51 protein-coding genes and 1 pseudogene (1 of these 52 running past the window's edge) are annotated in these 57,671 nt (G+C 38.9%); 31 read left to right on the forward strand and 21 right to left on the reverse strand.

Annotation, left to right across the window (positions count from 1 at the left end):
- Nucleotides 1–336, reverse strand: a 336-nt coding sequence (locus J671_RS07985) for a helix-turn-helix domain-containing protein (RefSeq protein WP_031981918.1), incomplete at its 3' end; no start/stop codon positions are given.
- Nucleotides 337–767: 431 nt separating this feature from the next.
- On the opposite strand from J671_RS07985, the gene J671_RS07990 reads away from it, so the two are divergent.
- Entirely contained in the window at nucleotides 768–1,322 is a 555-nt protein-coding gene (locus J671_RS07990) for a TetR/AcrR family transcriptional regulator (protein ID WP_004707392.1), read from the forward strand.
- 157 nt (nucleotides 1,323–1,479) lie between these two features.
- Here the strand turns inward: J671_RS07990 and J671_RS07995 are convergent, their stop codons facing one another.
- Complete coding sequence (locus J671_RS07995; RefSeq protein WP_002048563.1) at nucleotides 1,480–2,082, reverse strand: TetR/AcrR family transcriptional regulator; 603 nt, start codon at nucleotides 2,080–2,082, stop codon at nucleotides 1,480–1,482.
- A 111-nt stretch (nucleotides 2,083–2,193) separates the two neighbouring features.
- Here J671_RS07995 and J671_RS08000 point away from each other — a divergent pair, with 111 nt between their 5' ends.
- The 4 genes from J671_RS08000 (at nucleotide 2,194) to J671_RS08015 (ending at nucleotide 6,589) form a co-directional block, all read left to right on the forward strand.
- Nucleotides 2,194–3,291 carry an alkene reductase gene (locus J671_RS08000; RefSeq protein WP_031981919.1) on the forward strand — a complete coding sequence of 366 codons (1,098 nt, stop codon included), beginning with the start codon at nucleotides 2,194–2,196 and terminating at the stop codon, nucleotides 3,289–3,291.
- A 28-nt stretch (nucleotides 3,292–3,319) separates the two neighbouring features.
- On the forward strand, nucleotides 3,320–4,369 hold the full coding sequence (locus J671_RS08005) for an alpha/beta fold hydrolase (protein ID WP_031981920.1): 1,050 nt from the start codon (nucleotides 3,320–3,322) through the stop codon (nucleotides 4,367–4,369).
- A gap of 71 nt (nucleotides 4,370–4,440) precedes the next feature.
- Nucleotides 4,441–5,490 (forward strand): alpha/beta fold hydrolase, encoded by a 1,050-nt coding sequence (locus J671_RS08010; RefSeq protein ID WP_031981922.1) that lies wholly within the window; start codon nucleotides 4,441–4,443, stop codon nucleotides 5,488–5,490.
- A 91-nt stretch (nucleotides 5,491–5,581) separates the two neighbouring features.
- Entirely contained in the window at nucleotides 5,582–6,589 is a 1,008-nt protein-coding gene (locus tag J671_RS08015) for an alpha/beta fold hydrolase (protein ID WP_031981924.1), read from the forward strand.
- A gap of 54 nt (nucleotides 6,590–6,643) precedes the next feature.
- Here J671_RS08015 and J671_RS08020 read toward each other — a convergent pair whose 3' ends face one another.
- Complete coding sequence (locus tag J671_RS08020; RefSeq protein ID WP_002048558.1) at nucleotides 6,644–7,261, reverse strand: TetR/AcrR family transcriptional regulator; 618 nt, start codon at nucleotides 7,259–7,261, stop codon at nucleotides 6,644–6,646.
- Nucleotides 7,262–7,339: 78 nt separating this feature from the next.
- On the opposite strand from J671_RS08020, the gene adeD reads away from it, so the two are divergent.
- Nucleotides 7,340–8,464, forward strand: a complete 1,125-nt coding sequence (gene adeD / locus J671_RS08025) for a multidrug efflux RND transporter periplasmic adaptor subunit AdeD (RefSeq protein WP_031981926.1) — start codon at nucleotides 7,340–7,342, stop codon at nucleotides 8,462–8,464.
- A 9-nt stretch (nucleotides 8,465–8,473) separates the two neighbouring features.
- On the forward strand, nucleotides 8,474–11,587 hold the full coding sequence (gene adeE / locus J671_RS08030; RefSeq protein ID WP_031981927.1) for a multidrug efflux RND transporter permease subunit AdeE: 3,114 nt from the start codon (nucleotides 8,474–8,476) through the stop codon (nucleotides 11,585–11,587).
- A gap of 69 nt (nucleotides 11,588–11,656) precedes the next feature.
- Here the strand turns inward: adeE and J671_RS08035 are convergent, their stop codons facing one another.
- Together J671_RS08035 and J671_RS08040 are read right to left on the reverse strand one after the other, a co-directional pair.
- Nucleotides 11,657–12,262, reverse strand: coding sequence for a nitroreductase family protein (locus tag J671_RS08035; protein ID WP_002048541.1), 606 nt, complete (start codon nucleotides 12,260–12,262; stop codon nucleotides 11,657–11,659).
- 37 nt (nucleotides 12,263–12,299) lie between these two features.
- Complete coding sequence (locus J671_RS08040; protein ID WP_031981928.1) at nucleotides 12,300–13,082, reverse strand: SDR family NAD(P)-dependent oxidoreductase; 783 nt, start codon at nucleotides 13,080–13,082, stop codon at nucleotides 12,300–12,302.
- Nucleotides 13,083–13,204: 122 nt separating this feature from the next.
- On the opposite strand from J671_RS08040, the gene J671_RS08045 reads away from it, so the two are divergent.
- A complete protein-coding gene (locus J671_RS08045) occupies nucleotides 13,205–13,771 on the forward strand; it encodes a TetR/AcrR family transcriptional regulator (RefSeq protein WP_022575236.1) in 567 nt (188 codons plus the stop codon).
- Between the two features lie 13 nt (nucleotides 13,772–13,784).
- Here the strand turns inward: J671_RS08045 and J671_RS08050 are convergent, their stop codons facing one another.
- Nucleotides 13,785–14,924, reverse strand: a complete 1,140-nt coding sequence (locus J671_RS08050; protein ID WP_031981930.1) for a glycerate kinase — start codon at nucleotides 14,922–14,924, stop codon at nucleotides 13,785–13,787.
- A 395-nt stretch (nucleotides 14,925–15,319) separates the two neighbouring features.
- On the opposite strand from J671_RS08050, the gene J671_RS08055 reads away from it, so the two are divergent.
- The 5 genes from J671_RS08055 (at nucleotide 15,320) to epmA (ending at nucleotide 21,252) form a co-directional block, all read left to right on the forward strand.
- Nucleotides 15,320–17,728 carry an FdhF/YdeP family oxidoreductase gene (locus tag J671_RS08055; protein WP_031981931.1) on the forward strand — a complete coding sequence of 803 codons (2,409 nt, stop codon included), beginning with the start codon at nucleotides 15,320–15,322 and terminating at the stop codon, nucleotides 17,726–17,728.
- Between the two features lie 78 nt (nucleotides 17,729–17,806).
- Nucleotides 17,807–18,598: a formate dehydrogenase accessory sulfurtransferase FdhD gene (fdhD, locus tag J671_RS08060; protein WP_031981934.1), complete on the forward strand. Its 792-nt coding sequence runs from the start codon at nucleotides 17,807–17,809 to the stop codon at nucleotides 18,596–18,598.
- A 119-nt stretch (nucleotides 18,599–18,717) separates the two neighbouring features.
- Nucleotides 18,718–19,110 (forward strand): YkvA family protein, encoded by a 393-nt coding sequence (locus tag J671_RS08065; RefSeq protein WP_031981937.1) that lies wholly within the window; start codon nucleotides 18,718–18,720, stop codon nucleotides 19,108–19,110.
- 103 nt (nucleotides 19,111–19,213) lie between these two features.
- Complete coding sequence (locus J671_RS08070) at nucleotides 19,214–20,281, forward strand: 4-phosphoerythronate dehydrogenase (RefSeq protein ID WP_031981940.1); 1,068 nt, start codon at nucleotides 19,214–19,216, stop codon at nucleotides 20,279–20,281.
- Nucleotides 20,278–21,252, forward strand: a complete 975-nt coding sequence (epmA, locus tag J671_RS08075; RefSeq protein ID WP_031981941.1) for an EF-P lysine aminoacylase EpmA — start codon at nucleotides 20,278–20,280, stop codon at nucleotides 21,250–21,252. Before J671_RS08070 ends, epmA begins: the two co-directional genes overlap by 4 nt.
- 57 nt (nucleotides 21,253–21,309) lie before the next feature.
- On the opposite strand, the gene J671_RS08080 is transcribed toward epmA, so the two are convergent.
- Nucleotides 21,310–22,296: a Tim44 domain-containing protein gene (locus J671_RS08080; RefSeq protein ID WP_002048497.1), complete on the reverse strand. Its 987-nt coding sequence runs from the start codon at nucleotides 22,294–22,296 to the stop codon at nucleotides 21,310–21,312.
- Nucleotides 22,297–22,378: 82 nt separating this feature from the next.
- A complete protein-coding gene (radA, locus tag J671_RS08085) occupies nucleotides 22,379–23,767 on the reverse strand; it encodes a DNA repair protein RadA (RefSeq protein ID WP_004707421.1) in 1,389 nt (462 codons plus the stop codon).
- 175 nt (nucleotides 23,768–23,942) lie between these two features.
- Here radA and J671_RS08090 point away from each other — a divergent pair, with 175 nt between their 5' ends.
- From J671_RS08090 to dapF, 5 genes are all read left to right on the forward strand, one after another.
- Complete coding sequence (locus tag J671_RS08090; RefSeq protein ID WP_031981942.1) at nucleotides 23,943–25,361, forward strand: amino acid permease; 1,419 nt, start codon at nucleotides 23,943–23,945, stop codon at nucleotides 25,359–25,361.
- A gap of 300 nt (nucleotides 25,362–25,661) precedes the next feature.
- A complete protein-coding gene (locus J671_RS08095; protein ID WP_004885673.1) occupies nucleotides 25,662–27,068 on the forward strand; it encodes an amino acid permease in 1,407 nt (468 codons plus the stop codon).
- 140 nt (nucleotides 27,069–27,208) lie between these two features.
- Nucleotides 27,209–27,433, forward strand: a complete 225-nt coding sequence (gene lptM, locus J671_RS08100) for an LPS translocon maturation chaperone LptM (RefSeq protein ID WP_002048546.1) — start codon at nucleotides 27,209–27,211, stop codon at nucleotides 27,431–27,433.
- A 22-nt stretch (nucleotides 27,434–27,455) separates the two neighbouring features.
- Nucleotides 27,456–28,706: a diaminopimelate decarboxylase gene (gene lysA / locus J671_RS08105; RefSeq protein WP_004885675.1), complete on the forward strand. Its 1,251-nt coding sequence runs from the start codon at nucleotides 27,456–27,458 to the stop codon at nucleotides 28,704–28,706.
- Between the two features lie 5 nt (nucleotides 28,707–28,711).
- Entirely contained in the window at nucleotides 28,712–29,557 is an 846-nt protein-coding gene (dapF, locus tag J671_RS08110) for a diaminopimelate epimerase (RefSeq protein WP_031981943.1), read from the forward strand.
- 87 nt (nucleotides 29,558–29,644) lie between these two features.
- Here dapF and J671_RS08115 read toward each other — a convergent pair whose 3' ends face one another.
- A complete protein-coding gene (locus tag J671_RS08115; RefSeq protein WP_031981944.1) occupies nucleotides 29,645–30,268 on the reverse strand; it encodes a LysE family translocator in 624 nt (207 codons plus the stop codon).
- Between the two features lie 162 nt (nucleotides 30,269–30,430).
- Here J671_RS08115 and xerA point away from each other — a divergent pair, with 162 nt between their 5' ends.
- The 6 genes from xerA (at nucleotide 30,431) to gyrA (ending at nucleotide 38,563) form a co-directional block, all read left to right on the forward strand.
- Entirely contained in the window at nucleotides 30,431–31,318 is an 888-nt protein-coding gene (gene xerA / locus J671_RS08120) for a site-specific tyrosine recombinase/integron integrase (protein WP_081404849.1), read from the forward strand.
- A 465-nt stretch (nucleotides 31,319–31,783) separates the two neighbouring features.
- Entirely contained in the window at nucleotides 31,784–32,533 is a 750-nt protein-coding gene (locus J671_RS08125; RefSeq protein WP_000646180.1) for an electron transfer flavoprotein subunit beta/FixA family protein, read from the forward strand.
- 17 nt (nucleotides 32,534–32,550) lie between these two features.
- A complete protein-coding gene (locus J671_RS08130; protein WP_004699815.1) occupies nucleotides 32,551–33,483 on the forward strand; it encodes an electron transfer flavoprotein subunit alpha/FixB family protein in 933 nt (310 codons plus the stop codon).
- A gap of 77 nt (nucleotides 33,484–33,560) precedes the next feature.
- Entirely contained in the window at nucleotides 33,561–34,403 is an 843-nt protein-coding gene (locus J671_RS08135; RefSeq protein WP_081404845.1) for a helix-turn-helix domain-containing protein, read from the forward strand.
- A 90-nt stretch (nucleotides 34,404–34,493) separates the two neighbouring features.
- Nucleotides 34,494–35,453, forward strand: coding sequence for an MBL fold metallo-hydrolase (locus tag J671_RS08140; protein ID WP_031981947.1), 960 nt, complete (start codon nucleotides 34,494–34,496; stop codon nucleotides 35,451–35,453).
- A gap of 395 nt (nucleotides 35,454–35,848) precedes the next feature.
- Nucleotides 35,849–38,563 carry a DNA gyrase subunit A gene (gene gyrA, locus J671_RS08145; RefSeq protein ID WP_031981949.1) on the forward strand — a complete coding sequence of 905 codons (2,715 nt, stop codon included), beginning with the start codon at nucleotides 35,849–35,851 and terminating at the stop codon, nucleotides 38,561–38,563.
- 54 nt (nucleotides 38,564–38,617) lie between these two features.
- On the opposite strand, the gene J671_RS08150 is transcribed toward gyrA, so the two are convergent.
- The 8 genes from J671_RS08150 to J671_RS08180 all read right to left on the reverse strand — a co-directional run bounded on the left by J671_RS08150 (nucleotide 38,618) and on the right by J671_RS08180 (nucleotide 47,524).
- The gene (locus tag J671_RS08150) at nucleotides 38,618–40,264 is read right to left on the reverse strand and encodes an ArnT family glycosyltransferase (RefSeq protein WP_031981950.1); all 1,647 of its coding nucleotides are present in this window, start codon (nucleotides 40,262–40,264) and stop codon (nucleotides 38,618–38,620) included.
- A gap of 9 nt (nucleotides 40,265–40,273) precedes the next feature.
- Nucleotides 40,274–40,654 (reverse strand): GtrA family protein, encoded by a 381-nt coding sequence (locus tag J671_RS0104255; protein ID WP_004707438.1) that lies wholly within the window; start codon nucleotides 40,652–40,654, stop codon nucleotides 40,274–40,276.
- 1 nt (nucleotide 40,655) lies between these two features.
- On the reverse strand, nucleotides 40,656–41,636 hold the full coding sequence (locus tag J671_RS08155; RefSeq protein WP_002048490.1) for a glycosyltransferase family 2 protein: 981 nt from the start codon (nucleotides 41,634–41,636) through the stop codon (nucleotides 40,656–40,658).
- Nucleotides 41,633–42,427 carry a ChbG/HpnK family deacetylase gene (locus J671_RS08160; RefSeq protein WP_031981951.1) on the reverse strand — a complete coding sequence of 265 codons (795 nt, stop codon included), beginning with the start codon at nucleotides 42,425–42,427 and terminating at the stop codon, nucleotides 41,633–41,635. The genes J671_RS08155 and J671_RS08160 overlap by 4 nt, the downstream gene beginning before the upstream one ends.
- Nucleotides 42,428–42,683: 256 nt before the next feature.
- Nucleotides 42,684–43,775 carry an ABC transporter permease gene (locus J671_RS08165; RefSeq protein ID WP_031981953.1) on the reverse strand — a complete coding sequence of 364 codons (1,092 nt, stop codon included), beginning with the start codon at nucleotides 43,773–43,775 and terminating at the stop codon, nucleotides 42,684–42,686.
- Nucleotides 43,772–44,902: an ABC transporter permease gene (locus J671_RS08170; RefSeq protein ID WP_212752944.1), complete on the reverse strand. Its 1,131-nt coding sequence runs from the start codon at nucleotides 44,900–44,902 to the stop codon at nucleotides 43,772–43,774. Before J671_RS08170 ends, J671_RS08165 begins: the two co-directional genes overlap by 4 nt.
- 3 nt (nucleotides 44,903–44,905) lie before the next feature.
- Nucleotides 44,906–46,024 carry an HlyD family secretion protein gene (locus tag J671_RS08175; RefSeq protein WP_031981955.1) on the reverse strand — a complete coding sequence of 373 codons (1,119 nt, stop codon included), beginning with the start codon at nucleotides 46,022–46,024 and terminating at the stop codon, nucleotides 44,906–44,908.
- 12 nt (nucleotides 46,025–46,036) lie between these two features.
- Nucleotides 46,037–47,524, reverse strand: a complete 1,488-nt coding sequence (locus tag J671_RS08180; protein WP_001142040.1) for a TolC family protein — start codon at nucleotides 47,522–47,524, stop codon at nucleotides 46,037–46,039.
- Between the two features lie 376 nt (nucleotides 47,525–47,900).
- Here J671_RS08180 and serC point away from each other — a divergent pair, with 376 nt between their 5' ends.
- Nucleotides 47,901–48,980 carry a 3-phosphoserine/phosphohydroxythreonine transaminase gene (serC, locus tag J671_RS08185; RefSeq protein WP_022575256.1) on the forward strand — a complete coding sequence of 360 codons (1,080 nt, stop codon included), beginning with the start codon at nucleotides 47,901–47,903 and terminating at the stop codon, nucleotides 48,978–48,980.
- Between the two features lie 58 nt (nucleotides 48,981–49,038).
- Here the strand turns inward: serC and J671_RS25935 are convergent, their stop codons facing one another.
- Complete coding sequence (locus tag J671_RS25935) at nucleotides 49,039–49,185, reverse strand: hypothetical protein (RefSeq protein WP_165395675.1); 147 nt, start codon at nucleotides 49,183–49,185, stop codon at nucleotides 49,039–49,041.
- Between the two features lie 33 nt (nucleotides 49,186–49,218).
- On the reverse strand, nucleotides 49,219–50,160 hold the full coding sequence (locus J671_RS08190) for a hypothetical protein (protein ID WP_031981958.1): 942 nt from the start codon (nucleotides 50,158–50,160) through the stop codon (nucleotides 49,219–49,221).
- Between the two features lie 256 nt (nucleotides 50,161–50,416).
- On the opposite strand from J671_RS08190, the gene J671_RS08195 reads away from it, so the two are divergent.
- Nucleotides 50,417–50,902: a YaiI/YqxD family protein gene (locus J671_RS08195; RefSeq protein ID WP_079377047.1), complete on the forward strand. Its 486-nt coding sequence runs from the start codon at nucleotides 50,417–50,419 to the stop codon at nucleotides 50,900–50,902.
- 10 nt (nucleotides 50,903–50,912) lie between these two features.
- Nucleotides 50,913–51,821 (forward strand): DMT family transporter, encoded by a 909-nt coding sequence (locus tag J671_RS08200; RefSeq protein WP_004707455.1) that lies wholly within the window; start codon nucleotides 50,913–50,915, stop codon nucleotides 51,819–51,821.
- Between the two features lie 29 nt (nucleotides 51,822–51,850).
- On the opposite strand, the pseudogene J671_RS26305 reads toward J671_RS08200, so the two are convergent.
- Nucleotides 51,851–51,931 (reverse strand): annotated as a pseudogene (locus J671_RS26305) (PilZ domain-containing protein); the annotation flags it as partial.
- A 137-nt stretch (nucleotides 51,932–52,068) separates the two neighbouring features.
- On the opposite strand from J671_RS26305, the gene J671_RS08205 reads away from it, so the two are divergent.
- The 3 genes from J671_RS08205 to J671_RS08215 all read left to right on the forward strand — a co-directional run bounded on the left by J671_RS08205 (nucleotide 52,069) and on the right by J671_RS08215 (nucleotide 56,499).
- On the forward strand, nucleotides 52,069–53,304 hold the full coding sequence (locus J671_RS08205) for a lipoprotein-releasing ABC transporter permease subunit (RefSeq protein ID WP_004707458.1): 1,236 nt from the start codon (nucleotides 52,069–52,071) through the stop codon (nucleotides 53,302–53,304).
- Nucleotides 53,297–53,983, forward strand: coding sequence for a lipoprotein-releasing ABC transporter ATP-binding protein LolD (gene lolD, locus J671_RS08210; RefSeq protein WP_004707461.1), 687 nt, complete (start codon nucleotides 53,297–53,299; stop codon nucleotides 53,981–53,983). Before J671_RS08205 ends, lolD begins: the two co-directional genes overlap by 8 nt.
- A gap of 83 nt (nucleotides 53,984–54,066) precedes the next feature.
- The gene (locus tag J671_RS08215; RefSeq protein WP_031981960.1) at nucleotides 54,067–56,499 is read left to right on the forward strand and encodes a DNA internalization-related competence protein ComEC/Rec2; all 2,433 of its coding nucleotides are present in this window, start codon (nucleotides 54,067–54,069) and stop codon (nucleotides 56,497–56,499) included.
- On the opposite strand, the gene J671_RS08220 is transcribed toward J671_RS08215, so the two are convergent.
- Entirely contained in the window at nucleotides 56,452–57,435 is a 984-nt protein-coding gene (locus J671_RS08220) for a lysophospholipid acyltransferase family protein (RefSeq protein ID WP_081404846.1), read from the reverse strand. The genes J671_RS08215 and J671_RS08220 overlap by 48 nt on opposite strands.
- A 132-nt stretch (nucleotides 57,436–57,567) precedes the next feature.
- Here J671_RS08220 and sppA point away from each other — a divergent pair, with 132 nt between their 5' ends.
- Nucleotides 57,568–57,671, forward strand: the 5' portion of a protein-coding gene (sppA, locus tag J671_RS08225) for a signal peptide peptidase SppA (RefSeq protein ID WP_031981962.1). 913 nt of this gene lie beyond the right edge of the window; the window shows 104 of its 1,017 coding nt (coding positions 1–104); the start codon lies at nucleotides 57,568–57,570; its stop codon lies beyond the right edge, outside the window.

Genomic DNA, 57,671 nt, shown 5'->3' on the forward strand with positions numbered 1-57,671 from the left:
ATTAAACCCGGCAATCCCTTCTTTATGATACTGAGCGAGCCACCTTCTTAAAATTGACGTCCCGCTCAGATTTAACCGTCTTCTAACTTCTCTTACCGGTATCTTATCAAGAAGCATTTGTACAGCCTTGATTTTAAATTCGGAAGAGTAGTAGGTTTTTTTAGTTTTAACATTCAGGCCATCTTCACCTTGTGCCTTATAGTTTTCAATCCATAAGCGGATGGTTTGGAGATCAACATTAAATTCTTGTGAAAGGATTTTATATCCTTTACTTCCATCTAAATAAGCTTGAATGACTTTTAATTTTAACTCTTTTGAATGCTTCGGAATTGGCATAGGGCACACCTCATAAGTTTAAAAAGTCTAACTTATGGGGTGCAGTTCAGGACGGGAAGGGGACACCTACGGGTGTGCTAGTTTGAGATAATACTAGTCTGCTAACCCTTTCTCGTTCTGCCACCATAATTCTATAAATGTCTGGCAGAACTCCCAATAAAAAGGAGTTGGCTTTGCACATCCATTATTTCTTGGCAACCTTTGCCAAAAGCTATAACAACACAACTTAGTTTTTAACGAGTTTGATCGCCATACGGCTGATTAAGCTTTAAATCGTCACGACTAAAAACTTGCAGCAACAATAAAACTTGAGATGTGCCAAGCACAGTCTTTATAGGCTTTGCTATGCCTTTTTTTTAGCTTCAAAAAAGTAAAAGGCTTTTATATCTCATTTATATACAACAAAAATTTAATTTTATAACGGTAAAACTATGCCAAATTTAATTCTCCCAACACGTGCTTTTGAGGTTGTAAAAAAAGGGATCGACTTATTTCACTACGGTGGCTTTCATATGGTCGGTGTCGACAAAATTGTGAAAGAAACCGAAGTGAATAAAATGACGTTTTATAATTATTTTCACTCTAAAGAACGCTTCATTGATATCTGTTTAATTGTGCAAAAAGAACGGCTCCAAGACCAAGTGGTTGCAATAGTGGAGTACGACCATGACACAAGCACAATCGATAAACTCAAAAAACTTTATATATTACACACCGACTTAGAAGGGCCGTACTACTTATTATTTAAGGCTATTTTTGAAACTAAAAACAGTTATCCAAACGCTTACCAAACTGCGGTCAGATACAGAACATGGCTTAGCAATGAAATATATAGTCAGCTTAGATTACTAAAAAACGATGCAGCCTTTAATGACGCCAAAATATTGCTATATATGATTGAAGGCGCAATTATTCAGCTTTTAAGCTCAGAACAGATCGATCAAAAAGAGAGGTTATTTAATTACTTTCTAAATGCTTTGGCTTAGCTAAAAGTGTGGAAATGAAAAGATAGAAACAATAAAAACCATCAAGGTGAGCGTTTTTTCACTACCCTACAAACCTTATTGGTTGTTTAAAGCAATCTTATCTTAGTGATTTAAGTTGAAATCAAACCAAATGATTTCAACTATAAAATCATTAAAATTAATTGTTTAAAGTTTTTAAAGCCATTTCTACACTGTCGTATAGATTTTCAATAGGCACATTATCTTTTGCTTGAACCGTAATACCAAATAGAATCATGCCAAAATAATCTGCTAAAACATCTAAGTTTAAGCTTTCAGCCACATCACCATCTTTTTGACCTTGTTCAAGTCTCGCTCTAATAAGAGCAACGGTTTTTCTGCGTTCATTACTCAAGATGTCTTGTACATTTTTACTTTCAGATGAACCTGATAATGCAGCAGAGACAACTAAACAGCCTGTTTTATCAGGCTTACTATAAAATTGATCAATCGTTCTGATTAACAAATTTTTAATGCCTTCTTGAGCAGTTAAAGACTCTTGAAGTGCCTCAATTCGATAATTACCAAAATTTTTAACATAATAATCAACAGCTTCAATAAACAATTTTTCTTTGTTTCCAAAAGAAGCGTAAAGACTTGGCGGATTGATTTCCATCGCTTTTGTCAGGTCATTAATCGATGTTGCTTCATAACCATTTCGCCAAAATAGATTCATCGCTTTGTCTAATGCAGCATCTCGATCGAAATTACGAGGACGGCCACGACCTGCGGTTTTGTTCATTTTGTTCTCCATTTTGTATCAATCACTACAAAAAATCGTTGACTGTATTTTAGCATGATTATATAGTGATCACTACATAAATAATCTTATGCATATTTTAAGGGCTAACATATGAATCACAAATTATTTAATCCAGTGATTGTGGGCGATGTTGAACTAAGCAATCGTATTGTTATGGCACCGATGACCAGATCAAGAGCAGCACAACCTAATGATGTGCCGACCGAGCTTAATGCACTTTATTACGGTCAACGTGCAAGTGCTGGTTTGATTATCACCGAAGGCACACAAGTTTCTGATGTGGGTAAAGGCTATTCTTTTACGCCCGGTATTTATTCAGAAGAACAAATCAAAGGTTGGGCTTTAGCGACTCAGGCTGTACATGAAAAAGGCGGAAAAATTGCTGCTCAGTTATGGCATGTTGGGCGTATGTCGCACTCTTCACTGCATAGCAACCACGAACAACCCATTGCACCATCTGCTATTCAGGCCAAAGCTTCAGTATTTATTGCCAATGAAAAAGGTGAAGGGGCAATGGTGCCTGCCGAAATGCCAAGAGCAATGGATTTTGATGATATTCAAAACGTTAAACAGGAATTTATTCAAGCTGCTCGCAATGCTGTACAAGCAGGTTTTGATTTAGTCGAAATTCATGCCGCGAATGGTTATTTATTTGACCAGTTCTTATCTACAGATGCGAACCAGCGTACTGATAACTATGGTGGATCTGTTGAAAATCGTGCACGTTTCTTATTGGAAACTGTCGACGCATTGATTGAGGCGATTGGTGCTGGCCGAGTAGGGGTGCGTTTATCACCTTGGGGAACCATTAATGGCATGACAGACCAACAACCCGAAGAAATTACGCTTTATTTAGCTGAACAATTACAAAAAAGAAATATCGCTTATATTCATTTGGCTGAGTGGGACATGCTTCCACATGGTGATACTTATCCTGTGGGTTTCAGAGAAAAACTCCGTTCATTATTCACAAACACATTAATTGTTTGTGGAAATTACTCACTCGAAAGAGCCGAAACTATTCTTGATAAAGGATTAGTAGATGCGGTGGCATTTGGTCGTCCTTTCATTTCTAACCCAGATTTAGTAGAGCGTTTACAGTCAGGCCATGCTTTAGCGCAAGCCAAATCTGAATATTTCTATGGTGGCGATGCAACGGGTTATACCGACTATCCGACTGCTCAATAAGCTCACTCTATAAATCAAGGCTAAGAAAATGAATAAATTTTTTAAAGTAATGACTTTGTCCGCAGCAATTGGTGTATTGGGATTGAGTCAAGCAAATGCAGAATATGACCCAAACTTAAAGTCGATAGATACCCCTCCAGCCGTTTCACAGCAAATGTTTAATAAAGTGAAATCTGAGGGGTTAGGTCAGTATGCTTATGCAAAAGGTTTATCTAGTAAGTTTATAGAGTCTGAAGGCGTAAAACTTCATTACGTTGAAGGTGGATCTAAAGGCACACCAATTGTATTTATTCATGGTTTTGGTTCGACATGGAAAATGTGGGAACCAGTCATGCTTTCTTATATGAAAGACCATAAAGTGATTGCAATAGATTTACCGGGTTTGGGTCAATCATCTCCCATACTTAACGATGATTATTCGGCAGAAAATACATCAAAAATCTTGATTGGTGCGATTAAAAAAATTGCTGGTAAAGGGCCAATCTATTATGTCAGTCACGATTTAGGTAATTCGGCTTCTTATCCACTGGTTGCCAATAATCAGGGCTATATCAAAAAAGTAGTATTTATGGACTCGCCAATTCCAGATCGTGCGATGTTTGGATATCCGGGATACACACTTGATGGTCCAGGTCTGGGTTGGCACTTTGGTTATTTCAGCTTTGGTGATATTGCTGAAAAGCAAATTGCACATGATCCAGATTTATTTTTCTCGTACTTTATTAAAACTTATGCAGGTAAAAAAGACATTTTTACGCCTGAACTCCTTGCTGAGTTGATTGAACCATATTCAACTCGAGATAAATTAAAAGCAGCTTTTGGTTATTACCATTCTCATGCTGATTCAGTTCGTCAAAATGAAGCATTACTTGCTAATGGTAAAAAGTTAACCATACCTTCTATGGCACTTACAGGCCAAAAAGGCGTAAATGATGTTTTGGTGAAAGAGATGCGAGCAAGATTTGTCGCTGATCCTGCCCAATACACTGCCATTATTTTGCCAGATACAGGACACTGGATGGTGGAAGAAAATGCTGAAGGTGTTGAAAAAAGTTTATCGAACTTTTTATTTAAATAAATATGAAATTCATCGCACTCAGGCTTAAGGCTTGGGTGCAATAAATTATTTATTTTAAATGAGTCATTAATATGAATAGATATTTTAAAAATATATCCATTTCTACAGCTTTTATTTTGGTTAGTTCATCATATGCAAATGCAGAATATGACCCAAACTTAAAGTCGATAGATACGCCACCAGCTGTTTCACAGCAAATGTTTAATAAAGTGAAATCTAATGGGCTAGGGCAATATTCTTATGCAAAAGGTTTATCTAGTAAGTTTATAGAGTCTGAAGGCGTAAAACTTCATTACGTTGAAGGCGGATCTAAAGGCACACCAATTGTATTTATTCATGGTTTTGGTTCGACATGGAAAATGTGGGAACCAGTCATGCTTTCTTATATGAAAGACCATAAAGTGATTGCAATAGATTTACCGGGTTTGGGTCAATCATCTCCCATACTTAACGATGATTACTCCGCAGAGAATGTATCGAAAATTCTATTAAGTGCCATAAAACAAATTACCAAGAATGAGCCTATTTATTATGTGAGTCATGACATTGGAAATACGGCCTCTTACCCTCTAGTTGCAAATAATCAAGATTACGTTAAAAAAGTTGTCTTTATGGATTCTCCAATTCCAGATATGGAGACATTCAATCACCCGGGTTATTCACCAAAAGGACCGGGTTTAGGCTGGCATTTTGGCTATTTTAGTTTTGGTGATATTGCTGAAAAGCAAATTGCGAATGACCCAAATTTATTTCTCTCGTACTTTATTAAAACTTATGCAGGTAAAAAAGACATTTTTACGCCTGAACTCCTTGCTGAGTTGATTGAGCCATATTCGACTCGAGATAAATTAAAAGCAGCCTTTGGCTATTACCGTTCAAAGAAAGACTCAGCCCTACAAAATGAAGCACTTTTAGCAAATAACAAAAAGTTATTTATTCCTGCAATGGCGCTTAGTGGTGAAAAGGGAGTGAATGATGTTTTGGTTAAAGAAATGAGAGCGAAGTTTGTGGAAGATCCAGCTAAGTTAGAAGCGGTAATTTTACCTAACACAGGTCATTGGCTAATTGAAGAAAACCCAGAAGGCGTCGAGAAAAGTTTATCCAAATTTCTATTTAAATAATCCGTAAAACTTTTACATTCGAATCGATCTTGAACTCGGATGTAACTCAGCTAAAACATCCTTATTCCTATTTGTTCGAGAGAAATGAAAGATGAAAAATAAACTGCCATTCTTGTCTTTATTTTTTGCTTGTCTTACTGCATCAACAGTCAGTTATGCAAATAATGTGTATGGAGAGCATTTAGAAGGATTTAAATATCCTTATCCGCTCCAATATTTTAACTTCTCATCCCAACAGCAAAATTTAAAAATGGGATATATGGATGTTCAACCCAAAAAACCTAATGGACAAACAGTGGTGGTTTTGCATGGCAAAAACTTTTGTGGTGCAACTTGGGAAGAAACCATTAGTTTTTTAACACAAAATGGCTATCGGGTGATTGCTCCCGATCAAATCGGTTTCTGTACTTCTAGCAAACCAGATCATTATCAATATAGTTTCCAACAGCTTGCAGAGAACACACATGCTTTACTCGATAAATTAGGTGTTAAACAACCTATTTTATTGGCGCATTCAACAGGTGGTATGTTGGCAACCCGCTATGCTTTGATGTATCCGAAAGAAACAAAATTATTAGGAATGGTCAATCCGATTGGTTTAGAGGACTGGAAAGCAAAAGGGGTTCCGTATCGCAGTATTGATCAATGGTATCAGCGTGAACTGAAAGTGAGTGCTGAGTCTATTAAAGCTTATGAATTAAAAACTTATTATCAGGGCCAATGGAAGCCTGAATATGATAAATGGGTAGATATGTTAGCTGGATTAAATGCAGGGAATGGACATGAAAAAGTCGCTTGGAACTCAGCACTTATTTACGACATGATTTTTACTCAACCTGTCTATTATGAATTTTCTCATCTTAAAGTGCCTACCGTGCTGTATATCGGTACAGGTGACACAACTGCAATTGGTAGTGATATAGCTCCACCTGAAGTTAAGCAAAAAATTGGTCAATACAGCGTGCTGGGTAAAGAGGCTGCAAAATTAATTCCAAACGCTGAATTAATTGAATTTGCAGGTATGGGACATTCACCACAAATGCAAAACCCGAAACTATTTCATGAGGCTTTGATCAAAACTTTAAAGAAATACGATTAATGATTTGAGGCAATAAAAGCCCCTCTAAATACGGAGCTTTTATTGCTTATACAATTATTCTTTATACTGCCATGCCTTTAAAAACATTGAACAAACTTCTTGATTGAGTTTTTTCAATTCTTTAGGAGTGGGTGGTGCACCCCCTAGCATTGTTGCAGGATAAGAATATCCCATTACAGCACCCAAAAAGGCTTTAGCAGCTTCATCAGGATGTTCAACTTGAATTAAGCCAGCATTGTGTGCAGTTTCAAGAATATGACTTAAAGACCTCTTAATATTGCCTTGAGTACGATTCTGAATTTTAGGAAGAATCTCTTTCATTTCAACTAAAGCAATAATCAGTAATCGTTGCAGACGAATTGCATCAACATTATAAAAATGAGTTTGCACAGCGTACCCAATATCAAATAAACGTTGATCTAATCGTTTGTTACTATCCACGTGATGCTCAATAAAAGGAGCTTCCATTTCTGCTTTTAAATGGTCGAAGACTTCAATCAGCAGCGCTGTTTTGGTTGGAAAATGGTTATATAAAGTTTGTCGATTTGTACCAGCTTTAGTGGCAATAGCCTCTAAACGGACTTCTAAACCTTGTTCAAGAAATAGTTCACGTGCTGCTGCTATAAGAGTTGGGCGGATTCGAGAGGGACGTCCTGGAGATTTTTTTAACATATGGTGTTTTCTTGCACATCTTATTTATTTACTTTACAGTAAAGTAAATAAATTGTCTATATTTCTCGGGTTCCAGATATGCCTGATATTCATTTTTTTAGTCGTAAAACCTTGTATTTATTGCCTGTGCTCTTGTTTCTAAGTGGATGTGATTCTGAAAAACCTATTGTTAAAAATAATCAAAAGGTCGGCATTATCACTATAAAAAAAGAGACTATTGAATCTTCTTACCAGTTAGCTGGGAGAACAGTGGCCTCTGAAATTTCTCAGGTGCGGCCACAAGTAAATGGAGTAGTTGTCGAGCAATTATTTAAAGAAGGCTCTCAGGTAAGTAAGGGACAGCCTCTTTATAAAATTGATTCATCACTCTATCGCGATAGCGTTGATGAGGCTGCTGGTAACCTTGCACTTGCTAAAGCGACAGTGAATTCAACTCGTCTTCAAGCTGAGCGTTATAAGGAATTAATTAAGGTAAATGGCATTAGTCAGCAAGAACTTGATAATGCGTTAAGTGCCTATGAACAGGCAAAAGCCACCGTTGCTGTAAATGAAGCAGTATTAAAAACAGCGCGAACTAATTTGCGTTATACACAAGTTACTGCGCCTATTTCAGGGCGGATAGGGCGCTCTTCGATTACACGCGGAGCTTTAGTGACTTCTGCACAAACAGATCCTTTAGCAACCATTCAAAAACTTGACCCGATGTATGTCGATTTAACTCAGTCGAGTGATGAATATATGGCGCTACGTAAACAGCTCACTGAAAATGGAATAAAACCAACTGAACTTTCAGTACGTTTACAGCTCGAAAATGGCACCACTTATTCGCAACAAGGAACATTTAAGTTCAGTGATATTGCAGTAGATGAAGCAACTGGAAGTATCACGTTGCGTGCAGCATTTTCAAATCCAAATCATGGTTTATTGCCGGGAATGTATGTACGTGCAGAGCTTGGAACGGGTACGCGATCTAACAGCATTTTAATTCCCCAAGGAGCACTTTTTAGAGATGCAGATGGAAACGCGCTTGTATGGGTGGTTGGAAAAGATAATAAAGTTGAACAACGAAAAATTACGCTAGGAAATGCAATTGATAACCGTTGGTTAGTGAAATCGGGCTTGAACGAAGGAGATCAAGTCATTGTTGATGGCCTGCAAGGTTTAAGTGCCGGTATGGCGATTGAACCTACTCCAATGACCTGAGGATGCGCTATGTTGTCGAGTTTTTTTATTGCACGGCCTATTTTTGCTTGGGTTCTTTCTATTTGTATTATGGCCTTGGGTACCATTTCTATTTTGACCTTACCCATTGAACAATATCCAGATATTGCACCACCGGGTGTAAACGTCACTGCAAATTATCCCGGGGCATCTGCCAAAACTGTTGAAGATAGTGTAACCCAGATTTTGGAACAGCAAATTAAGGGCATTGATGGGTTACTTTATTTTTCATCGAGTAGCAGCTCCGCTGGCCAGGCACGTATAAGCTTAAGTTTTAATCAAAAAACAAACCCTGATACAGCGCAGGTTCAGGTCCAAAATGCAGTCAATCAGGCGCTTAGCCGATTACCGCAAGAAGTGCAGCAGCAAGGTATAACCGTGACAAAGTCACAAGGCGATAGTCTATTGGTTTTTGCACTTTACGATGAAAGTAATACAAGAACTTCTGTCGATATATCCGACTACATGGTGAGCACACTTCAAGACCCGCTAAGTCGCGTCGATGGCGTAGGTGAAATCACAGTATTTGGTGCTCAATATGCAATGCGCATATGGCTCGATCCACATAAACTAAATAGCTATGGCCTTATGCCTTCAGATGTCAGAACTGCGATTGAAGCTCAAAATGCACAAATTACAGCAGGTGAGTTGGGGGCATTACCAACTCGTGACGGACAGGCTTTAAATGCAACCGTAACAGCATTATCCCGTCTACAGACCGTAAATCAATTTGAAAATATTATTTTACGGACTCAAACAAACGGAGCTGTAGTTTTACTTAAAGATGTAGCTCGTGTAGAGCGCGGTGCAGAAAATTATCAAACCTCTACACGTTTGAATGGAAAGCCAGCTTCGGGTATGTCTATTCAACTTGCTTCGGGCGCCAATGCTTTAGAAACTGCTGAAAGAGTAAAAGCTGAGGTCACGCGTTTAACCGGTTCTATGCCATCAGGGTTAAAAGTTGCATATCCACGTGACAGTACTCCATTTGTTGAAGCATCTGTAAAAGGAGTGATTAAAACTTTAGCTGAGGCAATTGTTCTAGTCATTATTGTCATGTTCTTATTTTTACAGAGCTGGCGCGCGACTTTAATTCCAGCTATTGCGGTTCCGGTCGTATTGTTAGGAACGTTTGGTGTACTCAGTATATTGGGTTATAGCATTAATACGCTGACTTTATTTGCGATGGTACTTGCAATTGGTTTACTAGTAGATGATGCAATTGTGGTCGTAGAAAATGTAGAGCGGGTTATGCATGAGCAACATCTTGATGCCCGGCAAGCTACCCTAATTTCAATGAAAGAAATATCGGGTGCGTTGGTCGGTATTGCGATGGTACTTGCTGCGGTATTTTTACCTATGGCTTTTTTTGGTGGTTCTGTCGGCATTATTTATCGCCAATTTTCGGTAACACTCGTATCGGCTATGGTGCTTTCAGCCATTGTTGCTTTAACCCTTTCACCTGCGTTATGTGCAACCTTACTTAAACCTGCAAATGAAAAACAAAAGCAGAGAAAATTCTTTACTTGGTTCAATCGTAAAGTCGAACAAGGGCAGTCAAGCTATCGTATAAAGCTGCTCGCTGTTTTAGGTAAACCCAAAATATTTATGATCATATTCTTAGGTATTACAGCTTTGTTAGGCTGGCAATATACGCGAATGAATACTGGGTTTTTACCACAAGAAGACCAAGGCTCAGTTATGGTCCAGTTTAGTACACCAGTAGGCACAACACTCGCTGAAACAGAACGGGTAGGTAACTTGATAGCAGATTATTTCCTGACGAAAGAAAAGGATAATCTCAATGTGATTTTCATGGTGATGGGTAGAAATAACGCAGGCAGTGGGCAAAATGTGGGAATGGCATTTGCTGGACTCAAACATTGGGATGACCGAGAAGGGAGTGAAAACACAGCAGAAGCAGTGATTGCTCGGGCAAACTCATATTTTAAGTCGCTGCGTAACGCACGTGTTCAGGTACTTTCACCAGCCGCAGTAAGGGGGCTTGGGCAATCAAGTGGTTTTGAGCTTTGGTTACAAGATGCTGAAAATAAAGGACGTGATGCTTTACTGGCGGCACAAAACACTGTGTTAAAAGCAGCAAGTGCTGATTCTGGCTTAGCAGCAGTCCGTCTAAATAGTTTAGAAGATAAAGCTCAGTTACAAGTCGACATCGATCAAAGAAAAGCCAGTGCACTTGGTTTGGCTAAAGCCGATATCAGTAATACGCTGTCGTCGGCATGGGGTGGATCTTATATTAATGATTTCATCGATCAGGGACGTGTTAAGCGAGTTTATATGCAAGGAGACGCGATTTATCGTTCCTTACCTCAAGATATTGGGCAATGGTATGTTCGCGGTGCTACAGGTCAGATGACACCATTTTCTAGTTTCTCTTCTGTAAAATGGCAAATGGGACCACAAATGCTGCAACGCTTTAATGGTCTTTCAGCTGTACAAATACAAGGCTCCGCGGCAACTGGTGAAAGTTCTGGTGGGGCTATGGATAAGATGCAGGAGTTAGTTGATCAACAACAAGGCTTTAACCTTCAGTGGAGCGGGTTGTCTTATCAAGAGAAGTTAGCTGGCGGTCAAACCATTTGGTTATATTTAGCATCCATTATCTTTATCTTTTTGTGTTTAGCAGCACTTTATGAAAGTTGGTCCATTCCTGTTTCTGTCATGCTAGTGATTCCTTTAGGTCTGATTGGAGCTGTGGTGGCTGCAAGTCTGGCTGGTTTTGTGAATGATATTTACTTTCAGGTAGCTATGCTTACTACCATTGGACTTTCTGCCAAAAATGCTATTTTGATTGTTGAGTTCGCGGCAGCCAAGTTAGAGGCAGGGCAAGCATTAATGGAAGCGATTATTGAAGGAGCAGGGCAGCGATTACGTCCCATTATTATGACATCTCTGGCATTTGTTGCGGGCGTTCTTCCCTTGGCTGTATCTACAGGAGCAGGAGCTGTTAGCCGTAAAGAAATTGGTATAGCCGTAACGGGCGGTATGATTTCAGGAACCTTGCTTTCTATTTTCTTTGTGCCTTTATTCTTTCTTTTAGTTCGCCGTTTAACCAATAAGCTAAACGAAAAAAAGATGTCATAAAATAATGAAAGTCATTAAAAATTAGACCCTCACACTATTTATAGCATGAGGGTCTAAAAGACTTATCACTTAGAATGTATTTTGAATAATGACTTCATCGAAAGGAAGTTTACCCACACGTGGGTAAGGTTCAGAAGCTGACTTACCAACAGCAATCATTAAACACACCACATGGTCTTCAGGCAAGTTAACGAGCTTCGCCATTGCGTCAAAGTCAAAACCATCCATCGGGCAGCTATCTAAACCATGTTCTTGGGCAAGTAACATCAGAGTTTGAGCAAAAATCCCCGCACTACGCATAACTTCGTCACGTTGGGTTTGTGGGCGGTCACGGTAATACTGGTCAATCGCGCCAGCCATAATATTTTGAACTTCTGGAGTCGCACCATCCCATACACGTTTAGCATCAACTTCCCATGTATTTAATTTTGCACATAATACAATGAGTAAAGATGCTTCTGTAACTTGTGGTTGGTCCCAAGCAATAGCACGAATTTTTTGTCTTAACTCAGCATCTTCGACAACAACCGGACGCCAATGCTGCAAGTTAAAAGCACTTGGTGCATTTGCTAAAACTTCTTGTAATAACTGCTTTTTGTTATCTTCAGATAACTGAAAAGAAGGGTCGAAGCGTTTAATTGCACGGCGCTTACGGAGAGCATCAATAACATTCATAAGATTTTCCTACTTGAGAATTGGGTAGCTGTACTCGTTATTTTGTATAACGTTGGGCTACTTCAGCCGAAGAAAAGTTTGGTAATAATGTCATACGTGATTTTTCAAAATTATTCCATTGATTTTCGTCTTTCAGCACAGGAATTGTAATTGTTTCTTTACGATCAAAGCCGATTAGAGCAGCATCCACCAAATCATTGACGTCCATTAATGGCGGAACTTGGCTTAAATCGATACCTGAACGTTCCCAAATTTCAGTTTTGGTTGCAGAAGGCAATACGGCTTGCACATGTACGCCATGATCTTTTAACTCTAAATGTAAGCCTTGGCTAAAAAAATGTATAAAGGACTTACTTGCACCATAAATGGTAGAACCAAATTCAGGAGACAACCCAACAACAGAACCTAAATTAATAATTGAGCCTTTACCTTTACGTACGAGTTGCTCGGAAACCGCATGAGACAAACGAACAACCGCCGTCATATTTAAAGTCATGAGTGTTTCAATTTCTTTAATATCTTGAGTTAAAAAATTTCCGCTAAGTGTAATACCTGCGTTATTTACCAAAATTTCAATATCAGCATCGTTTTTTAGAACATCTTCAATTTTGCTAATGTCTTGATCCTTTGATAAATCGGCCTGAATAAATTCGACCTGTACACCGTATTTTGCTTGAAGGTCTCTCGAGATTTTGTCTAAGCGGTTGGTATCTCGTGCAACCAAGATTAAGTGATGGCCACGTTGTGCAAAACGGTCTGCATAAACAGAACCAATCCCTGACGAAGCCCCTGTAATAAGTACTTTTGATTGAGCTGACATGTGATGTCTCCACGCTTTATTTTTTAGATGATGATCATAATCTAAAATAACTAATTTTTGATGTCAATCATAATCAATGTATAATTATGACTAGTAGGGTGAATAAAAATGGGTGCGCCAGCATGAAAGTCAGTAAAACTCAGGTAAAAGAAAACCGAGATAAAATTGTTGAAAAGGCGACTCAACTATTTCGTAGCAAAGGCTACGATGGGGTCGGCATTGCCGAGTTAATGTCTAGCGCAGGTTTTACCCACGGCGGCTTTTATAAACATTTCAGTTCGAAAACAGACCTTGTCTCAATTACTGTTAAACATGGACTTGAGCAGGTTTTAAAAAGAATAGAAGGTTTAAACTTAACTCAATTTATTCAGCTTTATGTGTCTCGTACTCATCGAGATAATCGAGATTTGGGCTGCACACTAACGGCGCTATCTTGTGATGCTGCACGACAGCCAGACGAAGTAAAAGTAGAATTTGAAGAGGGCATTGAGCAACTTATTCGGTTCATTATGAATGAACGAGCCAAACAAGTTTCTTTGGAAACGCCAGAGTTGAGAAAGCAAGCCATTAATATTCTTGCTCAATCCGTAGGTGCAATTGCCTTATCTCGCGCATGCCCAGACCAATCAAACCTTAGCGATGAAATCTTAGAAAGCTGTAAAGAGAGCCTTTTAAAATTAGCCGATTAAGCTTTTTTATCTTTCAAGCTGGTTTGCTAAACTGAATTAATCTCGAAATATCGACTGTTCGCTCATAAATGAGTTCCGCCGCATGTTCACAGGCTTGTTCTAATCTAATGGGGCCATTGGCGACTGAAAAAGCAGCCGTAACGCCATGCTCATAAAGCGCTTGGTAGCCTTCGCCTAATGTCCCTGCAATCACAATTACAGGTATATTGTGCGCCTTTGCTATTTGGCTCACCCCAAAAACTGTTTTACCACTTAAAGTTTGCTGGTCAAATTTACCTTCACCCGTAATCACCCAATCTGCATCAGCAATTTTACGTTCAAGTTCATTCAGTTCAGCCACGACTTTAACACCAGCTTTAAACGATGCATTTAAATAACTTTTGGCAGCAAAGCCCAAACCACCCGCAGCACCTGAGCCTGCTTCATCTCGTTTGTCAAAACCTAAAAGCTCCGCTGACACATCGGCAAAATGCGCAAGCGCTGCATCAAGTAACTTTACTTGAGTCGGAGAAGCACCTTTTTGTGGACCAAAAATATGAGATGCGCCATTTGGACCGCAAAGCGGATTGGTTACATCGGCAGCCAGTAAAAAACGTGTATGTTCAATGCGTGAGTCGAAATGTGTTAAATCAATGTGTGATAGGTTGCTTAGAGCGAGGCCACCTGCGGGTAAAACCTTTTGATTGGTATCGAGCAAAACAGTACCTAAAGCACTAAGTAACCCTGTGCCACCATCATTTGTGGCGCTGCCGCCCACAGTTAAAATAATCTCTTTTGCACCTGCATCTAAAGCATCTAAAATGAGCTGCCCTGTGCCAAAGGTTGTACTGTGGCAAGCATCACACTCAGACGGTGGGACTAACTGTATGCCGCTTGCTTGAGCCATTTCAATGATGGCGATTTTTTGCTTTTCTAACCATCCCCATTTGGCTTGAACAGGCTGACCTAATGGCCCAACCACCGTTTTTTCACGCCATTGACCATCGCAGACTTCTAAAACAGCTTCAATGGTTCCTTCACCACCATCTGCCATTGGGCACAAAACAGTTTCGGCATCGGGAAAAACAGCTTGCCATCCTTTGGCAATGGCTTGAGCTACCTTCAAAGCAGATAAGCTGTCTTTAAATGAGTCAGGGGCGATCACAAGCTTCATAAACGTTCTAATACAGATAGATTTCTCATTGTTTTATACTGCTTAATACGAAAAAAACATAGATAAACACATGTAGGCGTCAATTTTTAAATACTTTCAATCTGATAAAAATGAAAATCAATAATGTTTTTATCTGTAAAAAATTGGATTGTAAAATTTTTAAGTTATTGTTTTATAAATTTTTATATAAATAGTATGGTTGTTTTGAATGATTGTAATTGTAAACAATATGGCACATATTATAAGAACGGTTGAGCCAGCTTTTAAAATAGCGGAAACCTATAAAAAGTAGACTCTACAAATAAACTAAACAGCAGATTGTCTTGATATAACCATAATTTAAATTGTGATTTTATTGGATCTGTTGAGTGTAAAAGAAATAAGAGGATGAAAAAGTGGATAATTCAGAAGAACAAAAGCATATACAGGAAAATAACGGTTTTGCGCGAATTGAGCCATATACTCATCCTGCTGGTGGGTGGGGCGCACTCCTTAGTGTCGCTCGAAACCTAAAGCGACAAGATGTTTTAGGTAAAGGTTCAATTACCTTACTCAACATTAACCAGCCTACAGGTTTTGACTGTCCCGGTTGTGCATGGCCAGAAAAGAAAGATGCCCATGCCTTTAACTTCTGTGAAAATGGTGCCAAAGCAGTTGCTTTTGAAGCAACCAGTAAAACCGTTACTCCCGAATATTTCGCAGGCCATACGGTTAGTTGGCTATCAGAACAAAGTGACTTTTTCCTAGAAGACTTAGGCCGCTTAACTGACCCAGTTCGTTATGACGCTGCAACCGATAAATATGTTCCTATTTCATGGGACGATGCCTTTAAGCTCATTGCTCAACATTTACATGCGCTAGACAACCCAGACCAAGCGGCATTTTATACATCTGGCCGTGCCAGTAACGAAGCTGCATTTTTATATCAATTGTTTGTGAGAAGCTTTGGTACAAATAACTTTCCAGACTGTTCAAACATGTGCCATGAAACCACAAGTGTTGGCTTGCTTGACTCGATTGGTTTAGGAAAGGGCACAATCACCCTAGACGACTTTGACCTAGCTGATGCTATTTTTAGTTTTGGGCACAACCCGGGAACCAACCATCCACGTATGTTAGGCACTTTGCGTGAAGTGTCTAAACGCGGTGGCAACATTATTGCGATTAACCCGATTAAAGAGCGAGGCTTAGAGCGTTTCCAAGACCCGCAAGCACCGCTTGAGATGATGACCAATGGCAGTACGCCAATTAGCCGTTATTATTTCCAGCCTAAAATTGGTGGCGACTATGCACTGATGTTAGGAATGTTAAAGCACTTAAATGAATGGGATAAAAAAGCACTTGCTTCAGGTAAACCAAGCGTTTTTGACCGAAACTTTATTGCGGTGAATACCGTTGGTTTCGATGAGATGATTGCTGAGGTGGAAAGAACTGAGTGGGCAGATATTTATAAGCACTCAGGCCTGTCGCCTGAACATTTAGAAAAGCTTGCTAAACTCTTTTTAGAGTCAGAGCGCTCCATTTTCTGTTGGGGGATGGGGATTACCCAGCACCGACACGGAACTGCTAACGTACATATGCTGGCAAATTTATTGTTGGCACGTGGTCAAATTGGTAGACCAGGTGCAGGGCTGTGTCCGGTTCGTGGGCACAGTAACGTGCAAGGCGACCGCACGATGGGTATTAATGAACTACCTAGCCCGAAATTACTCGACAACATTGACCGTGTGTTCGGTATTAAATCGCCAAGAAAAAATGGGCATGGTGTGGTCGAAACCATTAAAGCCATGGCTGAAGGCGAAGTTAAAGTCTTTATTGGTTTGGGCGGAAACTTTGCGGTTGCAACTCCCGATACTCCATATACTCAAGAAGCGCTTAGAAAATGTGATTTAACTGTACATGTCGCAACGAAATTAAATCGTAGCCATTTGGTGTGTGGTAAAGACGCACTTATTTTGCCATGTTTAGGCCGTACCGAAATTGATGAACAGCTTCATGGCCCACAAGCGATTTCGGTTGAAGACTCAATGAGTAATGTTCACTTGTCGGCAGGACGCAATACGCCAATTTCTAAAAACATATTGTCGGAACCGGATATCGTAGCAAGAATGGCTGAAGCAGTACTTCCAGACAGTCAGATTAAATGGAGATGGTACATCGAAAGTTATGATCGTATTCGTGACTCAATTGCCGATGTATTTGATGAGTTCCATGACTTTAATTTACGTGTTTATAAACCGGGCGGTTTCCACCTAGAGCATCCAGCCAATCAGCACATCTGGAATACCAAGAGTGGTAAAGCGCAGTTTATGATTACGCCGCTGAGTGAGGTTTATGCCGATAAGGAAAATCAGTACGCTGCGGCATATACCGAAAGTAAGGTTTATACCTTAATGACCACTCGCTCTCATGACCAATACAACACCACTTTATATGGTCTAGATGACCGTTACCGCGGAGTGTTTGGTCAGCGCCGTGTGTTGTTTATGAACCAAGCTGATATTGATGAAGCAGGCTTTGAAGCAAATCAGTGGGTCGATATTGAAAGCGTTTTCTCGGATGGCGTGAAACGTATTGTGCATAGTTTCCGTATTGTGCCGTATAACATTCCGCGAGGCAGCTTGGCGGCTTACTATCCGGAAACCAATCCTTTAGTGGCCTTAAGCAGTCACGATAAATATGCCAAGATTCCGGCATCAAAAAGTGTTCCTGTGATTTTGCATCCCGGGAATGCACCAGAGCACTTTAACTTGGCAACAGCAGTTGACCCTGAAGATGCCAATAAGAAAGTCAGCAGCCTCTAAGTGAACCTGTTTTTTAAAATGAAATCTAAGCAAATGGCGCTCTAAACAAGCGCCATTCTTGAAATAAAGGAAATAATTTTGACACCACATGCTTATGGGGTTGAAACATTGCCAGTACAGCGGTTTAACAAAACCGAATCTGAAAATGTTTTAGATCATATTGTGCAAGAGTACCCAATTGCTTTGGTATATAACGGTATTTCACATGCGGTGATGATGGCAACACCGACCGATGTCGAATTATTTGCCAAAGGTTTTAGTCTCTCGGAAGGCATTTTGACCAGTTTAAAAGAGCTATATGTCCTTGATGTACATCAAAATGAATTGGGCATTACGGTGGAAATGACCATTTCATCGAGAGCATTTGCCGCATTAAAAGAACACCGTCGTATGATGGTAGGTCGTACAGGCTGTGGTTTATGTGGCATTGAAAGTTTGGAGCAGTTTCAGTTAGATGTTCCCAAAATTACAACGCATGCATCAAAGCTATGGCTTGAGCAAATTCCGAGTGCCATTTCTCATTTAAAAACTCAACAAGAAATTACTGCTTTAACGGGTGGGGCGCATGCCGCTGCTTGGGTGGTTGATGGTCAAATCGTGGCTTTATTTGAAGATGTTGGCCGCCATAATGCTTTAGACAAATTAATTGGTTATATAGCGCAAGAAAACTACGACACCAGTTTAGGTTTTGTGGTGATGACCAGTCGGGCAAGTTATGAACTGATACGAAAATGTGCTCAGCTGAATATAAGTCTACTGGCGTCAATTTCAGCACCTACTAGCATGGCCATACAGTTAGCCAAACAATCTGGCCTGACATTGGCAAGTTTTTGTAGGGGAGACCGGTTTGTTTTATATACAGAAATTTAAAATATATCGTTCAATATGAGGGGCTTAAAACGAAGCTCATCTGACATTTCTGTTGCTTTTAAGCTATGGATAGATTTTATAGATTATTATAAAACTCAAAAGGTTCAGAGTCTGTCCAAATGTCTTGGTTACAATCACTAAAAGAATGGGCAAAACGTCTAAAAAAACAAATTATTATGCTTTGGTTTGCCTCAAGGCATCCTCAAATGCCGTGGTTACCCAAAGTGATTGCGGTCGTGGCTGTGGCTTATGCTTTTAGTCCTATCGACTTAATTCCAGATTTTATTCCTATTTTAGGCTTTGTAGATGATGCCATCATTTTACCGATACTCATTTGGCTAGCGCTTCGCTTTACGCCTCAACAAGTCATTTTAGATGCAGAACAACAAGCCAAAGAATGGTTAGATGAACATGAGAAAGGGCCACGAAATTATTTGGTTGCTGTACTGATTATTTTAATTTGGCTCACACTTGCCGTGATGGCTTACTTTTATTTTGGTGGTGGTTTGTAGTTGAACTGAGTCTTAAAACCTGTGCGAATTTAATACCCTTAACATTGTGCTTTGCTACAACTCAAAGGATAATAACGTTTTTATAAACTATGGGTTGCAGACCATGAAAATCGTCGCAGATGAAAATTTGGCGTTTACCGATTACTTTTTTTCAGAATTTGGCGATATTCAACACCATGCAGGACGCACCTTAACGCACGCAGATGTGAAAGATGCTGAAGCTTTATTGGTCCGCTCAGTTACTGCTGTAAATGAAAGTTTAATTCAAAACACCGCTTTAAAATATGTAGGTAGTGCCACAATTGGTACTGATCATTTAGATATTCAAGCCCTAGAAAAACATAATATTACATGGGCCAATGCCGCAGGTTGTAATGCACAGGCAGTTGCTGAATATGTCATTACCGCTTTACTTCATTTAGATGGTAGCCTTTTAGAACAACAAGAAAAATTTACGCTAGGCATTGTGGGGCTTGGCAACGTGGGTAAACGTTTAGCTTATATGGCTCGGTTGCTTGGCTGGAACGTAATTGGCTTTGACCCATATGTAACATTAGATTCAATTGAAAATGTGAACTTTAAAACCCTATTACAACAAGCCAATGCTATTTCAATTCATGTGCCACTCACCAAAAACGGTGAACATGCGACATATCATCTTTTCAACGAAGAAACTTTTGCAGCGCTTCAACCAGATACAATTTTAATTAATAGCGCTCGTGGTCCGGTTGTGAAAGAAGCTGCTTTAATCGAAGACATTCAACGTACCAAACGTAAAGTTGTACTTGATGTATTTGAACATGAGCCAGTGATATCAGATGAGCTTTTAAATATGTTGGCTTTGGCGACACCGCATATTGCAGGTTATAGCTTGGAAGGAAAAGCTCGTGGTACACAAATGATTTATGAAGCGTTTTGCCAAAAATTTGGCTACGACATTAATAAGCGTTTCGAAACGCAGTTGCCTGCATGTGAAGATTATTTTTCAGGACATGACTTAAAAGCAGTATTAAAGCAAAAAATATCTCATATTTATGATATTGCTCAAGATGATGCCAACATCCGTGCCTGTGTTAAAGATGGCAAAGTAGAGCAAAAAGCATTTGATTTATTACGTAAGAATTATCCACTGCGCCGTGAATGGGCAGCACACGGGGGACCGCAAGCATGAGTTTAAGTTATCAACCTACGTGTTCAATTGATGCTTTAAAGGCTCGTGCCAAACTTTATACCCAAATCCGTCAGTTCTTTGCAGAACGTGGGGTCATGGAAGTTGAAACACCCGTAGTTTCACAAGCAGGCGTTACCGATGTGCATTTGGCTTCGGTTCAGGCGTTACGCCATATCAATGGCAAATTACAGACTCAGTATTTACAGACTTCTCCTGAGTTTGCCATGAAACGTTTGCTAGCAAGTGGTAGCGGGCCGATTTATCAAATATGCAAGGTTTTTCGTGATGATGAACACGGGCGTAAACACAACAGTGAATTTACCATGCTCGAATGGTATCGTCCGGGTTTAGACTTAAAAGCATTAATGCATGAAACAGCCGATTTATTGCAAACCTGTTTACAGCATCGTTTTGGCGAAGTTCGTCCATTTATTTTAAGTTATAAGCATGCCTTTCAGGACCGTTTAGATATTAACCCGTTACAAGCAACTTTAAAGCAACTCAAAGATACTGCAAATCGTGTGGGGTTAAATCTCGATTTAGGTGATGACCGCTTAGCTTATATGGACTTGTTGTTTTCTCATTTTGTTGAGCCAAGTTTAGGTTTTGATGCACCTGTCTTTTTAACTGACTTTCCGCCAGAAATGGCGTCTTTGGCAAAAGTGAAAGTAGATGAAGATGGGGAAGAGGTCGCAGCGCGTTTTGAGATTTATATCGAAGGTCTGGAACTTGCCAATGCTTACGATGAATTGCTCGATGCAGAAGTTTTACGTTCACGCTTTGAAGCAGACAATGCAGAACGGGCTAAGCAAGGGCTTCATGTTATGCCATTAGATGAACACTTGTTAGCAGCTTTGCCTCATATGCCAGAATGTTCAGGAATTGCTTTAGGCATAGACCGATTACTCATGGTTGCAACCGAACAACTTAAAATTGAAAAAGTCATCGCATTTCCAGCCGAAATTGCCTGAGGGCGAGCAAATAAAAAAGCCACATATAGTGGCTTTTTTATTTGGAGCTTATTTAAATTAAGCTTGTTGAATACCTGCAACCACCCAGTCTTGCTGAGAGCCAACAGGTTTTACAAAGTGCCAGATTTCTGTAAATGGCTGTGGCAAGCTATTTAAATCTTCACTTACTGTACCTGTGAAGCGTACGCTCACAATGTATTGACCATTTTCAGTCGCACTATCTACAACCATTGCATTTAAGTTACTAAACTCGGCAACGTCTTGATCTTGATTCTCCATGATGTCGTTATACATAGAGTTATAAAGTTCAGGTGTTAAGTAGCGACGAATTTCTTCGATGTTACTTGCACTGTTGATTGACTGAATGTGGTTAAAACGCTGACGGGCAACACGTAAGAAAGAAGCAGGTTCACTACCATCTGGTAACTGGTTGCCATTACTTGTTGTTGCACCACCAAACGGTGCTTGAGTTGCTGTACCACCACCAACAGACTGACCAAAAATATTGGTATTGTCGTTTGAGTTAGTTGGTGCAGCTGAACGGCCAAATGTGTTTTGACCGTTGCTGTTTGGAGCGTAAGGATTATTTGCTGCTAATTTTTTTTTCCCGCCCAATTTGCGGAATACAAAAAAGGCAACAGCAGCAGCAAGTAATACCCATAACCAGCCTGGGATACCACCTTTCTTCTCTTGTTGCTGTTGAGCTTGAACCGCTTGTTGCTCGTTGTCTGGCTGGGTTACACGTTGTTCAGTTGATGTTGGTTTGTCATCAGCTAAAGCATGTGCTGCAACAGCACCTACGGCAGCACCAGCTACACCAGCTGCAACCATTGAACCAACACCCGGACCAGATCTTTGAGGTGCTGTAGCAGGTTGTTGAACTGGAGTCACTTGACGAGGTTGTTGATATGACTGGCTTGAAGTGGTAGAGCGTGCCATGCCGTGGCTTTTACCACCACCTGCACGTTTTGCTTCAGCAAGAGGAGAAATTGCCAAAGCAGCCATTAAAATACCGGTTATCAAGCCGCGCTGGTGTACTTCCATAGGAAATTCCTGTTTAAAATTAATTTGTAATTGTATTTATGCAGTCATTTACACTAAATTTCAACTATAAAAATATGTTTTTTTATGTCAATTCATCGCTGAGCTGCATCGCTTCGGTAAGGGCTTCATGTAAGCGTGCCACAGCAATTACTTGTACTCCCGGAATCGCTTTTTGTGGTGCGTTGCCTCTAGGTAAAATGACATATTTAAAGCCATGTTTTGCTGCTTCTTTTAAGCGTTCTTGTCCATTCGGTACAGGTCGAATTTCACCTGAAAGACCAACTTCACCAAAAACTGCAAGTTGCTGAGGCAATGCCTTGGTACGTAAACTTGATGCACAAGCTAGTAAAACAGCCAAGTCAGAACCTGTTTCAGTAATTTTTAAACCACCGACAATATTGACATAAACGTCTTGCCCTGTAGTTTGTACACCACCATGACGGTGCATTACAGCAAGCAACATGTTTAAACGGTTTTGTTCAAGACCAAGAGCGACACGTCTAGGTTGTCCTTGAGCATCATCAACTAAAGCTTGAACTTCAACTAAAAGCGGGCGCGTTCCTTCACGGCTAATCATGACAATTGAACCGGGAATGGCTTCGTCATAACGACTTAAGAAAATAGCAGAAGGGTTAGCCACTTCACGTAAGCCTTTATCGGTCATGCCAAATACACCAAGTTCATTGACTGCACCAAAACGGTTTTTCACCGCACGAATCATACGATAGCGTGAGTCTGATTGGCCTTCAAAATAAAGCACACAGTCCACCATATGTTCTAAAACACGTGGGCCTGCCAGTGCACCTTCTTTGGTCACGTGACCAACAATAAATAATGCCGTGCCACTATTTTTTGCATAGCGGGTTAATAACGCAGCAGATTCACGAATTTGTGAAACCCCACCGGGTGCAGATTGAAGCGTTTCTGTGTAAAGCGTTTGAATCGAGTCCAAAATTGCTACCACAGGGCGTTCTTGCTCTAAAACTTCACAAATGCGTTCGACACAGGTTTCAGCCATGACTTTTAACTGGTCTGTAGGCAAGTCAAGGCGCTGTGCACGTAAGGCCACCTGAGACAATGATTCTTCACCCGTAATATAAAGTGCAGAACTTTTTGCACTTGCCATGTGGGTTGCTGTTTGTAAAAGAATGGTCGATTTACCAATACCTGGGTCACCACCAATCAGGACTACTGAGCCTGTGACCAAGCCACCGCCAAGTACGCGGTCAAACTCGCTAATACCTGTAGGTAAGCGGGTTTCATGAGAAACCGAGACTTTATTTAGTGTTGTTATATTGGCAACTTGGCCTGCGTAGCCCCCAATTTTAGGACGAGCGCGATGGGCTGTAGTAGGTTCGAGTTTAACTTCAGTCAGAGAATTCCATTCACCACACTCTGAACATTGACCAGCCCATTTAGGATGATCCGCACCACATTGTTCGCAACGGTAAACAGTTTTGACTTTGCTCATATTCGACTTCGGTTTGTTAACTTCATAATCAGTAAAAACAGAGTATAGCAAAACGACACCCTGAACGTAGGCAGAACCCGATCATTTTTCAAAGGCTTATTTTTCACGCGTTGTCCAAAAATATTGGAATGTATTTTGCTTTAGCTAAGGTGGGAAATTTTTAGGATATTTACCTATGTCTAATCTTCAGCATCATGATCATGCTGGCGACTTACAGCGAAAGCTTACCAATCGCCATTTACAATTGATCGCTATTGGAGGGGCCATTGGAACAGGCCTGTTTATGGGGTCGGGCAAAACTATTTCATTGGCGGGACCATCAATTTTATTTATCTATTTAATTATTGGCACCATGATTTTCTTTCTTATGCGTGCTTTGGGAGAGGTTTTACTTTCAAACCTAAATTATAAGTCGTTTGTCGATATGGCTTATGACCTGATTGGGCCTTGGGCTGGTTTTTATGTCGGGTGGACCTACTGGGTAAGTTGGGTGCTCGTAGGTATGGCAGATTTAACTGCGGTGACGAGCTATCTGAGCTTTTGGCTCCCCAATGGAGTTAGTTTTAGCCCAATAGAACAGGCAATGATTAGTGCAGGCTGTGTTCTCTTTCTATTGATTTTAAACTTATTGACGGTTCGTTTATTTGGCGAAGTCGAATTTTGGTTTGCGATTATTAAAATTGTTGCCATTATTGCTTTAGTTCTTGCCGGCATCTATATGGTAGTGACCAAGTTCCAATCACCATCTGGCTCTGTTGCGGCTATTTCTAATATTTGGAATCATGGCGGTATGTTTCCTCATGGGGTAAATGGTTTCCTTGCCGGCTTCCAGATTGCGATCTTTGCTTTTATTGGGGTAGAACTGGTCGGAACCACAGCTGCTGAAACTAAAGACCCTCATAAACATTTGCCTAAAGCAATTAACGCAATTCCGATCCGCGTCATTTTATTCTATGTATTGGCATTAATGGTGGTGATGTCTGTAACGCCTTGGGATCAGGTAAAAGCAGATCGTAGTCCATTCGTTGAACTATTCTTAATGGCAGGGATTCCAACTGCTGCAATTATTATGAACCTAGTGGTGTTGTCATCGGTCATGTCATCGATGAACAGCGGTATTTTTTCAACTAGCCGAATGATGTATGGCTTATCGCGTGATGGTCAGGCACCTGAAACATTAGGTCAGTTGACTAAAAGCGCAGTTCCAGCAAATGGTTTAATTTTTTCCTGTGCCTGTATTATGGGTGGTGCTTTATTACAATATTTTGTGCCCAATACGATTGAAGCATTTACCTTGGCAACAACGTTATGCACTATTTTATTTTTAACGGTATGGATTTTGATTTTGGTGTGTTATATCCGCTACCGTAAGTTATCTCCTGAACTGCATGAAAAATCGAACTTTAAAATGCCGGGTGGGGTAGTAATGAGTTATGTCGTTATTGTTTTCTTCTTATTTACGATTGCAATTTTAAGCCTTGAAGCAGACACAGCTAAGTCGCTTATGGTCAGTCCAATTTGGTTCCTCGTTCTTGCAATTGGTTACTTTGGTTTTTATAAGTCAAAAATAAAACGTAATTTTGCCCAAGAATAAATAACTTAGAAGCAAAATATAAAAAGGCAATCGATCTGATTGCCTTTTTTAATTGAAAAATCAAAGTGGTTCAAGTCTTAATTTTAGACTGGAAGGTGCGTTGTATTGCTATGTTCTTGTGCGTATTATCGGATTTAATTGTATGTATCTTGAAATTATCAGCCATACAGACAAAAATTGGTTAGCTGAAAAGTTGTCAAAAAATATACATTTAAAAGATACCTGCAAATGGTGCGATATCGTCTTTTTGATTTGAATTTAGCTAACGGACTAAAAAAATTACTGGAGTGTATTCATAAAATGTCGAATCAAAATCTGAGTGATCCTCATGAACAAGGTGAGCTCCATCGTAGTCTTTCCAATCGGCATTTACAGCTGATTGCAATTGGTGGTGCCATTGGTACTGGTTTATTCATGGGGTCAGGTAAAACAATTAGTCTTGCCGGCCCATCTATCTTATTCATTTATTTGATTATTGGTGTGATGGTGTTTTTTGTCATGCGTGCGCTTGGCGAATTACTCCTGTCAAATTTAACCTATAAATCATTTATTGATTTCACCACAGATTTAATTGGCCCATGGGCAGGTTATTTTGTGGGATGGACCTATTGGTTGTGCTGGATCACGATTGGTATCGCCGATCTGTCTGCAATTATCTATTACTTACAATTTTTCAATAACGGCCAGCCTTTCTCACCAGTTGAAGGGGCAATGATTAGTGTGGCTGCTATTGTATTTATTATGGGTTTGAACCTGTTAACTGTACGCCTATTTGGTGAATTAGAGTTCTGGTTTGCGCTTATTAAGATTCTTGCGATTATTATTTTAATTGCAGTGGGTCTATGGATGATCTTTACTGGCTTTACTTCTAGTACGGGCGAGGTGGCTTCATTTACTCATTTATGGGCAAATGGCGGTTTCTTCCCAACAGGGGTGCATGGCTTCTTGGCTGGCTTCCAGATCGCGATCTTTGCTTTCGTGGGCGTAGAACTTGTTGGAACAACAGCTGCTGAAACCAAAGATCCTGAGCGTAACTTACCTAAAGCGATTAACTCAATTCCAGTTCGTATCATTATTTTCTACGTCTTGGCATTGCTTATCGTGATGTCGGTAACTCCGTGGAATAGAATTGATCCCGCGATCAGCCCATTTGTAAACTTGTTTAGCCAAGCTGGTATTGCGGCAGCAGCGATCTTGATGAACTTAGTAGTATTGTCATCAGTTATGTCTTCGATGAACAGTGGTGTATTCTCAACAAGCCGTATGTTGTTTGGTTTATCTCGTGAAGATCAAGGTCCAAAAGCTTTTGGTAAATTGAACAGACGTGCAGTACCTGCAAATGCATTGTATTTTTCTGCTGCATGTTTATTGTTAGGTGCGGCATTACAGTATTTTGTACCAAATACAGTTGAAGCATTCACTCTTGCCACAACGCTTTCAACTATTTTGTTCATTTGCGTGTGGTTACTAATTATCTGGAGTTATATCCGTTACTACACGACACGCCCTGAGCTGCATGCCAAATCAACATTTAAATTGCCGGGCGGCCTATTTACCTGTTGGATCACGATTATTTTCTTTGTTGGCATGATTTATGTGCTGTCTTTAGAGCCAGATACTTTTAAAGCATTGAAAGTCAGCCCAATCTGGTTTGTTATCCTGATCATTGGTTATTTCTTCTTCTATAAACCACGTCATAAAAAGTAATGAAATTGATTTACTTATGACTAAACGCCAGCTGAAAAGCTGGCGTTTTTTATGCATATTGTTTTTCTATTCAAGTTTACTCTTTAGCCGCTTGCATGATCACGGTATACTGCATCGAATTGTTTAAATCAGGTGCTCAGATGCTTCGTGTCATTTGCCTCATCAGTTTATTGAGCAGCAGTATTTTGCTTACAGCTTGCGGTCAGTCAGGAGCATTACAGCTACCTTCTGATCCAAATTATGACCACCGTGCAAAATACTTGCTCTATCGTAATAAAGAATCAAAACAAGTTGTGCAAAAAGATGAAAAGGCTGAACAGCCAGTCGAGTCATCATCAGCTCCAACCCAAACAACTTCACCTTAAGCTTTGAAATAAGGACACATTCATGAGTTTCACCCGCATTAATGGAGTATTGCATGCAGAGCAATGTTCTCTAGAGCAGCTTGCGCAGCAATTTGGCACACCGTTATATGTTTATTCAAAAACAGCTTTTGAAAAACATTATTTAGATATGGACCGTGCCTTTGACTTTATTGATCATCAAATCTGTTTTGCGGTGAAGTCTAACTCAAACTTGGCTGTTCTTAGTGTCTTGGCAAAACTTGGTGCGGGTTTTGACATTGTGTCTGGTGGTGAGCTGGCTCGTGTTTTAAAAGCGGGTGGGGATGCTTCTAAAATCGTATTTTCAGGTTTAGGTAAAACTGAAGTCGATATTGAAACCTCACTCAATGTAGGCATTGCTTGTTTTAATGTTGAGTCTTATGCAGAGCTAGACCGCATTCAAAAAGTAGCTGCTCGCTTAGGTAAAAAAGCGCCTATTTCTTTGCGTGTAAATCCTGATGTCGATGCAAAAACACATCCTTATATTTCAACTGGTTTAAAAGAAAATAAATTTGGTATTCCAAGTGATGCTGTTTATGAAACTTATCAATACGCAGCTTCTTTACCTAACCTTGAAATTGTAGGTATTGACTGTCACATTGGTTCACAGCTCACTGAAACTAAACCATTTGTTGATGCTTTAGACCGTGTCATTGTGATGATTGATGAGTTGAAAAAACTAGGCATCAATCTTAAACATATCGATATCGGTGGTGGTTTAGGGGTTTGTTATAAAGATGAGACACCGCCAAGTGTTGAAGAATATGCAAACTCTATGAAACCTGCTTTAGAAAAATTAGGCTTAAAAGTCTATATGGAGCCGGGCCGTAGCATCAGTGCAAATGCGGGCGTACTTTTAACTAAAGTTGATTTGCTTAAACCAACTACACATCGTAACTTCGCTATTATTGATGCAGCAATGAATGATTTAATCCGTCCTGCTTTATATGAAGCTTGGATGGATATTCAGCCTGTTGTGCCACGTACCGATACTGAAGAAAAAGTATGGGACCTCGTTGGTGCAATTTGTGAAACAGGTGACTTTATTGGTAAAGACCGCTCACTTGCATTACAAGAAAATGATTTGTTGGCTGTACTCGGTGCAGGGGCTTATGGTTTTGTGATGAGTTCAAATTACAACACGCGTGGCCGTGCTGCAGAAGTCATGGTATCAGGTGAAAACAGCTATTTAATTCGTGAACGTGAAACGGTTGAGTCGCTTTGGGAAAAAGAACGTTTATTGCCTGAGGAGTAAATGAGATGTTATTAGAATTTACCAAAATGCATGGTTTGGGCAATGATTTCATGGTGGTTGACCTATTTAGCCAAAGAGCTTATTTAGATACAGCAACCATTCAACGTTTGGCAGATCGGCACTTTGGTGTTGGTTTTGACCAGCTTTTAATTGTTGAACCACCAGATGTACCAGAAGCTGACTTTAAATATCGTATTTTCAACGCAGATGGTTCTGAGGTTGAACAATGTGGTAATGGCGTACGTTGTTTCGCTCGTTTTGTGCATGAACGTCATTTAACCAATAAAACCAACATTACCGTACAAACCAAAGCAGGTATTGTTAAGCCTGAGCTTGGGCAAAATGGTTGGGTACGCGTAAATATGGGCTACCCAAAGTTTCTACCAAATGAAATTCCATTTGTTGCCGAAGAGCCAGAAGCTTTATATACCCTTGAGTTGGCAAATGACCAAAACATTAGTATTGACGTAGTCAACATGGGTAATCCTCATGCGGTCACTATTGTTCCAGACGTACTCACTGCTGATGTAGCAGGTATTGGTCCACAAGTTGAATCACATAAACGTTTCCCTGAGCGTGTTAATGCTGGCTTTATGCAAGTAATTGATGAAAAACATGTTCGCTTACGTGTATTTGAACGTGGTGTTGGTGAAACTTTAGCTTGTGGTACAGGGGCATGTGCTGCTGCGGTAAGTGGTATGCGCCGTGGTTTGCTTGCGAACTCAGTTGAAGTTGAACTTGCTGGTGGTAAGTTGCAAATTGAATGGCAAGAAGGTGATGTGGTCTGGATGACTGGTCCAACAACCCATGTATATGATGGGCGTTTGGATTTACGTTATTTCCAAGGTTAATCGCATAGCCTAAATAGAAGCCTCTTTTCATCAGTTAAAGTGATAAAAGAGGCTTTCTTTTATATGTACAATAATTTTTTAATTTTATTATCTTTTACTTAAAGCTAATTTCAATGCGAACAGAACAAAAATACTGCCTGTAATTCGGTCCATATATTTCACAAATTTAGGTTGTTTTAAATAACGTGAAATCGGTTGCATAGCCATAATTAATAGACTTGACCATAATACGCCAATCACGACATGAATCATTACAAGTCCCATCACCCAAGTGACAGCAGATGCTTGGGCTGGAATGAATTGCGGAAGAAATGAAATATAAAAAATGCCAACTTTGGGATTGAGTAAATTGCCAAAGAAACCTTTAACAAACCAATTCTCTGATGTAGAGCGATTTGGATTATTTTCTTGTATGACTGCAAGTTGGCTACGTGGTTTTAAAATCATATTTAAACCCAGCCATGCTAAATAAGCTGCACCCATCCATTTCAATAGATTAAATGCTAAGTCAGATGCCATGAGCAGGGCACCTAAACCGCAGGCCACGATAACTCCCCAAGCAATACAGCCAAGACTAATTCCAAGAGCTGCTTGAAATGCTTTAGATTTACCTTCAAGTGTGGCAGTGCGAATAATTAAGGTTGTATCTAAGCCGGGAGTAAGCGTAAGTAAAGTAATGGCAATTAAATAAGGAATGAGTATGGTGGTCATGGCAGCAAGGTCCAATGAATACTTGGTATAAATTGTAATATATAAGTTAGATTCATTATGCTGTGCGATATGAAATTTTCATGATCAAATAGTTTTTGGTACACTCAAAAAAATGGGCAAATAATGGAGAGCAATTTGGATTTTGCATTACAACTGCTCTCAATGTGGTTAAAAGAAAGAAAAATTCAAAACCAGTCTGAGCATACAATCACGGCTTATGAGCGAGATGTGAAAAGCTTTCTTGAATTCTGTGACTCAAAAAAAATTGATTTAAGAAATGTTGAAGCTTCAGATTTACGTGAATATCTGGCTCAGCGTGTTGAGCAAGACCAGTTAAGCGCAAGTAGCATGCAGCGTCATCTCACTTCTATACGCCAGTTTATGAAGTGGGCTGAACAGGGCAAATACCTAGAAATTAATCCTACTGACGATTTTAAATTGAAACGCCAGCCTCGGCCTTTGCCGGGCATGATTGATATAGAAACGGTTAATCAAATTTTAGATCAACCTATGCCGGAAAAACCAATTGATCAGCAATTATGGTTGCGAGATAAAGCCATGTTGGAACTACTTTACTCAAGTGGTTTACGACTCGCTGAACTACAAGGCCTAACCATTAATGATATCGATTTTAATCGTCATCTTGTTCGTATTACGGGTAAAGGAAATAAAACCCGTATTGTCCCGTTTGGGAAAAAGGCAAAAGAAAGTCTATTGAACTGGCTCAAAGTTTATAAAATCTGGAAAGGGCATTTTGATCAAAATGCTTTTGTATTTATTTCACAGCGTGGTGGTGTGCTCACTCCACGGCAAATCGAGAAACGTGTAAAACTTCAGGCACAACGAGCAGGTGTAAATGTCGACTTACATCCGCATTTACTTCGACATTGTTTTGCCAGCCATATGTTATCAAGTAGTGGTGATTTGCGTTCAGTCCAGGAAATGTTAGGCCATAGCAACTTATCGACTACCCAAATTTATACGCATATCGATTTTGATCATTTGGCTCAAGTGTATGATCAGGCTCATCCGCGAGCGATCAAGCATTAAGTCATTTAAGTTAAATTATTTATCAATACGCGACTTTGATTGCACTGAATAAGATGAATGTAGAGATCATTTGTACTTTTTTACAAATTTGTTTAAAAGAAATATGTGAAATTACCCAATTGACCATTTTGAACTTTGCACATTTTGTCGGCATATATGGCCTAAAAACGATAAAATTTGATTCATTTATAAGGCGCTTATGTTTCTGACTAATAAGGTAAATAAGATAAAAAGATAATAAAAATCAATGTATAAAATAGACTTTAAAAAGAATAAAATAAGGGCGAGTCAGCTGTGAAATTTTTTTTATGAACTGATGATTTCATTTTTTTTGTACTGTTCCAGAAAATTGTGACTTGACCGAAATGCCAAACACATTGCAAGATAGGGTACCTAAAAAATTTGAATTGAAGAGTTAATATACTTTTCTCAACATTTACTTTTGCTAGAACAGCCGAGGATTACATGAAGGCTCTTGTTGCTGTAAAACGTGTGGTTGATGCCAACGTTAAAGTTCGTGTTAAGCCGGACAATAGTGGGGTTGACCTTACCAACGTTAAAATGTCAATTAACCCATTTTGTGAAATCGCAGTGGAAGAAGCGGTTCGCTTAAAAGAAAAAGGAACAGTATCAGAAATCGTTGTTGTTTCTATTGGTCCTAAAGAAGCTCAAGAACAAATCCGTTCTGCAATGGCTTTGGGTGCAGACCGCGGTATTTTAGTTGAAACCACTGATGAAATTGGCGCTCTAGAAGTTGCTAAAATCTTAAAAGGTGTTGTTGACGCTGAGAAACCAGAACTTATCCTTCTTGGTAAACAAGCAATTGATGATGACTCTAACCAAGTAGGTCAAATGCTTGGCGCATTATTAGGTGCTGGACAAGGTACGTTTGCTTCTGAAGTGAAAGTGGATGGCGGTAAAGTACAAGTGACTCGTGAAATCGACGGTGGTTTACAAACTGTTGAACTTGCGCTTCCTGCAATTATTACAACTGACTTGCGTTTAAACGAGCCACGTTATGCTGCATTGCCTAACATTATGAAAGCTCGTAAAAAACCGCTTGATACTAAATCTCCTGCTGATTACGGTGTTACAGCTGGTACTAAGCTTAAAACTGTTAAAGTTGAAGCTCCAGCAGAACGTAAAGCTGGCGTACAAGTGAAATCTGTAGATGAGCTTGTTGAAAAATTGAAAAATGAAGCGAAAGTGATCTAATACGGAAGGATAAAATCATGAGTATTTTAGTTATCGCTGATCACAACAACCAGACACTTAACGGTGCTACTTTAAACGTTGTTGCTGCAGCTCAAAAAATCGGTGGTGATATTACTGTATTAGTTGCTGGTTCAGGCGCTCAAGCAGTTGCTGACGCTGCTGCTAAAGTTGCTGGCGTGAGCAAAGTATTGCTTGCTGACAACGCGGCTTATGCAAACCAATTAGCTGAAAACGTAGCTGGTTTAGTTGCTGACTTGGCTAAAGGTTACAAATACGTTTTAGCTGCTTCTACAACGACTGGTAAGAACATTCTTCCACGTGTTGCTGCGCTTCTTGATGTAAGCATGATCACAGACATTATTTCTGTTGAATCTGCGAACACATTCAAGCGTCCAATCTACGCTGGTAACGCGATTGCAACTGTTCAATCTGACGAAGCAATCATTGTTGGTACTGTTCGTGGTACAGCATTTGATCCAGTTGCTGCGGAAGGTGGTTCTGCTGCGATTGAAACAGTTGGCGAAGTAAAAGACGCAGGCATTTCTAAGTTTGTATCTGAAGAAATCGTTAAACTTGATCGTCCAGAATTAACAGCTGCTCGTATTGTTGTATCTGGTGGTCGTGGTGTAGGTTCTGGTGAGAACTACCACAAAGTACTTGACCCATTAGCTGACAAGCTTGGTGCAGCACAAGGTGCTTCACGTGCAGCAGTTGATGCAGGCTTCGTACCTAACGATTTCCAAGTTGGTCAAACTGGTAAAATCGTTGCACCTGAGCTTTACATTGCTGTAGGTATTTCTGGTGCGATCCAGCACTTAGCTGGTATGAAAGATTCTAAAGTTATTGTTGCAATCAACAAAGACGAAGAAGCGCCAATTAACAGCGTTGCTGACTACTGGTTAGTTGGTGATTTGAACGCTGTAGTACCAGAGTTAGTAAGCAAGTTGTAATTTACAGCTTGTCACTTATTCGAAAAACGCCCTTGTGCTATAAATAGCCAAGGGCGTTTTTTATTTAGATCATTATTATGAATATTAATTATTCCGCTTCCATCGAAGCTCATCAATTGCACCAGTCATTGGTGAGATTGGCGCGGGCAGATATGGCACGAGATTATTTATGTATTCGATCTAAAAATCAGTATGGGCTTTCCAATATTAAAGTTAGCCAGTTGCATATGGGATTTATTCTATATGGGCAACAACAATTAAATCTTCAAACAAAACAAATCAATTTTAGTGCTGGTGATCTCTATATTATAAAACCCGATACGGTTATCGATGCAGTTAATCTGCCTGACCCTATAACGGGTGAGTATCTCACTATTCTTGTGCCTATGTGTGACGAAGTCATTCAAGCTGCACAAATGATTTGGGCGAAGCCCGTAGTCGACAGAACAGAAGCAATATTAAAGTTTTCAATTGATGATTTCGCTACCTCTTTAACCGAGTGGCAAACAGCTTTGTTTAATCATGATGTGGTGAAAGCACGTTTATGTATTACCGCTATGCTTGTAAAGTTATGCCAACAGCATTGTTCAGATGTGCTAATTGTACCGCCACCTAAATTGACAAAAATCATTCATGATTGGGTAATAGAGAATCCACAGCACCATTGGCAGTCTAGTGAGTTTGAAATGCGACTAGGTTTGAGTAGTGCAACACTTCGCCGCAAGCTTAGCCATGAAGATACGACCTTAAGAGAAACGATTACGCATGCCCGTCTTACTTATGCACTTGAGTTGTTGTATTCGAAAAAACTACCCATGAAAACCATTGCAGCAAAATCTGGATACCAGTCTGTTGCTATTTTTTGTGATCGCTTTGTAGAGCGTTATGGTATAGATCCAGCTGTTCTAGCTGCCGAATAAGTCAATTTGAGCGTTTCTTATCGCTTATTGAGCGATTTAAACAGATAAAAACCAATAGAGTTAAAGTATGACAATACCAAGGACTCTATGATGAAATCATTAAAATCACTTGCGATATTATTACTGCTGAGTACCAGTACAGTTATACATGCAGAACAAAAGCCAACCGTGCATCAGGTTGATGGTTACTTTTTACAACCAGTAGGAAACCTTAAAGTAACGGCTTTATTTGATGGAGAACTGGGACTACCTCGTAGTGATTTACTGGGTATTTCAGCTGAAAAAGCCAATCGACTGTTTGCAGAAAACTTCGTTCCTATAGATGAACATAATCAGATTGTCACGGATTTCTCCGCCTATCTTGTACAAACACCTACACAAAATATTTTGATTGATGCAGGGACTGCAAAATGTTTTGGCCCAACTTTAGGTCATGTACGTGAAAACTTGAAGAAAGCAGGCGTACAGCCTGAACAAATAGATACGATTTTAATTACACATGCCCATCCCGATCACTTATGCGGTATTACACTTGATGGCAAAATGGCTTATCCAAATGCGAAAGTTTATCTGGCGAAAGAAGATGTCGACTTTTGGACATCATCTGCAAATGAAGCAAAAGCCACCGATTTTTTTAAACCAATATTTAAAATGACGCGTGATGCATTACAGCCATACCAAAAGGCAGGACAGTTAGTTGCTTTTACCAAAGCCACTTTTAACGTACCGAATGTTCAACTCATCGTGACTCATGGTCATACGGAAGGTCATTCTTCATATTTAGTAGATGGACAAAACGGCCAAAAGTTCTTAGGTCTAGGCGATGTGGTGCATTACGGTGCAGTCCAATTTCCTTATCCTGAAGCAAGCTACAAACCCGATACTCATTCGAATCAGGCTATAGCTGTTCGTAAGAGTATCTTTGAACAAGCCTATAAAAACCAATGGTGGGTGGGGGCAGCACATATCGCTTTTCCTGGCATTGGACACATTGGTAAAAGCTCAACAGGATACCAATGGATACCGGCTCAATATCGCTCTGTAAATTGATTCTTTAAAAAGTGTAATTAGCTTTAAAAATAAACTCGGAATCTTTAACTCAAATAGCGCTAAGTTGAGCTAAGACGAAAAGTTAGATTCTTTAAATAGATGAAATGTGTTCTAAAAAGAGCACTTTCATGCTGTTTATATTTTGGTCGAATAATTGAGTTTTAATGAATACATTTAAAAGTAGAAACCTATAATTTTAACTTATTAATTCTAATAGAATTTTTATTGTAAAAAAATGCTATTTTCAGATCGCTAAACTCCCAGTTATCGAGCAATTTATGCTATAGTATACAGCTATATTTTTTTCGATTTTAGTTCACTTTCCGGAACTAAATTTTTTGCAAGATCAAGACATATAAACGGATAGAAATATCTATCTGTAAGAAGGAGTATGCATGAGCGTATCGGAAATCCGACCGATTGCCATTGAGGACGAACTCAAGCATTCATATTTAGATTACGCAATGAGTGTAATTGTATCTCGTGCATTGCCGGATGTGAGAGACGGTCTTAAACCTGTTCACCGTCGTGTGCTTTATGCCATGCACGAATTGGGCAATGACTATAACAAAGCCTACAAGAAATCTGCTCGTGTCGTTGGGGACGTAATCGGTAAATATCACCCGCATGGTGACTCAGCTGTTTATGAAACCATTGTTCGTATGGCTCAAGACTTTAGCTTACGTTATTTATTGGTTGATGGTCAGGGTAACTTCGGTTCGATCGATGGCGATAGCGCCGCGGCGATGCGTTATACCGAAGTCCGTATGACTAAGCTGGCACATGAGCTTCTTGCAGATTTAGAAAAAGACACAGTTGACTGGGAAGATAACTACGACGGTTCGGAACGTATTCCTGAAGTACTTCCGACACGTGTTCCAAACTTGTTAATTAACGGTGCTGCGGGTATTGCTGTAGGTATGGCTACCAACATGGCACCACATAACATGACTGAAGTTGTGAATGCATGTTTGGCTTATGCTAACAATCCGAATATCTCGATTGAAGGGTTGATGGAATATATTACCGGTCCTGACTTCCCTACAGGCGGTATTATTTACGGTAAATCAGGTATTGTTGATGCCTACCGTACCGGTAAAGGTCGTTTGCACATTCGTGGTAAATACCATTTCGAAGAAGATGAAAAGACAGGTCGTACAACCATCGTCTTTACTGAAATTCCATATCAAGTAAACAAAGCAAGAGTGATTGAACGTATTGCTGAGTTAGTAAAAGAGAAAAAACTTGAAGGTATTTCAGAACTTCGTGATGAGTCTGACAAAGAAGGTATGCGTATTGCAATTGACTTGAAACGCGGTGAAAACGCAGAAGTCGTTGTAAATAACTTATTCTTAAATACCCAGCTTGAAAACTCATTCAGCATCAACATGGTTTGTCTAGACAATGGACAACCAAAGTTGATGAATCTGAAAGATATTATTGCGGCATTTATTCGTCATCGCCAAGAAGTTGTGACACGCCGTACCATGTTCGAATTACGCAAAGCGCGTGAACGTGGTCATATCTTGGAAGGTTTGACAGTTGCCTTAGCTAATATTGATGAAATTATTGAAACCATCAAAACTTCTGCTAACCCTGCTGAAGCGCGTGAGCGTTTACTTGCTGGTGAGTGGGCAGGTGGTGGTGTTGTTTCATTACTTGAAAAAGCAGGTGCTATTTCTGTTCGTCCAGATGAAATTGAAGGTGAAGATCCAAATCGTCCATTTGGTCTAAGCGATTCAATTTACCGCTTATCTCCGACACAAGTAGGCGCAATTTTAGAATTACGTTTACACCGTTTAACAGGTCTGGAACAAGACAAGTTACACGCAGAATATACTGAAATTTTAGGTCAAATTGCTGAACTTACAGCAATTTTAAACGACTTCAACTTGTTGATGGGCGTTATTCGTGAAGAGTTAGCACAAGTATTACAACAATATGGCGATGCACGTCGTACTGAAATTGTTGAATCTCGTGTTGATTTTTGCCGTGAAGATTTGATTCCGGAAGAGCAAGTTGTATTAACTGTTTCACAAACGGGTTATGCAAAAACTCAACCACTTTCAGACTATCAGGCACAGCGTCGCGGTGGACGTGGTAAGTCTGCAACCTCAATGAAAGATGATGACTTTATTCAACATCTGATTGTGGCATCGAATCACGCGACTGTACTTTGCTTTACCAATGTAGGTAAAGTGTACCGTCTAAAAGTATTTGAGGTTCCTCAAGCATCACGTGGGGCAAAAGGTCGCCCAATCGTGAACTTGTTACCTCTAGATGCAACAGAAACAGTAACTGCAATCTTGCCGTTAACAGAGTTCCCAGAAAACCACTATGTGTTTATGGCTACAGCTTCTGGTACGGTTAAGCGTGTTGAGTTAGAACAATTTGCAAACATTCGTTCAAATGGTCTACGTGCTATTGAGCTTAATGAAGAAGATACCTTAATTGGTGTTGCGATTACTGATGGTAATCAGCAAATCATGTTGTTCTCTAACGAAGGTAAGGCAATTCGTTTTGCTGAAACTGACGTACGTGCAATGGGTCGTACAGCTAAAGGTGTACGTGGTATGCGCGTGAGCTTTGCTAGCAGTATCCTAAGTGAAGAAGATGCAGATGTAGAAAATGATGAATCAGATGATAATGATGATTCAGCAGATTCGAATCTAGTAAGTCGTATCGTATCGCTTGTCGTTGTACCTGAAACAGGTGAAGTACTGTGTGCGAGTGCCAACGGTTACGGTAAACGTACTCCTGTAAATGACTTCCCAACCAAGAAACGTGGTGGTAAGGGCGTTATTGCAATTAAAACAAGTGAACGTAACGGTGAGCTAGTTGGTGCAGTTTCTATTGATGAAACTAAAGAATTATTGTTGATTTCTGATGGTGGTACGCTTGTTCGTACACGTGCAGCAGAAGTTGCAATGACAGGCCGTAATGCTCAAGGTGTTCGTCTCATCCGTTTAAGTGAAGAAGAAACCCTCGTTGGTGTAGTTTCAATTGAAGCTGTAGAAGACGAAGAAGAACTTCTTGAAGGCGAAGTAGATACGACTGAAACTGATAGCGAAGAAGTTGTATCTAATAATGAAGATACTTCTGAAGAGTAAAACGTTTTAAAATAAAAAAGGAAGCCTAGGCTTCCTTTTTTATTTCTCGTCTATTTATTTTGCTGGATGGAAAATAAATACATCATAGTTTCGGTAATGTAGAGTTTTTACCGATGGGTCTTTAGTCGAAAAATTATTTGGTTGACTTACCACGATTAGATCTTGCTTTTGAGATAAAGCATCTTTGAGCTGCTGTTCGCTCCACAAATACTTTTTAAGTTGGGGCTCAAATAACAAGCCATCTTTAATTTCTAAAGAAGCACTATCGGAATGGACACTATCCCATTCATTTACAATATAGACAGGCTGTTTAAGCTTTAAAAGGAATGGCACATCATAAAAATAGTAATTGTAGAAAACTATTTTTGTAGATGGAGTAATGTACTCAGCAAAATCTGTTTGGCCAACATTATTTTTGGTATCTAAAATACGAACGGCAAAAGGAACAGAGCTACATAAAACAATTAAACTTATAAAAATATAGTTTAAATAGCTCACTTTTTGCTTTTTGTATAACCACACTAAAACCAGTGGGAGCACAATTAACAGCGCACCAATGGTATAAATAAATACAGCTTCGTGTTGGAAAAAGGGTTGATTTGCACGAATAAAACGAGGTGTAGCAGCAATACCAATTCCAAGAAGTATAATAAATACAGGAGTACCCCAAATCTGTAATTTGGTTTTATAACTGCTTTCAAGAATCTTATTCATCACAAGTGCTAAGAAAATAGCAAGAGGTGGCACAGCAGGTAAAATATAGCCCGCTAGTTTAGATGGAGGAATAGAGAAGAAAACCGTAACAGAAATAAACCACCATACAAGCAGGGCAAATACACCTGATTGCTTATAGTCTTTAAAAATGGCCTTAATAGCCTCAAATCTACTCGCAAAAAACCATGGTAAGCAGCTGACAAATAAAATAAGCAGATAGAAACACCATGGTTGTTTATTATTAAATTCTTTTGAACTAAATCGACTAAATTGTTGGTCAATAAAGAAGTAATGTAAAAATTGAGGATATTTACTTTGTACTGCATAGAGCCATGGACTAATGATGAGCAAAAATAGCAAGATCGCCAATGGATTAAGAAGCGAAGGTATTTTCTTCCATTGTTTTGTGTAGAGTAGCCACGGCAACAGGATCATACCTGGAATGAGAACGCCAATGAGACCTTTACTTAGAAAAGCAGCTGCACCAGCGATGTAACCTAAAAATAAAATAGGTTTACGTGCAGAAATGGTGAAATCAGCAAAGCATAAAACACTAATCGTAATCCATGAGGCTACTAGTAAATCATGGTTAATATATTGACTACTGCCAAAAAAAAGCAGGTTGGTCGCTAAAATGATAACCGTAAGCTGTGCTACGCCTTCCGAAATATGCTTTTTTACAAATAAGAATAGTCCCACTAACATGAGGGTACCAGCTAAAACAGGTACTAACCGTAATACCCATACATGTACGCCAAAAAGCTCCATAAAAATAGAACTTAACCAGTGTAGTAGAGGGGGTTTATGCATGAAAGGCAAACCATCGATTCGTGGAGTTAACCAATCTCCAGACTCGACCATAGCTCGGCTAATATCTCCATAGCGTCCTTCATCAGGTACAGATAGAGGTCTTATCCAAGAAAGAAGAAGTAACCAAAACGGTAAAAAAAATAATAAAAATTTGGAATTACGAAGCCATTGCTGCATACACAATCCTTAATGTTGAAATGCAAAAAAACGGTTAAGCAAGAAAGTCACGACAGAGGTCAGAACAATTGCAATACACACTAAGGTTGAAACAGGGACATTAAAATAGAGGTTCGAGAGTAGAAGAAAACTTTCATTAAATAAAAAACCTAAGCCTGCAACCAATGTGAATTTTGGTAGAGTCTGACGATGATCAAGATGCTGTGCTTTGAAAGTAAAAATACGATGCCCGAAATAGCTCACCCAATAGGCAACTAAAAATGCGAGTAAATTGGCGTATTGCAGTGCAACATGCTTCTTAAACAGAAGCATGGCGACACTATAGTGAGTAAGTGCTGCTGCGGCTCCGGTAGTAGCAAACCGCGTGAGCTGAAGAATATGAGCAAACATGTTAGAAACTAGAGAAAGTATTTTCCGGCTTTGTGATAGATTTTTCTTGTTTAATACGAGAATGTTCGGATGCAACAATATATTTTGGTCTATTTTTTACTTCAGCGTAAATACGACTAATATATTCACCAACAATACCTAGAAATAACAACTGTATACCGCCAAGTAAAGTCATACCTGCTGCAAGTGTTGCCCAACCTGGGACAGAAATTCCTTCGATCAACGTTTTAATGATGATCCATACGCCGTAACCCATAGCACCTAAAGCCAGAATTGCGCCTAAATAAATACAGATGCGTAAAGGTAAATCTGAAAAACCAGTTAAACCTGACATAGCCAAGTTAAATAGAGATTTTACGTTAAAACTAGAACGGCCGTGCTGACGTTCCTGTTCAGAAAAATTAACGCCTATACTTTTAAAACCAACCCAAGCATATAGGCCTTTCATATAGCGATTTTTTTCTGGCAATTGTTTAATTGCTTCAACAACTTTTGCGTCTAATAGACGAAAGTCTCCAGCACTTTCTGGAATATCGATCGGTGAGCTTAAGTTTAATATACGATAGTAACCTTGAGTTAAAACACGTTTAAGCCAAGATTCAGTGGAGCGATTACGAATGCCATACACCATGTCATAACCATTTTTCCAAAGGTTGATCATGGTTGGAATTGCTTCAAATGGGTGTTGAAAATCCGCATCAATTAGTAAAGTAACTTCGCCTGTCACATGATCTAAACCAGCACTTAAAGCTGCTTCTTTACCAAAGTTGCGTGAAAGTTCAAGCACAACTAAGGGATAGTCATCAATCATTGTTTGCAAAATTGGAATAGTATCGTCCTTACTTCCATCATCGACCACAATAATTTCATAGCTAAGATTTTGCTGTTTTAGACTATTTGCTAAAGCAGGAATAAAAGTTTTTAAATTTTCTGCTTCGTTATAAGCTGGAACAACGCAGGATAAAAATGGTTTTGTGTTCATTGCATTGCCCCTAGTCTAGTGAGCTGGATACCATATTGCTGACAATCAATTTGAAACTGATCCGAACTAAAATATTCATATTCTTGTATTCGGGCGTGCTGAATCGGATCTTGATCATTTGATTCTGCAAGTGCTGGATGGCACATTATCAGTAAATGGTCTTTTGCATGTGCAAGCCAGTATTGATTGAGTTCGCCATAATCAGTTTGCTTAAAATCATAAATACCAGCAAATTGGTCGTTCTGATTAAATTGATATGTTTGACATGCTTTTGCCAAAGAGTTAGAACCAAGTGCAGAGAGCACACGAGTCTTAAAACGATAGTGAGGTAAATCTATCGGATGTTGTAAATTTCGAATCCAACCCGTAAATTTTTTCTCTTTTAACAATTGCAGCAAAATATCGCGTATAAACGGAAATTGATGAATATGTTGATGTCCATCAATAAAGTCTGGCTGTTTTCCCATGGCTGAAACAAATAAGTCCCATTGCTCTTCAATACATTTCGTAATTAATTCACGATTCAGGCTTGAAGACCATGCACGTAAAATAAGCATAGGTAAGGAAAAAACAGTATTACCTGAAGCGAATTGATGGGTAAGATTTAAATGCAAACCGATATCAATTTGATCGCTAAAAGGTTTTAATTTGGCAGCAGCAGTTTCCCACAATTCAGATTGGGTCATACATGAGGTTGCCTGTAGGGCACCTTGTTCAATGAGTTGAATAATTGCGTCTGATATTTCTGCATTCATTGCAAAGTCATCTGCGCAATAACACACTTTTGCCATATCCAGATTCCGTCATAGGCAGGATTACAGAATACTCTGCGTAGCTGCTGAAAAACTATACTAATTACTATGGAGAAAATTTCTTAATTTCAACTTAAAGTTTTCTTAAGGTTTCATGACAATTGATACAAATTAATACTTTGAATTTATTTGTTTTTTTAGATTTTTTTGGTCAATTATTTAAGAAATAAGCTTTAACTATAAGATTTTATAGTAAATAAAAATATAATTTATGCACATTTATGAATCCTTAAATTTATTTGGAATTTTTTAAACGTGAATGAGCAATAATTAAAAAAATGATTCCAATTGTTGCAAGAAAAATCAATTTAGGAATCACAACATTTAAAGGAACACCCATTTGGTTAAGCTGTACAAACATTTGTACACCGTTTGTAGAAGGTAAGCACCAAGCAAACCATTCTAGCCATTCAGGCATGGCATGGTGGGGCCATGCGGTACCAGTTAATAAGAAAAGAGGAACTGAACTAAATACGATAATATGTCCGGCACGTTCAGGCATATCTAAAAGTGAACCAACTAACATGCCTAATCCAATCACACAACTAATAAAAATAGGAACCGCGACGAATAAACCAATAAAGTTTCCACCATGTGGGTAGTCGTTGAACCACAAGGTAAAACCAAAAAGATAAAAGCTGCTTAAACAACCAATAGTAAACAGGCTGGCAAAAATTCCAGCAAAGCGAATAGACGTAATTTTTTCATGCTGTTCGCGGTAGCTTGCAATCAGCATGGCTAAACCTAATACAATCGTTTGGTGAATAATGAGTGTTGCAACTGCTGGAAAAATATAGCTTCCATAACCTGAAAGGGGGTTAAATAAAGGAACTTGATGAATAGAAAGAGCTGGTTGGAAATGTGTACGTTCTCCAAATTTTTCAACATATTCTTTTAATGTAGCTTCAATAGATGTAGCAAGACCTAACCCAATTTCTTTAGTTTTTAAGAAGTTGGTTGTACTTAAGTACAAGCCAATTCCACCAGTTTCTCCGCGGCGTAGGCTCTGTGTTAAGTTGTTGGGTAAAAGCAAAATACCATCTGCTTTTTGCTCGCGAACCATTTGCTCAGCTTGGAGAAAATTAGCAGTCACATTAACAATTTTAACGTGCGGACTATTGCTTGCTTGTCCAATAATTTGAGAGCTTAAAAGACTCTGTTCTTCATCAACCACGACAATTGGAATTGATTCGGCACGTTCAGCTTTATAAGCAGTTGGATAAAAAAAGCTATAAAGAATGACTGATAAAATCAGTGTCGTGAAAACCGAACTGTTACCAACAATATCTTTAAACGTTTGGGCATAAGCCTTTAAGAACTCTTTCATTGCGCTGCCCCCCGAACTAGTTTTTTAAGCAGCAAGGAACTCAAAATGAAATAAATAAGGCAGTAGCCAATCAGTATTAAAAAAGGCGTCATTGAAATAAAGAGTGGACTTCCAATCACCCATTGTTCGGTTTGGAGCTTTGCATAAGGTGTATATGGAATAATTAAAGACCAAAATTTAGTGAAAATCGGTGCATTATTTAAAGGTAGGGTACCCCCTGAAAAACTAAAAGAAGCCCCGCCGTATACTGCAATAAAGCCAAAAGTTTTACTTAAATTTTTGGTGGCTAAAATGACAGTACTACTAATGAGTGCATAAGAAAAATAAAGCAAAAACTGGGCAGCTAATAAAAGACTAAGAGAACCTGCTACAAACCAACCTCGAATCTCAACGAGCCAAAACATCCATAACCAAGTCCAGAGACAAAAAATAAAGCTATAAAGTAAATTTTTAGCCAGTAAGCCGCGAATAAAATTTTCACGGTTGACCCACTGGGTTAATGTGCCGCGTTTAAGCTCTTGTCCAATAGCAAAAGCCACACAACAACAGAGTAATAGATGCAAAACAGCAGGAACCATGAAAGGTTCTAAATAAAATTCATAGCTCATACTTGGGTTATAGAGTGTTGAAATTTTGACATGTGCTGTAGGGACATCTAAATAAGGAATATTATTTGCAAGATAACTCTGGCCTGCATAGTCTGCTAAAGCATTTAGTGTACTGACTAGCATTGCTGAGGAAATCGTATTTCCTACGCTAAAAAATGACTGATTAAAAGCAATACTGATTTGTGCATCTTGAGCTTTTACAAAACGTTTTTCAGCGCCGTCAGGAATAAAAACATAGCCCCAAATTTTGGTTTCATTGAGTAGTTTTTCAGCTTCGGTCGAGCTTGTAGTAATTGTTTTAACATCTACCGTATGATTTAACGAAAGATACTTTTCAATATTGCGGCTCAGCTCACTTTGATCCTGATCAATAATCGCGATAGGTAAATGTTCAGCCTTACCTGCATAAAACATGCTGCTAAACAAAAAAATGATAAAAGCAGGGATAAGTGTCACCATACACAAATCCCATTTATTGCTTCTTAGATAGTTTAGTTCACGTAATATACTGGCAAACATGCTTTATTTTTCTTCTTTAATTTTAAATAGAACACTCATGCCAACTTTTAAATCTTTGACAGGACGCTCAGGTACCAAATGCAATTTAAAGCTACGGATATCATAACCGCCGGTTTGACGTGTGGTTTTAATGGTGGCAAATTCACCTTCGGCATCAATATTTTTCACTTTAAACATTACGGTTTGGTTCAGCGCAGGAATGAATCCCTCTAGCGTTTTGTTTTTATAAACAGAAGCGTACTGATTTTCACCGACATTTAAACTCACCCACAAATCATCATCTTCTAAAATGCTGACAACCGGTACACCCATCGCAACGAGTTCAGAAGGTTTGCCATAAGTTTTTGAAACTGTACCTGAAATAGGAGCGAGTAGGCGGGTTTCTGCCTCAAGTGCTTGAGCTTCACTGACTGCTGCTTTGGCAATATCAACTTGTGCATCTGCTGTAGATTTCTGCTGACTGGTACTTCCGCGCTTTGCTCGAGCATATTGTTGATAAGCTGCTTCACTTAACTCTTGAGCAGAGGTTTGTGCAGCTAACATCTCATCTCGTCTTTGACGAGAAATAACACCTTGTCTATATAAATTTTCACCACGTTGATAAGTGGTTTTTGCAAGGTTCGCTTGAGCTTTCATACTTTGCCAGTTGGCATAAAGAGTATCAATATTTTCCTGCTGCGAACCACGGTCTACAGTAGACTGAAAAGCTAAAGCTGATTGTAGGGTAGCTAAAGCTTGCTGCTTTTTAGCTTCAATTTCTGGGCTGACTAAACGAACCAGAGGTTGTCCTTTAGAAACTTTTTGGCCTTCTTGCACATAAATTTCTTCAATACGACTTGGAACTTTAGTACTGACGTGAATCGTTTCAGCCTCAACTCTGCCTTGTAACTCAATAGGCTTAGGTTGATAACTTTTCCATAAACCGAAAATGATTAGCCCTAATAGAGCAATAATGACCACCGCAATAATTAGTTTAATTTTTGAACTTTTAGGCGGTTGAGAACTTTTACTCGTTTTTACTTCTTGCGCATTGTCGGTTTGAGTGTTCTGCTGATTTTGGTTAGTTTCTGCCGTATCCGCAACAGGAGAATTTTGTTCTGAATGAGCTGAGTCTTGATTCATGTTATGCCCCCATTAGCGGATATAGTCGGTGTGTGGTTGAGTCACATAAGCTTTAAACTGGTCCATAGAACCATGGCTTTGCAATAGCGTTGCGAGCGACATGACATATTTATAAGCATTTAAAGCCATTTCTGTTTTTAAAGCACTTAACGCATTTTGCGCGTCAATGACTTGTGTGGCTGTTCCCATACCTTCACGGAAAGAAAGCTCCTGAATACGTAAGTTTTCTTGAGCTGCATTGATATTTCTTTGAAGTAAGGTATGACTTTGTTGCGCTGAATTGAGCTCGTTATAAGATTTATTCAATAAAGCTTCAATCTCTTGTTTAGTTCGTTCGGTCATGAGTTCTGAGGCATAACGTTTTAACTCGGCAGCATGAATATTCTTATTTTTATCTACGCCAGAAAACAGATTGTATTTTGCCATGACACCTACAATCCAGTTTTCATTTTCATCGAGTGAATATTCACCAAAAGCAAAGAGGCTTGGCTTTTTAGCTGCTTGTTGAGCCTGAATATTCGCATTAGCCAATTGGGTGTCTAACTGCATTTTTTGCACAAGGCTTGATTTTTGAGCGTAACTACTTAGCAGTGCTTCTAAAGATTGGCTACGAACTGTATTTACAAAAAGAGGAGTACTCAAATCAGGATTACTTTGCTGATGAAGAAGATTGTTTAAACTGAATTGGCTGGCATTCAGATTTGCTTGAGCATTTTGTAAAGTTCGTTCGGCATTGTTACGGGCAACTTCAAATTGCATGCGTTGTCCTTTACTAATAAAACCTTGCTGTTCGAGCTTTAGCGCGTTGCTGTAATGCTTTTGCATTGCATTAAAGTTAAATAAGCTACTCGCGACCAGTTGTTGTTGTAATTGCACATTAAAGTAACTTTGTACGACTTCGAAGCGCTGTATATCTTGCTGTTGTTGGCTTGAAAGCTCGGAACGTTGAGCTTGAATATTAGCTATTTTCTTTGCACTAGTCGTCAAGCCTCCTGTATAGATTGGCATCACAACTGAAATAGAGGGGCGAACCACTTGGTCTTCTACAGTCAAATTAGCGTAGTTAGGAAAACGATTGATTCCATCATGGATGATTTGGTTTGAACCTTCTTGAACTTGTCCTAAAACATCTGATGGAATGACATTGTTCCACTGAGACAATTTGTCGTTTAATCCTTGGCTTAAATCATTCTCAAGTTTTTGCTTAAAACCACTAAGTGGCACATCTGTTTCACTATGAAACGCGTATGCTCTAACGTTTAAATCAACTCTGGGTAAGCCTAAACCTTTTACTGCTTCGGCTTCTAATTGAGAGGCTTGTTGTAAAGCTTGGTTGGCTTGAGTGCTATACGAGCTTTTTAAAGCTTGTTGTTCTGCTTCAGCATAACTTAAGCTTTGTGCATAAATAGGCGTTGCAATAAATACTCCCAATACCAACGCAAGGTAATTGGGTTTAAAGAAAAAAGGGCGGATTGACTGTCGATACTGATGTGTTGGCATTTTATATAACAATTTTTGATCATCCCTTATAGTTTAAATTTCTTGTTATTAAATTCAATTATCATATTGTTTATTATACAATTGTATAAAAGCACAAAATGATTTTGAGTTTATTTTGCTTGACGGAAAATCATACAGCAAACTTTATATATTCCTCACAGTATGGGGAACTCGATTAACAAGTCAAGTTGAACTTTATCTAATAAAACTTATAAAAAAATAAGTGAAAGCAAAGAAATAAATAAAATAGTTATTGAAAAAATAAACCTAAATACGCCCTAGCATTGAAATATTTACTAGAGAAGCTGCTGCAAGCTTAAGCAATCTGTGGTTAAATGCCTTTTTTTATTGTGTTTCACTTTACAAGGGAAAAATCATGCGCGCGTACAATTTCTGTGCTGGTCCTGCTGCATTACCTACTGCCGTTTTAGAAAAAGCTCAAAAAGAGTTGTTGGATTGGCAAGGTAAAGGTCTATCCATCATGGAAATGAGTCACCGTAGTGCTGACTATGTTGCCGTAGCTGAAAAAGCTGAAGCAGATTTGCGTAAGCTTATGAATATTCCTGAAAACTATAAAGTACTGTTTTTACAAGGCGGCGCGTCATTACAATTTTCAGCAATTCCTTTAAACCTGCTTGGTAAAAATAACAAAGCAGATTATATCCATACAGGAATTTGGTCTGAAAAAGCGTTAAAGGAGGCAAAACGCTATGGAGATATTAATACTGTAGAAGCAGGTATTAAAGTAGATGGTAAGTTCGCCATCTCTGATCAAAGCGAATGGAACTTGTCTGACGATGCAGCATATGTTCATTATGCAGATAATGAAACAATTGGCGGATTACAGTTTGCAGGTATTCCTGATGTTAAAGCGCCACTTGTATGCGACTATTCATCAAGTATTTTATCAGCTCCATTAGATGTGACCAAATTTGGTTTAATTTATGCCGGCGCACAAAAAAATATTGGTCCTGCTGGTTTAACAATCGTTATTGTTCGTGATGATTTACTTGACCAAGCTAAGCCAGAAATTCCAAGCATTTTAAAATATGGTGACCAAGCGAAAAATGGTTCTATGGTAAATACTCCTTCAACTTATGCTTGGTACTTGTCAGGTTTAGTATTTGAATGGTTATTAGAGCAGGGTGGGGTAGAGGCTATCCATAAAGTGAACCTTGAAAAAGCTCAGTTACTCTATGGTTATATCGATTCAAGCGATTTCTATAATAACCCAATTGCTATTCCAAACCGTTCAATTATGAATGTACCATTCACTTTGGCAGATGAAGCTTTAGAAAAGCAATTCTTGAAAGAAGCTGAAGAAAATCATTTATTAAACTTGGCAGGCCACCGTTCAGTTGGGGGTATGCGTGCAAGTATTTATAACGCTGTGCCATTAGAAGGCGTGCAAGCACTTATTCGCTTTATGGATGATTTTGCTAAACGTAATGGTTAAGTAAATCAAATAAATAAAGCCCTCAAAAAGAGGGCTTTATTTTTATATAATTTATTAATTAAAAAGGCATAAAACCAAATTGATGTATCATCATCGCAGCTAAGAACATACCTAAAATGAAAAAGCAAAACGCACCAGTATCGACCCTTAAACGTGGGTTACTAGTTTGAATGAGGCTGGTGGTTTGTTCAGGTATAATCTTCATTCAATAGCCTAATTTTTAAAATATTAGTGAAATTCAATTAGTTTCACTATTTTTAGCATAAATATTCGCCTGAATCCAGATATTACCGCGAATATATTCACCAATATTAAAGTTTTTGTACAAATCATTTTGAGTCGCGATGCGCACTAATATGGCAGGAAGATTGTCTTCTAAAACTAAAGTGACATCGTAAAGGGGATATTCTGCACCCATAAATGTCATTGAAGTTTTACCGACAATATTACCTTGGAACCATGCTTCGTCTTCTTGACCAAGATTTTCCCCATATAAATATGCAACCATTTTTGAAAAATCAACCGTCACAGGTTGTTGATCTTCCTCAGTTTTCGGTTGCCATTCATTAATGAGTTCTTGTAGGTTTTCAGGTGCAATACCATTATTTTCAGTTAAAATTGCATTTAACGCACGGTGATGCTTAATTGATGCCGGATCATCTACAACAATTGTTTCGCCGGCAGGGACGGACTCTAATTCATAAGCCCATGCATTAAATTGAACTTGGTAAGTTTGGGTTTTGTCATATTGACAACGATTAACACTAAATAAATTATCAAATGCATAAACAGTCGTATTTTTATTTAATCTTAAACTTAATACTGCCTGAGTTGCTGAATCACAAGTAATGATGCGCTCAATTTGTGCATTATATTGATACGGGCTTTCAAAACTAGGAAATGCTGTTTTTAGAGCACTAGGCTTTTGATTTTCAACTGCAATAATTTGGTTAATGGTGACATTTTGCCCTTGAGGACCTTGAATCAGCCAAAAAGATTGATCCATTTCATCTTCACTTTGGCATAAACCCATTGGCATTACAGGAGCATCAAGCGCCAGTCCAAGCCATTTTGGTACATCTGTCTCTGGATGGGCGGTCAGTAGATTCCAATGCTCGCCATGACTACCAAAATTTTGGTCGTTTACCGTAATAACTTCTGGACTGTTTTGATTTTTCATAAGTACGATTGATGTTGGGTTTATCTCACTTGTTATATTAAATCGAGGGTAATTGCTATTTTTCAAGTCAACATATGTAAATTCTCTTGCAAAAGCACATATTTACTTATTAAAAAGCCTTTCAATAGGCAAAACACGTGCTTTTAAGAGTGAATATAGTCGACTGTTAAGAGATTGTTAAAATTAACTTTAGAAAACAAGTTTTATATTTAGCGCTATTCTCTAATGAAATGCATCTGTTAGACTTATATTTTTAGTGGAAATAGAGAATAACGTGCTGCCATTTAAGTTATGGGTAGACGCAGATGCATTACCTAAAATTCTGCGTGAAGTCATTTTGCGAGCTTCAGATCGTTATCAGTTAGAAGTGATTTTTGTAGCCAATCAAAATGTCGGTATTACCCCATCGGTACGCATTAAATCAATACAGGTTTTAAGTGGGGCTGATCAGGCCGATCAGGAAATCGTTGATCGTATGTCTGAAAATGACATTGTAATTACACAAGATATTCCGCTTGCTGCTCAAGTCATTGAAAAAGGTGGTATCGCGATTCATCCACGTGGTGAGATTTATACCACTGCAAATGTTAAGGCACGATTGCACTTACGTGACTTTATGGACACGCTGCGTGGTGCTGGAGTCCAGACAGGTGGTCCTCCTCCAATTTCAGAACGTGATAAGCGTGAATTTTCCAGTGCACTCGACCAAACAATTTTAAAGCAAAAACGTAAAACTGCTTAGTGAGCTTCTTATGCCATCCCAGACCAACTTGGCTTCAACTTATGTCTTGCTTGTATTTATTTGGGCAACGACACCTTTAGCCATTGTATGGAGCGTGTCTGACTTACATGTCATGTGGGCCTTACTACTACGTTTTTATATTGCTTTACCTCTTTCGGTTATTGTTTTACTTATTCTAAAAACTTCTTTTCCCACTCATAAGCAAGCTCTCCATAGTTATTTTGCAGGGTCTTTTAGTTTAATTGGCTCTCAAATTTTTACTTATGCTGCAACTCAATATTTAAGTTCAGGCATGATCGCACTCATGTTTGGTCTGGCGCCTATCATGGCTGGATTAATTGGCCGTTTTGCTTTTGGTCAGCATCTTTATAAATTGCAGTGGCTTGGTATGGCGATTGCCGTTTGTGGTCTAGCAATCATTTGTTTGAATGGATCTGGTCAGCACGTGCATCCATTTGGCATTGTTTTAATGTTGATCAGTGTTTTTGTGTATTCATTTTCTATTTTTTGGGTAAAAAAAGTGAATGCCCAAATTCAACCTATGGCTCAGGCAACAGGTTCAATCTTGGTCTCATCGCTTTTGGCGAGCTGTCTTATTCCATTTATTTGGCAATATGCTCCGACCCATTTGCCGCAAGCTAAATCCTTATTTGCTCTAATTTATACAGTTCTTATGGCTTCACTCGTTGCTATGTTCTGTTATTTCAAACTTGTACAAAATATCAAAGCAACTACTTTATCGCTTACAACCGTTATTACGCCTATGTTAGCTATGATGATTGGTGCTGTTTTAAACCATGAACATCTTTCAATGATGGTTTTTGTGGGGGCATTTATTATCTTGTTTGGTCTATTCCTGTATTTCTATAAAGATATTCAAGCAAACCGTAATTTTGCCCAACATATTAAATCTAAATAGGAGAAGATGAGGGTAATTTGTTGAGCTTATTCATTAAATTGTTCTAATTCGTAGCTAAATGCATGATCAAATTGATCTCATATCTTAAGTAGTAGAAAATAGCGCAGCAATATAATATTAGGATTGTTAAGGGTAGGTCAGAACTTACTGATTTTTAAACCTTAATACAGCATCTAACGATATGGCTAAATAAGAAGTGTGGATCGCACTTCTCTATTTTCCATCAATGACCTTGGATTTAGAAGGTATGTTTAAACCAATCTCACTGTATATAGGGTTGAGATATACTCGCGCACGACGCAGTAATCATTTTATTTCTTTTATTGCATTGGTTTCGATGGTCGGTTTGACACTTGGTGTCGCTGTACTGATCACGGTACTTTCTGTAATGAACGGTTTTGACCGCGAATTGAAAAATCGTGTTTTGGGAATGGTACCGCAAGCGACAGTTTCTTCAACGCAAATTCTTACGGATTGGCCTGAGCTGATTAAACGAGTTGAAAATCATCCCCATGTGACTGGAGTTGCACCTTTTACTCAATTACAAGGTATGTTAACTGCTCAAGGGCAAGTGGCTGGTATCATGGTGACGGGTATTGATCCGAAATATGAAAAGAATGTGTCTATCATTCAAAATCATATTGTTGCGGGTAGCCTCGACTCACTTAAAAAGGGTGAGTTTGGTATTGTGCTTGGTAAAGACATGGCCGATTCACTTGGTTTACGTCTAAATGACAGCGTGACACTGGTTTTACCTGAAGCAACTCCATCTCCGGCAGGTGTTGTGCCTCGTTTTAAGCGCTTTAAAGTGGTGGGTATTTTCAGCGTAGGTGCTGAAGTGGACTCAATGGTCGGATACATTGCTTTATATGATGCATCGACTTTATTGCGTTTACCTGATGGTGCTCAAGGCGTCCGTTTAAAAATGGATGATATTTTTGCAGCACCTCAAGTTGCCGATGATATTGTGAAAAACTTGCCAAGCAATTTCTACGCAACGAACTGGACTTATACACACGGTAATTTGTTTAATGCCATTCAAATGGAAAAAACATTAGTTGGTTTATTACTTGTACTGATTATTGTGGTTGCTGCATTTAACATTGTTTCGTCTTTGGTCATGGTGGTAACTGACAAAAAATCGGACATTGCAATTTTACGTACTTTAGGTGCGTCACCATCCATGATTACTAAAATCTTTATGGTGCAAGGTACCGTGATTGGTGTTATTGGTACAGTTGCGGGCACGGTTTTAGGTGTAATTTTGGCACTTACGATCAGTGATATTATTTCTTGGTTTAATAATGTTCTTGGACTTAATTTGTTCGATGCCTATTTTGTACATTACTTACCTTCGTACTTAAGATGGCAAGACGTGACAATTATCGTGATTGTTTCTTTACTCTTAAGTTTCTTGGCAACAATTTATCCGGCGCTTCGTGCAGCCAAAGTTCAACCTGCCGAGGCATTGCGTTATGAGTAAAGTCGTTCTAGAAGCAAAAGATATTTATAAGCATTTTGATGATGGTAAATCTAAGGTTGAAGTCATTAAAGGTCTTTCTTTACAAGTTGAAGCAGGACAGTTTGTCTCTATTGTTGGTGCAAGTGGTTCAGGTAAAAGTACTTTGTTACATGTACTCGGTGGCTTAGATCAACCGACTCAAGGCCAAGTCTTTTTAAATGGTCAGCGCTTTGATAACTTGGGTGAAGCAGAACGTGGTTTTCAACGTAATCAGTATTTAGGTTTCGTTTATCAGTTTCACCATTTATTGCCTGAATTTAGTGCGCTTGAAAATGTGGCAATGCCTTTGATGCTTCGAGCGGACAGTCAATATAAGTCGGTTAAGGCTCAGGCTGAATATTTGTTAGATCGAGTTGGGTTATCTCATCGTATGGACCATAAACCAGGTGAACTTTCTGGTGGTGAACGTCAACGTGTGGCTCTTGCTCGAGCATTGGTGACTAAGCCTGCGGTCGTTTTAGCTGATGAACCAACCGGTAATTTGGACCGTAAAACAGCTGTAGGTATTTTCCAATTACTTACCGACTTGAAGAAAGAACTAAATATGGCGATGCTCATTGTGACCCATGATGAGCAATTAGCTCAGGCAGCAGATTCTATCTTGCATATGGAAGATGGTTTGTGGGTAAGCGGTTCTTAAAAAATTGTCATTAAATCACATTGTTAAAGCCCACTGAGTTGGGCTTTAATTTTGCCCCTAAAATGATAACGACAAGATTTTAAATGCTTAAAATTATTTTATTGGGATGGGTTGGTGGTATTGCATTGATGGGCATTAATTTACCTTTAATTATGCAATATGGAAAAGTAGGCAGAGCTCTGCTGTTACTTGCTTTTATTTTCTATCTTTTTAAACGCTCAGTATTCGTTAGCCGACCATTTTTAAAGGCAATGTATTCTTTGTTATGTGCAGCAAACCTTTTTGTTGTGGGGTATCAATATGCCGAGAATGCGTTGGTCGAACGCTTACAACAAAGAGAAATGGATTCAAAAAATCTAGATATTATTGTTTATATAAATCAACTAAGTGAAGAAAAAGACAATAAAGTTCAACAAAGTGCTCAAGTATTAAACCTATCTAAAGATCCGGTAAATTGGCTACTGTATTTAAAAAATGATAATCAAAGTATGTTGAAGAGCAATCAAGAACTTCAATTAGGCCATTACTATCGACTATCTGGAAAAACAAAACCTGCTCATAGTTACGCCACAGCAGGAGCTTTTGATCAGGAAAAATGGTTTATTCAGCGAAATATAATGTCTGGTTTTATTGTTCAGTATATTGAGCCTTTAAGCCATGATGAAATTTATCGATTGGGATATCAACAGCATTCAAGAGAACAGCAGTCCTTTTTTAATAGATTTCAAATAAATATAGAAAAGCTGCGCTTAACTTTTAGACATCTATTGGAAAATTCTTCACTACAACAAAAAGGACTAATTTTAGCTTTGCTGACTGGTGATGAAAGCCTTTTATCAGATGAGACCCAAATACAATTTAAACAATTGGGAATTGCTCACTTGTTAGCGATTTCAGGGCCACATGTACTTATTTTTGCCATTATGTTGTCTTGGTCCTGTCATCAAGTCATCTGCCGTTATTATCCTCAAATTTACTTATGGAAACCCAAACAAGTTTTGATGGCTATACCATGCTGTTTCGGTGTTTTAATTTATACAGCTTTTGTGGGTTTCGAAATTCCTGCACTACGGACATTGTTGTCAGTCTTTATATTTATTTCTTTTATATTATTAAAACAACCTCTTAAACCATTTGCATTGCTCATATACAGCGCAAGTTTATTATTACTCATGGACCCGTTTAGTGTCTTGTCTGCAGGGTTTTGGTTGTCTTATGGGGCATGTTTTATTTTATTAAGAATTTATCAAACTATAGTTCAAATACCTGATCAACATTTTTTAAGCTTACGCTCGAAAATGATTTTTATGACTAAGGTGTTAATTGAGTCTCAAGGCAAAATCTTTATTGCATTGAGTCCTTTAACCTTACTTTTCTTTCAACAAATTTCTTGGATTGCTCCATTAACCAATATTGTTGCGGTGCCTATCGTTGGTGGGATTATTGTTCCTTTAAACATCATAGCTGCTTGTACATGGTTTATTGCCAAACCATTTGGAAACATGCTTTTTTATTTCAATGATATCTTGCTCAGTATATTGCTGAGTTGTTTAGACTTATTAGAAAAACTGTCTTTACCACTACAAGGTATAAGCTTGACGCCACTGGCTTTATTCGCAGTGAGTTTAGGCATCCTTATTTTATTTTTGCCTAAAGGTATTTTGCCAAAAACATGGGGAATGCTCTGTTGTTTACCTCTCATTGTTGTGAATAAAACGAACCAACCAATTCAACTTCATATTTTAGATGTTGGGCAGGGGCAGGCTATTTTCTTGCAGCAGCCTGAACAAAACTGGCTAATTGATACAGGTGGTTCTTACGATGAAAAGATCTTTAGTATTGGTCAAAATGTTGTAGTTCCATTCTTACGCCAACAAGGAGTAAAGCGATTAGATCGTGTTGTGCTATCTCATCTTGATCAAGATCATAGTGGGGCTTTTTCTTTCATTCAGCAGGAGATTCCTGTAAAGCAGGTTCTCTCAAATGAGCAATCTTCCACTACTCTAAAGCAGCCATTTCAGTATTGTCATCAAGGTCAACAATGGCAATATCCTGAATTAGATATTCAAATTTTATGGCCTAAAGAAAAAGATTTAGCTTTTGTCCATTCTCAACAGAATCAATATTCCTGTGTGGTATATCTGCATTTTAAAGGAATTAGTGATTACCAAAATTTTCTGATTATGGGAGACGCGGGATGGGAGACAGAATACGAATTGTTAAAAGACTATCCAAGTTTAAAAGTAGATGTTTTGGTATTAGGCCATCATGGAAGCAAGCACAGTTCGGCTTATGATTTTTTAGCAACCCTAAAACCAAAACTGGCAATTGCATCGGCAGGGTTTGATAACCGTTATGGCCATCCTAGCCAAGAGGTTATCAATCGTTTAAAAGCCCTTCATATCCCACTTAAAAGTACAGTAGAGCAAGGAACGTTAAGTTTTGTTTTGGAAAATCAAAAAATGATTTTACACAACCGACGTTTTGAGCGCCTCTGGTTGCGTAGAGTTCCCTAAAGCTTCAGCCTTGAGCCTATTCACGGTTTTAATCGCTTCTGAAGGGTCAATATTATAAACATTGTCTAAAGCTGGGTTTGCTTTAAAGCGTTTATAGCTCCAGTGGTAGTGTTCTGGATATTTATGGATGAGTTGCTCAATTGCCTGATGGATGACATAAGTACCATCGTCTGCAGTTCCTTCATAGATCTTCTCATCCATTGGTTCGATATGCATGGTAAAACCATCATTTTCATTACGGATCGCATAAAGGAATAAAGCTTTTGCCTTAGTCTTCTGGATGAGTTTTGCACTTAAATTACTTGAAGCAAGTGGCACACCAAAATAGTTCACCATATCTCCCCCAATGTTCGGAGTATGATCTGGCAAAATTACTGTAGTTTCACCTTGTTTGAGTGCTTTAAAAATTTGTCTTACACCAGTTTCATCGGTCGGGACTAGATTTGCTTGTTCACGACTGCGAGCTTCTCGTACAAAACGGTCAGCATCATCATTTTTGACTGGTTTATATAAAATAGTCATTGCTGTGAACTGAGCACACCATGCATTCATGACTTCCCATGTCCCAAAATGAGGAACAATGAGTACAACACCTTTTTTTGCTGCTAAAGCATCGTGAAAGTATTGTTCGCCTTCTATCCGATGGATACGAGCAATATTTTCTTCATTAGATGAACCCCAGATACTTAAAAACTCGAAATATGAGGTTAATTCATTACGTACAGCTTTTTCTGTAATTGCTATACGTTGCTGTGGTGTTAAGTGGGGCAGAGCAATTCTTAAGTTAAGCTCTATACTTTTTGAAGTTTTAGTAATTTTTAAAGTATTTACAAGGCCAGCCAATAGACGAGCAATAGAACGCCCAAATTGAATAGGTAGTCGGCTAAATATTTTGAGTAATTGATAGTTCATGCTTTTTGAATCTGGTCTGGTCATCTATAGCAGTAAGGAGGAAACAACAAGTAAAAAAAGACAAAAATATTATAAATGAAATCATATTATTTAGACAGTTTTTATCAAATCAACGTATATAATGACATCATTTCGATTGATTTGGATTGGAATTTTATGTCCGATTGGCCACCAAAACCACAAAATGAACCTATAACCTCTAAACAGAACGGACCAGAATGGCAAATCCTTGAGAAAGCTGTGCTGGCTTCTGTAGAAGA

The organism is Acinetobacter sp. 1130196 (genome assembly GCF_000588095.1).
In the GTDB taxonomy this organism is placed as follows: Bacteria; Pseudomonadota; Gammaproteobacteria; order Pseudomonadales; family Moraxellaceae; genus Acinetobacter; species Acinetobacter nosocomialis.

What these genes read in the sequence shown, in the direction of transcription:
- J671_RS08160 (WP_031981951.1), bottom strand. Translation starts at nt 42,427, where the DNA reads ATGGCAAAAGTGTGTTATTGCGCAGATGACTTTGCAATGAATGCAGAA.
- J671_RS08070 (WP_031981940.1), top strand. Translation starts at nt 19,214, where the DNA reads ATGAAAATCGTCGCAGATGAAAATTTGGCGTTTACCGATTACTTTTTT.
- J671_RS08015 (WP_031981924.1), top strand. Translation starts at nt 5,582, where the DNA reads ATGAAAAATAAACTGCCATTCTTGTCTTTATTTTTTGCTTGTCTTACT.
- J671_RS08050 (WP_031981930.1), bottom strand. Translation starts at nt 14,924, where the DNA reads ATGAAGCTTGTGATCGCCCCTGACTCATTTAAAGACAGCTTATCTGCT.
- J671_RS08005 (WP_031981920.1), top strand. Translation starts at nt 3,320, where the DNA reads ATGAATAAATTTTTTAAAGTAATGACTTTGTCCGCAGCAATTGGTGTA.
- xerA (WP_081404849.1), top strand. Translation starts at nt 30,431, where the DNA reads ATGTGGTTAAAAGAAAGAAAAATTCAAAACCAGTCTGAGCATACAATC.
- J671_RS08000 (WP_031981919.1), top strand. Translation starts at nt 2,194, where the DNA reads ATGAATCACAAATTATTTAATCCAGTGATTGTGGGCGATGTTGAACTA.
- gyrA (WP_031981949.1), top strand. Translation starts at nt 35,849, where the DNA reads ATGAGCGTATCGGAAATCCGACCGATTGCCATTGAGGACGAACTCAAG.
- J671_RS07995 (WP_002048563.1), bottom strand. Translation starts at nt 2,082, where the DNA reads ATGAACAAAACCGCAGGTCGTGGCCGTCCTCGTAATTTCGATCGAGAT.
- J671_RS08045 (WP_022575236.1), top strand. Translation starts at nt 13,205, where the DNA reads ATGAAAGTCAGTAAAACTCAGGTAAAAGAAAACCGAGATAAAATTGTT.
- J671_RS0104255 (WP_004707438.1), bottom strand. Translation starts at nt 40,654, where the DNA reads ATGTTTGCTCATATTCTTCAGCTCACGCGGTTTGCTACTACCGGAGCC.
- J671_RS08115 (WP_031981944.1), bottom strand. Translation starts at nt 30,268, where the DNA reads ATGACCACCATACTCATTCCTTATTTAATTGCCATTACTTTACTTACG.
- lolD (WP_004707461.1), top strand. Translation starts at nt 53,297, where the DNA reads ATGAGTAAAGTCGTTCTAGAAGCAAAAGATATTTATAAGCATTTTGAT.
- J671_RS08080 (WP_002048497.1), bottom strand. Translation starts at nt 22,296, where the DNA reads ATGGAAGTACACCAGCGCGGCTTGATAACCGGTATTTTAATGGCTGCT.
- lptM (WP_002048546.1), top strand. Translation starts at nt 27,209, where the DNA reads ATGCTTCGTGTCATTTGCCTCATCAGTTTATTGAGCAGCAGTATTTTG.
- J671_RS08135 (WP_081404845.1), top strand. Translation starts at nt 33,561, where the DNA reads ATGAATATTAATTATTCCGCTTCCATCGAAGCTCATCAATTGCACCAG.
- J671_RS08010 (WP_031981922.1), top strand. Translation starts at nt 4,441, where the DNA reads ATGAATAGATATTTTAAAAATATATCCATTTCTACAGCTTTTATTTTG.
- serC (WP_022575256.1), top strand. Translation starts at nt 47,901, where the DNA reads ATGCGCGCGTACAATTTCTGTGCTGGTCCTGCTGCATTACCTACTGCC.
- J671_RS08175 (WP_031981955.1), bottom strand. Translation starts at nt 46,024, where the DNA reads ATGAATCAAGACTCAGCTCATTCAGAACAAAATTCTCCTGTTGCGGAT.
- adeE (WP_031981927.1), top strand. Translation starts at nt 8,474, where the DNA reads ATGTTGTCGAGTTTTTTTATTGCACGGCCTATTTTTGCTTGGGTTCTT.
- J671_RS08220 (WP_081404846.1), bottom strand. Translation starts at nt 57,435, where the DNA reads ATGACCAGACCAGATTCAAAAAGCATGAACTATCAATTACTCAAAATA.
- J671_RS07990 (WP_004707392.1), top strand. Translation starts at nt 768, where the DNA reads ATGCCAAATTTAATTCTCCCAACACGTGCTTTTGAGGTTGTAAAAAAA.
- radA (WP_004707421.1), bottom strand. Translation starts at nt 23,767, where the DNA reads ATGAGCAAAGTCAAAACTGTTTACCGTTGCGAACAATGTGGTGCGGAT.
- J671_RS08125 (WP_000646180.1), top strand. Translation starts at nt 31,784, where the DNA reads ATGAAGGCTCTTGTTGCTGTAAAACGTGTGGTTGATGCCAACGTTAAA.
- J671_RS08215 (WP_031981960.1), top strand. Translation starts at nt 54,067, where the DNA reads ATGCTTAAAATTATTTTATTGGGATGGGTTGGTGGTATTGCATTGATG.
- J671_RS08170 (WP_212752944.1), bottom strand. Translation starts at nt 44,902, where the DNA reads ATGTTTGCCAGTATATTACGTGAACTAAACTATCTAAGAAGCAATAAA.
- J671_RS08130 (WP_004699815.1), top strand. Translation starts at nt 32,551, where the DNA reads ATGAGTATTTTAGTTATCGCTGATCACAACAACCAGACACTTAACGGT.
- J671_RS08090 (WP_031981942.1), top strand. Translation starts at nt 23,943, where the DNA reads ATGTCTAATCTTCAGCATCATGATCATGCTGGCGACTTACAGCGAAAG.
- J671_RS08200 (WP_004707455.1), top strand. Translation starts at nt 50,913, where the DNA reads ATGCCATCCCAGACCAACTTGGCTTCAACTTATGTCTTGCTTGTATTT.
- adeD (WP_031981926.1), top strand. Translation starts at nt 7,340, where the DNA reads ATGCCTGATATTCATTTTTTTAGTCGTAAAACCTTGTATTTATTGCCT.
- J671_RS08180 (WP_001142040.1), bottom strand. Translation starts at nt 47,524, where the DNA reads ATGCCAACACATCAGTATCGACAGTCAATCCGCCCTTTTTTCTTTAAA.
- J671_RS08065 (WP_031981937.1), top strand. Translation starts at nt 18,718, where the DNA reads ATGTCTTGGTTACAATCACTAAAAGAATGGGCAAAACGTCTAAAAAAA.
- dapF (WP_031981943.1), top strand. Translation starts at nt 28,712, where the DNA reads ATGTTATTAGAATTTACCAAAATGCATGGTTTGGGCAATGATTTCATG.
- J671_RS08020 (WP_002048558.1), bottom strand. Translation starts at nt 7,261, where the DNA reads ATGTTAAAAAAATCTCCAGGACGTCCCTCTCGAATCCGCCCAACTCTT.
- J671_RS08155 (WP_002048490.1), bottom strand. Translation starts at nt 41,636, where the DNA reads ATGAACACAAAACCATTTTTATCCTGCGTTGTTCCAGCTTATAACGAA.
- J671_RS08190 (WP_031981958.1), bottom strand. Translation starts at nt 50,160, where the DNA reads ATGAAAAATCAAAACAGTCCAGAAGTTATTACGGTAAACGACCAAAAT.
- J671_RS08140 (WP_031981947.1), top strand. Translation starts at nt 34,494, where the DNA reads ATGAAATCATTAAAATCACTTGCGATATTATTACTGCTGAGTACCAGT.
- J671_RS08150 (WP_031981950.1), bottom strand. Translation starts at nt 40,264, where the DNA reads ATGCAGCAATGGCTTCGTAATTCCAAATTTTTATTATTTTTTTTACCG.
- epmA (WP_031981941.1), top strand. Translation starts at nt 20,278, where the DNA reads ATGAGTTTAAGTTATCAACCTACGTGTTCAATTGATGCTTTAAAGGCT.
- J671_RS08095 (WP_004885673.1), top strand. Translation starts at nt 25,662, where the DNA reads ATGTCGAATCAAAATCTGAGTGATCCTCATGAACAAGGTGAGCTCCAT.
- lysA (WP_004885675.1), top strand. Translation starts at nt 27,456, where the DNA reads ATGAGTTTCACCCGCATTAATGGAGTATTGCATGCAGAGCAATGTTCT.
- J671_RS08035 (WP_002048541.1), bottom strand. Translation starts at nt 12,262, where the DNA reads ATGAATGTTATTGATGCTCTCCGTAAGCGCCGTGCAATTAAACGCTTC.
- J671_RS08040 (WP_031981928.1), bottom strand. Translation starts at nt 13,082, where the DNA reads ATGTCAGCTCAATCAAAAGTACTTATTACAGGGGCTTCGTCAGGGATT.
- J671_RS08205 (WP_004707458.1), top strand. Translation starts at nt 52,069, where the DNA reads ATGTTTAAACCAATCTCACTGTATATAGGGTTGAGATATACTCGCGCA.
- J671_RS25935 (WP_165395675.1), bottom strand. Translation starts at nt 49,185, where the DNA reads ATGAAGATTATACCTGAACAAACCACCAGCCTCATTCAAACTAGTAAC.
- J671_RS08165 (WP_031981953.1), bottom strand. Translation starts at nt 43,775, where the DNA reads ATGAAAGAGTTCTTAAAGGCTTATGCCCAAACGTTTAAAGATATTGTT.